The organism is Planotetraspora mira (genome assembly GCF_016863275.1).
In the GTDB taxonomy this organism is placed as follows: domain Bacteria; phylum Actinomycetota; class Actinomycetes; order Streptosporangiales; family Streptosporangiaceae; genus Planotetraspora; species Planotetraspora mira.
Genome location: NZ_BOOO01000042.1, coordinates 1 through 55932, shown reverse-complemented (window position 1 = coordinate 55932; position 55932 = coordinate 1). Strand labels below are relative to the sequence as shown.

The 55932-nt window shown below is 69.6% G+C and carries 52 protein-coding genes (1 of these 52 only partly in view); 20 read left to right on the top strand and 32 right to left on the bottom strand.

Annotated features, from left to right (window positions below; all coding sequences use genetic code 11):
- From Pmi06nite_RS35535 to Pmi06nite_RS35515, 5 genes are all read right to left on the bottom strand, one after another.
- Nucleotides 1-237, bottom strand: partial view of a hypothetical protein gene (locus Pmi06nite_RS35535; RefSeq protein WP_203957589.1) — the start only. The gene continues 291 nt to the left of window position 1, outside the view; 237 of the gene's 528 nt are visible here — the first part of the coding sequence; its start codon is at nt 235-237; its stop codon lies beyond the left edge, outside the window.
- A 319-nt stretch (nt 238-556) separates the two neighbouring features.
- Nucleotides 557-3571 carry an AfsR/SARP family transcriptional regulator gene (locus tag Pmi06nite_RS35530; protein WP_203957588.1) on the bottom strand — a complete coding sequence of 1005 codons (3015 nt, stop codon included), beginning with the start codon at nt 3569-3571 and terminating at the stop codon, nt 557-559.
- 219 nt (nt 3572-3790) lie between these two features.
- The gene (locus tag Pmi06nite_RS35525) at nt 3791-5218 is read right to left on the bottom strand and encodes a serine/threonine-protein kinase (protein ID WP_203957587.1); all 1428 of its coding nucleotides are present in this window, start codon (nt 5216-5218) and stop codon (nt 3791-3793) included.
- Nucleotides 5219-5313: 95 nt separating this feature from the next.
- Complete coding sequence (locus Pmi06nite_RS35520; RefSeq protein WP_203957586.1) at nt 5314-6177, bottom strand: TIGR04222 domain-containing membrane protein; 864 nt, start codon at nt 6175-6177, stop codon at nt 5314-5316.
- Between the two features lie 165 nt (nt 6178-6342).
- Entirely contained in the window at nt 6343-7113 is a 771-nt protein-coding gene (locus tag Pmi06nite_RS35515) for a methyltransferase domain-containing protein (RefSeq protein ID WP_203957585.1), read from the bottom strand.
- Nucleotides 7114-7141: 28 nt separating this feature from the next.
- Here Pmi06nite_RS35515 and Pmi06nite_RS35510 point away from each other — a divergent pair, with 28 nt between their 5' ends.
- Nucleotides 7142-7561 (top strand): helix-turn-helix domain-containing protein, encoded by a 420-nt coding sequence (locus tag Pmi06nite_RS35510; protein WP_203957584.1) that lies wholly within the window; start codon nt 7142-7144, stop codon nt 7559-7561.
- Nucleotides 7562-7586: 25 nt separating this feature from the next.
- On the opposite strand, the gene Pmi06nite_RS35505 is transcribed toward Pmi06nite_RS35510, so the two are convergent.
- Nucleotides 7587-8486, bottom strand: a complete 900-nt coding sequence (locus Pmi06nite_RS35505) for an isocitrate lyase/PEP mutase family protein (protein WP_203957583.1) — start codon at nt 8484-8486, stop codon at nt 7587-7589.
- 193 nt (nt 8487-8679) lie between these two features.
- Here Pmi06nite_RS35505 and Pmi06nite_RS35500 point away from each other — a divergent pair, with 193 nt between their 5' ends.
- Complete coding sequence (locus Pmi06nite_RS35500; RefSeq protein WP_203957582.1) at nt 8680-9378, top strand: DsbA family protein; 699 nt, start codon at nt 8680-8682, stop codon at nt 9376-9378.
- 21 nt (nt 9379-9399) lie between these two features.
- Here the strand turns inward: Pmi06nite_RS35500 and Pmi06nite_RS35495 are convergent, their stop codons facing one another.
- Genes Pmi06nite_RS35495 through Pmi06nite_RS35485 form a run of 3 tightly spaced genes read right to left on the bottom strand, consistent with a single transcriptional unit; the run spans nt 9400 to nt 11360 of the window.
- Nucleotides 9400-9909, bottom strand: coding sequence for a DinB family protein (locus tag Pmi06nite_RS35495; RefSeq protein WP_203957581.1), 510 nt, complete (start codon nt 9907-9909; stop codon nt 9400-9402).
- Nucleotides 9910-9954: 45 nt separating this feature from the next.
- Nucleotides 9955-10848 (bottom strand): LLM class flavin-dependent oxidoreductase, encoded by an 894-nt coding sequence (locus Pmi06nite_RS35490; RefSeq protein WP_203957580.1) that lies wholly within the window; start codon nt 10846-10848, stop codon nt 9955-9957.
- On the bottom strand, nt 10839-11360 hold the full coding sequence (locus tag Pmi06nite_RS35485; protein ID WP_203957579.1) for a hemerythrin domain-containing protein: 522 nt from the start codon (nt 11358-11360) through the stop codon (nt 10839-10841). Before Pmi06nite_RS35485 ends, Pmi06nite_RS35490 begins: the two co-directional genes overlap by 10 nt.
- Before the next feature lie 80 nt (nt 11361-11440).
- Here Pmi06nite_RS35485 and Pmi06nite_RS35480 point away from each other — a divergent pair, with 80 nt between their 5' ends.
- Complete coding sequence (locus Pmi06nite_RS35480; protein ID WP_203957578.1) at nt 11441-11908, top strand: MarR family winged helix-turn-helix transcriptional regulator; 468 nt, start codon at nt 11441-11443, stop codon at nt 11906-11908.
- A gap of 235 nt (nt 11909-12143) precedes the next feature.
- Nucleotides 12144-14414 (top strand): SulP family inorganic anion transporter, encoded by a 2271-nt coding sequence (locus Pmi06nite_RS35475; protein WP_239114426.1) that lies wholly within the window; start codon nt 12144-12146, stop codon nt 14412-14414.
- A gap of 82 nt (nt 14415-14496) precedes the next feature.
- On the opposite strand, the gene Pmi06nite_RS35470 is transcribed toward Pmi06nite_RS35475, so the two are convergent.
- Complete coding sequence (locus Pmi06nite_RS35470; protein ID WP_203957576.1) at nt 14497-16056, bottom strand: M28 family metallopeptidase; 1560 nt, start codon at nt 16054-16056, stop codon at nt 14497-14499.
- A gap of 148 nt (nt 16057-16204) precedes the next feature.
- On the opposite strand from Pmi06nite_RS35470, the gene Pmi06nite_RS35465 reads away from it, so the two are divergent.
- On the top strand, nt 16205-16573 hold the full coding sequence (locus Pmi06nite_RS35465; protein WP_239114425.1) for an ArsR/SmtB family transcription factor: 369 nt from the start codon (nt 16205-16207) through the stop codon (nt 16571-16573).
- Nucleotides 16570-17265 carry a cation efflux transmembrane domain-containing protein gene (locus Pmi06nite_RS35460; RefSeq protein ID WP_203957575.1) on the top strand — a complete coding sequence of 232 codons (696 nt, stop codon included), beginning with the start codon at nt 16570-16572 and terminating at the stop codon, nt 17263-17265. The genes Pmi06nite_RS35465 and Pmi06nite_RS35460 overlap by 4 nt, the downstream gene beginning before the upstream one ends.
- A 43-nt stretch (nt 17266-17308) precedes the next feature.
- Here Pmi06nite_RS35460 and Pmi06nite_RS35455 read toward each other — a convergent pair whose 3' ends face one another.
- The 8 genes from Pmi06nite_RS35455 to Pmi06nite_RS35420 form a co-directional block, all read right to left on the bottom strand.
- A complete protein-coding gene (locus tag Pmi06nite_RS35455; RefSeq protein WP_203957574.1) occupies nt 17309-18148 on the bottom strand; it encodes an SMP-30/gluconolactonase/LRE family protein in 840 nt (279 codons plus the stop codon).
- A gap of 12 nt (nt 18149-18160) precedes the next feature.
- Entirely contained in the window at nt 18161-19108 is a 948-nt protein-coding gene (locus Pmi06nite_RS35450; protein WP_239114424.1) for a sugar kinase, read from the bottom strand.
- Complete coding sequence (locus Pmi06nite_RS35445; protein ID WP_239114423.1) at nt 19105-19728, bottom strand: bifunctional 4-hydroxy-2-oxoglutarate aldolase/2-dehydro-3-deoxy-phosphogluconate aldolase; 624 nt, start codon at nt 19726-19728, stop codon at nt 19105-19107. Before Pmi06nite_RS35445 ends, Pmi06nite_RS35450 begins: the two co-directional genes overlap by 4 nt.
- A 47-nt stretch (nt 19729-19775) precedes the next feature.
- Nucleotides 19776-20921 (bottom strand): galactonate dehydratase, encoded by a 1146-nt coding sequence (dgoD, locus tag Pmi06nite_RS35440; RefSeq protein ID WP_203957572.1) that lies wholly within the window; start codon nt 20919-20921, stop codon nt 19776-19778.
- A 2-nt stretch (nt 20922-20923) separates the two neighbouring features.
- Complete coding sequence (locus Pmi06nite_RS35435) at nt 20924-21622, bottom strand: FadR/GntR family transcriptional regulator (protein WP_203957571.1); 699 nt, start codon at nt 21620-21622, stop codon at nt 20924-20926.
- A gap of 87 nt (nt 21623-21709) precedes the next feature.
- Nucleotides 21710-22540: a carbohydrate ABC transporter permease gene (locus Pmi06nite_RS35430; RefSeq protein WP_203957570.1), complete on the bottom strand. Its 831-nt coding sequence runs from the start codon at nt 22538-22540 to the stop codon at nt 21710-21712.
- Entirely contained in the window at nt 22537-23472 is a 936-nt protein-coding gene (locus tag Pmi06nite_RS35425; protein WP_203957569.1) for a carbohydrate ABC transporter permease, read from the bottom strand. The genes Pmi06nite_RS35430 and Pmi06nite_RS35425 overlap by 4 nt, the downstream gene beginning before the upstream one ends.
- A gap of 2 nt (nt 23473-23474) precedes the next feature.
- The gene (locus Pmi06nite_RS35420) at nt 23475-24764 is read right to left on the bottom strand and encodes an ABC transporter substrate-binding protein (RefSeq protein ID WP_203957568.1); all 1290 of its coding nucleotides are present in this window, start codon (nt 24762-24764) and stop codon (nt 23475-23477) included.
- Nucleotides 24765-25113: 349 nt separating this feature from the next.
- Here Pmi06nite_RS35420 and Pmi06nite_RS35415 point away from each other — a divergent pair, with 349 nt between their 5' ends.
- Nucleotides 25114-25710 (top strand): RNA polymerase sigma factor, encoded by a 597-nt coding sequence (locus Pmi06nite_RS35415; protein ID WP_203957567.1) that lies wholly within the window; start codon nt 25114-25116, stop codon nt 25708-25710.
- Nucleotides 25711-25720: 10 nt separating this feature from the next.
- On the top strand, nt 25721-26839 hold the full coding sequence (locus tag Pmi06nite_RS35410) for a hypothetical protein (RefSeq protein WP_203957566.1): 1119 nt from the start codon (nt 25721-25723) through the stop codon (nt 26837-26839).
- Nucleotides 26840-26860: 21 nt separating this feature from the next.
- Here Pmi06nite_RS35410 and Pmi06nite_RS35405 read toward each other — a convergent pair whose 3' ends face one another.
- The 5 genes from Pmi06nite_RS35405 to Pmi06nite_RS35385 all read right to left on the bottom strand — a co-directional run bounded on the left by Pmi06nite_RS35405 (nt 26861) and on the right by Pmi06nite_RS35385 (nt 32464).
- The gene (locus Pmi06nite_RS35405; protein WP_203957565.1) at nt 26861-27859 is read right to left on the bottom strand and encodes a LacI family DNA-binding transcriptional regulator; all 999 of its coding nucleotides are present in this window, start codon (nt 27857-27859) and stop codon (nt 26861-26863) included.
- A 67-nt stretch (nt 27860-27926) separates the two neighbouring features.
- Nucleotides 27927-29312: a GH1 family beta-glucosidase gene (locus Pmi06nite_RS35400; RefSeq protein WP_203957564.1), complete on the bottom strand. Its 1386-nt coding sequence runs from the start codon at nt 29310-29312 to the stop codon at nt 27927-27929.
- Nucleotides 29309-30142: a carbohydrate ABC transporter permease gene (locus tag Pmi06nite_RS35395; protein WP_203957563.1), complete on the bottom strand. Its 834-nt coding sequence runs from the start codon at nt 30140-30142 to the stop codon at nt 29309-29311. The genes Pmi06nite_RS35400 and Pmi06nite_RS35395 overlap by 4 nt, the downstream gene beginning before the upstream one ends.
- Nucleotides 30139-31098 carry a carbohydrate ABC transporter permease gene (locus Pmi06nite_RS35390; RefSeq protein WP_203957562.1) on the bottom strand — a complete coding sequence of 320 codons (960 nt, stop codon included), beginning with the start codon at nt 31096-31098 and terminating at the stop codon, nt 30139-30141. Before Pmi06nite_RS35390 ends, Pmi06nite_RS35395 begins: the two co-directional genes overlap by 4 nt.
- Nucleotides 31099-31171: 73 nt before the next feature.
- Entirely contained in the window at nt 31172-32464 is a 1293-nt protein-coding gene (locus Pmi06nite_RS35385; RefSeq protein WP_203957561.1) for an ABC transporter substrate-binding protein, read from the bottom strand.
- A gap of 357 nt (nt 32465-32821) precedes the next feature.
- Here Pmi06nite_RS35385 and Pmi06nite_RS35380 point away from each other — a divergent pair, with 357 nt between their 5' ends.
- The 4 genes from Pmi06nite_RS35380 (at nt 32822) to Pmi06nite_RS35365 (ending at nt 38338) form a co-directional block, all read left to right on the top strand.
- Complete coding sequence (locus Pmi06nite_RS35380) at nt 32822-34990, top strand: discoidin domain-containing protein (protein ID WP_239114422.1); 2169 nt, start codon at nt 32822-32824, stop codon at nt 34988-34990.
- Between the two features lie 113 nt (nt 34991-35103).
- The gene (locus tag Pmi06nite_RS35375; protein WP_203957560.1) at nt 35104-36393 is read left to right on the top strand and encodes a DUF1996 domain-containing protein; all 1290 of its coding nucleotides are present in this window, start codon (nt 35104-35106) and stop codon (nt 36391-36393) included.
- A gap of 174 nt (nt 36394-36567) precedes the next feature.
- Nucleotides 36568-37581, top strand: a complete 1014-nt coding sequence (locus Pmi06nite_RS35370) for a sulfite exporter TauE/SafE family protein (protein ID WP_203957559.1) — start codon at nt 36568-36570, stop codon at nt 37579-37581.
- On the top strand, nt 37553-38338 hold the full coding sequence (locus tag Pmi06nite_RS35365; RefSeq protein WP_203957558.1) for an aminotransferase class IV family protein: 786 nt from the start codon (nt 37553-37555) through the stop codon (nt 38336-38338). Before Pmi06nite_RS35370 ends, Pmi06nite_RS35365 begins: the two co-directional genes overlap by 29 nt.
- Before the next feature lie 57 nt (nt 38339-38395).
- On the opposite strand, the gene Pmi06nite_RS35360 is transcribed toward Pmi06nite_RS35365, so the two are convergent.
- Entirely contained in the window at nt 38396-38953 is a 558-nt protein-coding gene (locus Pmi06nite_RS35360; RefSeq protein ID WP_203957557.1) for a DUF4142 domain-containing protein, read from the bottom strand.
- A 162-nt stretch (nt 38954-39115) separates the two neighbouring features.
- Between Pmi06nite_RS35360 and Pmi06nite_RS35355 the strand changes: the two genes are divergently transcribed.
- Entirely contained in the window at nt 39116-40195 is a 1080-nt protein-coding gene (locus Pmi06nite_RS35355; RefSeq protein ID WP_203957556.1) for a sulfite oxidase, read from the top strand.
- Nucleotides 40196-40311: 116 nt separating this feature from the next.
- Nucleotides 40312-41127: an SAM-dependent methyltransferase gene (locus tag Pmi06nite_RS35350; protein WP_239114421.1), complete on the top strand. Its 816-nt coding sequence runs from the start codon at nt 40312-40314 to the stop codon at nt 41125-41127.
- Between the two features lie 10 nt (nt 41128-41137).
- Here Pmi06nite_RS35350 and Pmi06nite_RS35345 read toward each other — a convergent pair whose 3' ends face one another.
- The gene (locus Pmi06nite_RS35345; RefSeq protein WP_203957555.1) at nt 41138-41512 is read right to left on the bottom strand and encodes a luciferase domain-containing protein; all 375 of its coding nucleotides are present in this window, start codon (nt 41510-41512) and stop codon (nt 41138-41140) included.
- Nucleotides 41513-41750: 238 nt separating this feature from the next.
- Here Pmi06nite_RS35345 and Pmi06nite_RS35340 point away from each other — a divergent pair, with 238 nt between their 5' ends.
- Nucleotides 41751-42026, top strand: a complete 276-nt coding sequence (locus Pmi06nite_RS35340; protein ID WP_203957554.1) for an isoamylase early set domain-containing protein — start codon at nt 41751-41753, stop codon at nt 42024-42026.
- A gap of 8 nt (nt 42027-42034) precedes the next feature.
- Here the strand turns inward: Pmi06nite_RS35340 and Pmi06nite_RS35335 are convergent, their stop codons facing one another.
- From Pmi06nite_RS35335 to Pmi06nite_RS35315, 5 genes are all read right to left on the bottom strand, one after another.
- Complete coding sequence (locus Pmi06nite_RS35335; protein WP_203957553.1) at nt 42035-42895, bottom strand: metal ABC transporter permease; 861 nt, start codon at nt 42893-42895, stop codon at nt 42035-42037.
- Nucleotides 42892-43779 (bottom strand): metal ABC transporter permease, encoded by an 888-nt coding sequence (locus Pmi06nite_RS35330; RefSeq protein WP_203957552.1) that lies wholly within the window; start codon nt 43777-43779, stop codon nt 42892-42894. The genes Pmi06nite_RS35335 and Pmi06nite_RS35330 overlap by 4 nt, the downstream gene beginning before the upstream one ends.
- Entirely contained in the window at nt 43776-44546 is a 771-nt protein-coding gene (locus Pmi06nite_RS35325) for a metal ABC transporter ATP-binding protein (RefSeq protein ID WP_203957551.1), read from the bottom strand. Before Pmi06nite_RS35325 ends, Pmi06nite_RS35330 begins: the two co-directional genes overlap by 4 nt.
- Nucleotides 44543-45505 (bottom strand): metal ABC transporter substrate-binding protein, encoded by a 963-nt coding sequence (locus Pmi06nite_RS35320; RefSeq protein ID WP_203957550.1) that lies wholly within the window; start codon nt 45503-45505, stop codon nt 44543-44545. Before Pmi06nite_RS35320 ends, Pmi06nite_RS35325 begins: the two co-directional genes overlap by 4 nt.
- A 197-nt stretch (nt 45506-45702) precedes the next feature.
- Nucleotides 45703-46812: a glycerophosphodiester phosphodiesterase gene (locus tag Pmi06nite_RS35315; protein WP_203957549.1), complete on the bottom strand. Its 1110-nt coding sequence runs from the start codon at nt 46810-46812 to the stop codon at nt 45703-45705.
- Between the two features lie 140 nt (nt 46813-46952).
- Between Pmi06nite_RS35315 and Pmi06nite_RS35310 the strand changes: the two genes are divergently transcribed.
- Nucleotides 46953-47561 (top strand): hypothetical protein, encoded by a 609-nt coding sequence (locus Pmi06nite_RS35310; protein ID WP_203957548.1) that lies wholly within the window; start codon nt 46953-46955, stop codon nt 47559-47561.
- Between the two features lie 80 nt (nt 47562-47641).
- On the opposite strand, the gene Pmi06nite_RS35305 is transcribed toward Pmi06nite_RS35310, so the two are convergent.
- Nucleotides 47642-48439, bottom strand: a complete 798-nt coding sequence (locus Pmi06nite_RS35305; RefSeq protein ID WP_239114420.1) for a DUF72 domain-containing protein — start codon at nt 48437-48439, stop codon at nt 47642-47644.
- A 113-nt stretch (nt 48440-48552) separates the two neighbouring features.
- Here Pmi06nite_RS35305 and Pmi06nite_RS35300 point away from each other — a divergent pair, with 113 nt between their 5' ends.
- The gene (locus Pmi06nite_RS35300; protein WP_203957686.1) at nt 48553-49098 is read left to right on the top strand and encodes a type 1 glutamine amidotransferase domain-containing protein; all 546 of its coding nucleotides are present in this window, start codon (nt 48553-48555) and stop codon (nt 49096-49098) included.
- Between the two features lie 87 nt (nt 49099-49185).
- Nucleotides 49186-50064, top strand: coding sequence for a sugar kinase (locus Pmi06nite_RS35295; protein WP_203957547.1), 879 nt, complete (start codon nt 49186-49188; stop codon nt 50062-50064).
- A gap of 72 nt (nt 50065-50136) precedes the next feature.
- On the opposite strand, the gene Pmi06nite_RS35290 is transcribed toward Pmi06nite_RS35295, so the two are convergent.
- Entirely contained in the window at nt 50137-52878 is a 2742-nt protein-coding gene (locus Pmi06nite_RS35290; RefSeq protein ID WP_203957546.1) for a GcvT family protein, read from the bottom strand.
- A 72-nt stretch (nt 52879-52950) separates the two neighbouring features.
- Between Pmi06nite_RS35290 and Pmi06nite_RS35285 the strand changes: the two genes are divergently transcribed.
- Nucleotides 52951-53871, top strand: a complete 921-nt coding sequence (locus Pmi06nite_RS35285) for a phosphotransferase (protein ID WP_203957545.1) — start codon at nt 52951-52953, stop codon at nt 53869-53871.
- Nucleotides 53872-53881: 10 nt separating this feature from the next.
- Entirely contained in the window at nt 53882-55432 is a 1551-nt protein-coding gene (locus Pmi06nite_RS35280; RefSeq protein WP_203957544.1) for an amino acid permease, read from the top strand.
- The last annotated feature ends 500 nt before the right edge of the window (nt 55433-55932 follow it).

The following is a 55932-nucleotide window of genomic DNA, read 5'->3' as shown; positions in this document are numbered from 1 at the left end:
GAGCAGCGCGATGCCCCCGAAGAGCAGGACGGCCTCGGCGACGACGACCAGCCAGTAGCCCCGGCTGAACATGGGCGCCGCCTGCCCGGGAACGGCGATCGGCTCGGCGCGACCGGTCTTCACCCGCCTGACGGCGAGGAACCACATGACGACGACGCCGACGAGGCTGAGGACGGCCAGCCCACGAAGGACGACACCGATCACTGTGTTCAACGGGCTGTTCGCGTTGATGAGCACGAATACAGTCCCAAAGACGGCACCGATCAACATTCCGGTCATACGTGGCATGACGGGAACCTTATCGACGACTTGATCAATAAGAGGAACCCAGGCCTTCACAGGCGGCGTCATCCGCTCCACCGTACGGCCCGGCAGTCGTCGCTCAGCGACCGTAGATCAGGGCCACGCGCCCGTGGATCAAACCAGGCGGGCGTAGATCAGGCCACGCGCCCTCGGGTCAGACCATGCGACCGTGGTCGATGCTCCTCTAACCTCCGCGCTCCAACTTCCAGCGAGATGAGTGCACGAGGCCACCTCAGCAGCAGGCCCGGGCGTCTCACCGCGTGGCGTCGGCGGCACCGACGTTGGCGGAGGTGGAGACCGCGTTGGCGTTGGCGAGCATGGCCAGAGCCCTCGACTCGTACAGCGGCGAGTCCACCGCCCGGAACAGGTCGAGGGCACGGTGCAGATGCAGCACCGCCTGCGGCGTCCCGCCCTTCGCGAGGAAGTGCTCGCCGAACGCGAGCGACACCCGCCCCTCGATCAACCTGTCACCCGCGGACTGGGCCGACCGCAGCGCGCTCTCGAGCGTGGTTCCCGCCTCCTCCAAACGCCCCGTCCGCGTCCACGCGGTCCCGAGACCCCACAGCGCGTACGCCTCACCGATCGAATCACCGATGTCCTGGACCCGGGACAGCGTCTCGGCGAAGGTGTCGGCGGCGACCAACGGCTGGTCGAGTTGGAGGTACACCTCCCCGAGGCGATGCAGGACCTGCGCGTGCACCCGGTTGTTCCGTGTGCGCCCGGCCAGTTCGCGCGCCTCGGCGAGGAGCGTCAGGGCGGCCCCGGCGTCACCGCGCTCCAGGCTGATGTGCGCCAGGCCGTTCAGCAGGTAGGCCACGCCCACGGGGTCGCCGTGGCGGCGGAAGACCCCGACCGCCCTCTCGTAACGGGCCACGGCCGCGTCCAGATCGCCCGTCAGCCTGTCGATGTAAGCGAGGTTCCGGATCGCCCGGGCTTCGAAGTACTCGTCGGCGACGCCGCCGAACAGGTCGGCGGCCGATTCCAACGCCCGGCGGGCCTCGTCGTACCGCTGCTCGCCCATGTGCAGCCCACCGATCGAATAGAGGATCATCCCCAGACCTCGGTCGTCGCCCGCCGCCCGGACGGCCTCGAGGGCGACCTGGTGCGTCTCCCGCCAGTCGTCGAAGTAGGCCCGCGCCTCATACCACGTCGCCGCGGTGTCGGCGAGGTCCCAGCAGGCCGCCGTGAAGCCCTCCCGTGCCGCCTGGCCGATGGCCGCGGCGAGGGTCTGACGCTCCCGTTCGAACCATTCCCACGGCGAGGACACCAGCCGGCCGGTCACGTGGGAGGGCAGGGGCCACCGCGGTGCGTCGCTGCGAACCTGCTCGTAGTCGCCGCCGTACGCGTCGTTACGCGCGTTGTCGGCCAGGAACAGCAGTGCACCCAGAACCCGTTCGAGCGCGACGGCACGGTCGGCGGCGTCCTCCTCGGCCGTGACCCGCTCGCGGGCGAACACCCGGATCAGATCGTGGAGCCGGTAGTGGCCGGGAGCGCCCTGCCCGACCGCGACGGTGTCCACCAGGTGCGCCTCGGCGAGATCGTCGAGCAGATCCTGTCCCGTGGCGTACGGCTGGTCGAGCAGTGCGGCGGCGACCCAGCCGGAGAAATGGGGGAAGTCGAGCAGGGCCAACCGGCGGAAGAGCCGCCGGGCGTCGTCGCCCAAGCCGTCGTACGTCAGCGAGATGCTGGGCCGGATGCCGAGCCCTCCGTGGTCGAGTTCGTCGAGACGACGCGCCTCGTCCTCCAATCGCTCGACCAGCTGGGCCACCTGCCAGTGCGGCCGCGCGCCCAAGCGCGCGCCGGCGATGCGCAGCGCGAGCGGCAGATGACCGCACAGTTCGGCGAGCTCCGCCGCACCGCGCCGCTCCGCCATCATCCGTTCGGCTCCCGCGATTCGGGCCAGCAGTTCGACCGACTGCGCGGAGTCGAGGACGTCGAGCTCGACATGCTCCGCGCCCGCCAGCCCGGCGAAACGGTTGCGGCCGGTGACGAGCACCGCAGCCGGCGGGGCTCCCGGCAGCAGCGGGCGGACCTGGCTCTCGTCGCCCGCGTTGTCGAGCACGACGAGGACCTTGCGATCGGAGAGCAGATCCCGGTACATCTCGGCGCGCGCCTCGAGCCCGTCGGGCACTCCGCTTCCGGGAACGCCCAGGATGCGCAGGAAACGTTCCAGGATCTGCGCGGGATCGGCCCGGGTGCGCGCCTGCCCGTGCAGGTCGGCGAAGAGCTGTCCGTCGGGGAACCGGCCGGCCAGACGGTGCGCGACGTGCACGGCCAGAGCGGTCTTGCCCACGCCGGGTTTGCCGCTCACAACGGTGATCGGTACGGCCGGCCCCTCTCGGCTCTCACCCGTCCGGGAGAACCTCTGCTCCATCGCCTGCACCTGGGCGGCCCGGCCGGTGAAGTCGGCGATGTCCGTGGGCAGCAGCCGTGGTACGGCGACGGAAGGAGGACGGCGGCCCGCCCCGGTGAAGCCGGGCGGCGCCGCCTGGGGGTGCAGCCGGGCGTCGCCGACGAGGATCGCCCGCTCGAGCTGCTGGAGCCACGCGTTGGGCTCGATCCCCAGCTCGTCGACCAGGAGGCGGCGGGCCCGCCGGTAGACCTCCAGCGCCTCGGCCTGACGCCCGGACCGGTAGAGCGCGAGCATCAGCTGCCCGTGGAGCCGCTCGCGCAGCGGATGACGCTCGACGAGCTCGGCCAGCTCGGCGAGCAGATCGTGGTGACGGCCCTGGGCCAGCTCCAGCTCGACGCAGTCCTCGATGACGCTGACGCGCTGCTCGTCCAGCCTGGTCGCGGCCGAGCGCACGACGTCGCCGTCGAGACCGTCGAGAGCCGGCCCGGACCACAACGCCAGCCCCTCCCGGTAGCAACCGGCCGCCTCGTCGTACCGGCGGTCGTCGCGTAACCGGCGACCCCGCGTCACCAGGTTCTCGTAGCGCCGCAGATCGATGTCATCGTCGCCGGCCTCGATCACGTAGCCATGGGAGCGGGTGGCGATCAGGTCGGACAGTCCGTACGCGCCGAGCAGACGGCGCAGGGCGGAGATGCAGATCTGCACCTGGCCGCGGGAGGTGGAGGGCGGGTCGTCGCCGTAGAGGGCGGTCATCAGCCGCTCGACGGAGACCGGCCGACCGGCCTCGATCGCGAGCGTCGCGAGCACGATCCGGCGCCGCCGGCCGCCCAGGTCCACACGTTCGCCGTCGACGCGGACCTCGAACGAGCCCAGAACGCTGAACTCGATCCGAGAGACACGTGATGCGGCACTCATGACATCCAATTCCGGCGACGTGAGTTCAAGCTCCAAACATAGCCCGGCCGGATGCCGGCGTGAACTCGCACGGGATTCCCACTTCCATTCATGAGAATGGCAGGCCGGCCCGCCTAATTTCCCGGCACGTGAATTGCGCATTCCGCGGGACGCGAATTCGCGGCGCCGCGAAACTTCAGCCGTGGAGTTTCCGCAGGCCGATGACGGACTCCAGTGTCGTCACGACCGGCGGGCCGACAGGGCGACCACCGACAGCACCACGAGGACCGCGGCCAGCGCGACCGCCGCGTACCAGCCGTATGAGATGGAGACGTGGAAGCTCGTCCCGAGCGCGCGCAGATCATCGGCCGTCAACATCCCCGCGCTGGGATGCTTGGAGTGCAGGTCGTCCTGGCGGATCCAGAACGCGGCCATCGACGCGGCCGCGACGGCGCCGGGCACGACGGCCCAGGCGGCCGACAGGCGCCGGGTGAGCGCGTCGGTGACGGCGACGGCCATCGCGGTCACGGCCATGACCAGGGTGACGACTCCCCACTGTGTCGCGAGACCGGCGACGTCGGCGTTGTCGACGGGCAGGGTGATCGACCCGAGCAGCTTGCCGACCCTCCCCCAGGGGAGGAACGTCGAGGCGCCCAGGAAGAGGGCCGCGACCGCGACCGCGTACGCCGTCGCCCGGCGGCCGACGCCGGCCTGCTCGCCGCCTGGCGCGGCCGGCCGCGCGACCGGCCTGGTGGGCGGCTCCTCGACCGGCAGGGCGGGCTCGGGTGGAAGCAGCAGCGTGCCCGACGCCGAAGCCCGCACACCCTCGGTGAGCAACGTCTCCGGGGTCGCCGAGGACTGCGCCCCGCCGAGCAGTCGGAGCAGGACCGCCCGTGCGGTGGGGCGCCGGGCGGGGTCCTTGGCCAGGCATTCGGTCACGATGCCGTGCAGCGCTCCCCCGAGCCGGCCGAGGTCGGGCTCGCCGGTCAGGATGCGGTGCATCACCGCGGGGATCGAGTCCTGCCCGAACGGCGTGACGCCGTTGGCGGCGTAGGCGACGGTGCACGCCCAGGCGAAGACGTCGGCGGCCGGGCCGACCTCGGCCCCCTCGATCTGCTCGGGCGCCATGAACGCGGGCGTGCCGACGATCGCACTCGACAACGTGCCGGTCGCGTCCAGGGCGCGGGCGATGCCGAAGTCGATGACGCGTGGCCCGTCGGCGCCCATGATGACGTTGCTGGGCTTGAAGTCGCGGTGCACGATCCCGGCCTCGTGGATGGCGGCGAGCGCGGTCACCGTGGCGATCGCCAGCCTCTCCAGGGCGGGCCCCTGAGGCGCCCGGCCGGCCGCGATCACCTGGGAGAGCGCCGGACCGTCCACGAACTCGCTGACGATGTAGGGCCTGTCGCCTTCCACGTCCGCGTCCAGCACGCGTGCCGTGCAGAACGCCGCGACCTTTCCTGCGTGCGCCAACTCCGCCGCGAACCGTGCGCGCGCCTTGGCGTCCCCGCTGAACCGGGCGTGCAGCAGCTTGACGGCGACAAGCTCGCCGTTCTCCCCCACGCCCCGGTACACCTGGCCCTGGCCGCCCTCGCCGAGCAGACCGGCGATCCGGTACGCACCGACCTGACGGGGATCATCCGTGCGAAGCGGCTGCGACCCTTGCAATTTAATCCTCCACGGGCACGCGGAAACGGAGGCGACATTACCGGAGCCGGTGGTTCTTCCGACACGAAACGATCGTTAACGCGGATGGGATCCGGTCAATACGATCCCGTTCCGTACGGAAGCCCACTGGTGTGATTGCCGCTTCCGTCGTCGTGGCCGTCCGAAGGAAGTCGCGTCGGCTTCCAGGCCCACGAGCCGTCCGCGTCCAGAGGGATCACATCCACCGTGCCGAGCCCTCGCCGCACCTCGAGTTCGTCCGCGGCCGAGCCGCCCTGCAGGGCCACCGCGACGTCCGGCATCCCCCGGAGGTTCCCCTCCTTGTGCCGGGTCAGCGCGCGTGCCAGCACGAACCGCCCCGCGTCGGTCAGCGGGACCCTGCCGTTCGCGCGGGCGACCCGCCACGCGGCCTCCCCGGCGACCACGGCGACGAGTGCGATCACCGCGCTCAACGGCTGGCGCTCGAAGGCGGCGAGCACCACGACACCGCAGGCGATCCCCGTGGAGAGCCTCAGGAGCCGCCGGCTCCAGCCTGGAGCGCTGTAGCCGGGGGGCAGCAACAATCTCTGGCGGGTGAGCCGCTCCGGCAGATCGGCGATCGCGGCGCCGCCGTACATCCCGGCGCACAACTCGCCGACGGTGAGACGGCCGTCGCGGGACGCCAGAGTGGTCACCGCGGCGTCCTCGACCGCGTTCGTCCTTCTGCCGGCCGAGGCGAGTTCGATGTCCCCGTCGCCGCCGAGCCGTACGGCCTTCGTCCGGACCAGGGCCGTCAGCGCCGTCAACACGACACGGCGCGGGCCGCCCGCGAGATAGGCCAGTTCGTAGAGACCTGGATGGCGTTCGACGGCGTCGCGCGGCACCTGGCGTGAACGGCGACGCGCTTCGCGATCCGTCAGCACGAACAGGACGACCGTGAAAGCGGAGCCGAGGGACAACAATTCGACTGACAGCTGCGACATCCGGTCACCTCGCGCCCGCTGCGAATACACCCCCACAACGCGCGCAGAATGCCGATCGGTTCCAGCTCCGGCGAAGCGCCGATTTCCGGTCGGGACCTTCAGGAGACTTTCGGAAGGACCATGAAGAGGCAGGCGGCGACCGGGCCGCCCATCGTGATGACGCCGTCAGGGGCGGCGCCCGAAAGCGAGGAACACGGGGAAGGCGAGGAACAGCCGGTCGAAGCGGGCGCGGTCCGCCTGCTCCGCGATCCATGCGTCCCGCTGCTTTCGCGTGATGACGCCCGACTCGTGTACGGCGCGCGCGAGGCCTGCCAGCAGGGGAAGCATGAGCTCCCCAGTGAACACGCCGATGTGCGCCTCGGCGTGCACGTCCTCGAAACCCGCATCTCGCAGCAGGTTGCGATACCCGCGGGCGGCACGCGGACTGGGCACCAGGTCGGCGCGCGCGTGGACGATGGTCCGGGTCAGCGCGGGATCGGCGGAGTCGATGACGAGGGCGTCCCAGTCCTGCCCTATCAAGACGACGTGCCCACCGGGGGTGAGAACGCGCCGGGCCTCCTCCAGCGCTCGGGCCGGGTCGCCGATCTCGTGGAACACCTTCTCCGCCCGGTAGCCCGCGACCTCGCCGTCCTCGAAGGGCAGAGCACCGGCGTCGCCCGTACGGAAGTCGGCGTCCGGCCACCGGCGGCGGGCGATCGCGATCATCTCCGGGTTCATGTCGACACCGATCGCGCGCCTGCCCCGCTCGTTGAGCTCGGCGACGGCCCGGCCGGGCCCGCACCCCACGTCGGCGATGGGTGATCCCGTGCCGAGGAGCTCGTAGGACCTGGCACGCAGCGCGGCGGCCGCGGGCATCGTGTCGATCGCGTCGAGCATTCCGACGAGCGTCTCTGCCGGACCGGCGGCCGTCACGTCTGCTTCAGAGTTCTTGACCATGCACGCCAGGATGGAACTTAATGTCGACATGAAGTCAAGCGCGCTCATGACCATCGGCGACGTCGCGGCGCGTTTCGGCCTCGCCACCCATGTGTTGCGCCATTGGGAGTCGATGGGCCTGCTGTCGCCCGTCCGGGTGGGCGGGGACAGGCGACGCTACGGCCCGGACGATCTCTACCGGGTCGCGACAATCCTTCGGGCCAAGGAGGCCGGATTCGGTCTGGGCGACATCCGGGAGATGATCGACACCCCTGATCCGGCCGCCCGGCGTGAGGTGCTCCACCGGCATCGTTCGGATCTCGCCCGCAGGATCGACGAGGCACAGGCGTCGATGGACCTCATCGATCACGCCCTGGACTGCGACCACGACGACTTCACCCGGTGCCCGAACTTCCGGCGGGCGGTCCTCCGACGCGTCGGCGCCTCCCCGCACGTCCCGCGGCCCTGACGCCATACGGCCGTGCGGGCGCGGCTCAGTCGTGTTCTTCGTACCGCTTCTCGAGTTCCGTGTGTTCGCCGAGACCGATCAGCTCGTTGAAATCCTCGAAAAGGATCATGTCGTCGAGCACGCCACGCGTGTCGCCCTTGGCCGCGAGTTCCTCCAGATAGGTCCTCAGCCCCTTCGCTGCGGCGAAGGCCGTGCCGAGCGAGAAGAGCGCGAGCGCGTAACCCATCTCCTCAAGCGCGCGGACGCCCGGCATCGGCGTGCGGCCGCCCTCTATCTGGTTGCTGAGCACGGGAACCGTGCCGCGGAAGGCCGCGCAGACGCGCCGCATCTCGTCCTCGCTCTCGGGGGACTCGATGAACAACATGTCCGCACCGGCCTCGTGATAGGCGGCGCCCCGGTCGAGTGCCTCGTCGAGCCCCATCGTCGTGCGCGCGTCGGTGCGGGCGATGATCAGGAAGTCGGGGTCGGTGCGCGCGTCGACCGCCGCCTTGACCTTCTCGACCATCCGGCTCACCGGGATCACCTGCCGTCCGAGCATGTGGCCGCAGCGTTTGGGGAAGGTCTGGTCCTCGATGTGCATGCCCGCCGCGCCCGCCTTCTCGTACGCGCCGACAGCCCGGCGGACGTTCAACGGATTGCCGTAGCCCGTGTCACCGTCCGCGATGAGCGGCAGGTCGACGGCGTCGCAGATGGCGGAGACCCGCATGGCCATCTGCGTCATCGTCAGGTAGCCGACGTCGGGCGCTCCCAGCAGGCTGGCGGAGGTCTCGAAACCGCTGAGATAGATCGCCTTGAAGCCGAGAGATCGGGCGATCCGGGCACCGGTCCCGTCGTAGGCGCCGGGCGCGACCAGGATCTCAGGCGCGCTCAGCAACTCCCGCAGCCGAGTCGTCCGCTTCATCGTCTCCATCGCCGGATTCGTCATCGGTCACACCGCCCTCGATCGCCGATGCGCAGTGGCGGATCATCCGTATTTTCGAGGATATAAGCGCAGTTAAGACGACAAAGGGGTCAGGGTTCCTATCCGGTCCTCGAAGGACGCCGAGGCCGGGCGCGGACGACGACCGATGTCCCATTAGGGTGCCTTGCGAACGAACATTAGGGAGAGGCAGCCGGTCGTGAACTCTGTGGATGTCCCGCCGAGCCGGAGTAGAACACGCAGGTACTCGGCCATGCTCGTCGCCCTGGCGGTCATCGTGGTGTCCCTGGTGGCCAACCTGTCCCCGCAGGAGCCCACCGCTCCGGCGCGCGCCGACGCGATCGAGCAGTTGGTCACCCTGCGTCCGGACGGCAGCGTCATGGTGGCCCGGCCCGGCGTGGTGCGCCCTGTTCTCGAGGTCTACGAGGACTTCCAGTGCCCCGTGTGCCAGGAGTTCGAGCGGGGGAACGGCAAGGTGGCCAGGCAGGCCGTGCTCCGCGGAGAGATCGCGTTGCTCATCCATCCCATGACGATCTTCAGCGAGTCGCCGATGCACGAGAACTCGCATCGGGCGCTGTCGGCCTCGTTGTGCGTCACCGACCCGGAGAAGTGGCTGGCCTACCACGACGCCCTGTACGCCGGTCAGCCGGAGGAGACGCAGGACGGCGGGTTCGCCATTGCCGATCTGGTGGCCCTCGCGGAGAAGACCGGCGTCCCCTCGGCCGACTTCGCGGACTGCCTCTCGTCCGAGGACACCTCCGACAAGGCCGACGAGATGTCCAGGGCGGCCTTGCGGGACGCGGTGCAGGGCACTCCGACGGTCCGGATCGACGGACAGGACATCGACTGGAGCGCCCCCTGGGGAGGCACCGAGCCCGACCAGGCCACCACGGTCTGAGCCTCCGGCGCGGGCGCTCCCCTACGCCGTGGCGCCCTCGAGATGATCGCCGGTGGCTCCGTCGATCAACTCCCGCAGGATGTCCATGTGGCCGGCGTGCCGGGCCGTCTCCTCGATCATGTGGATGAGCACCCAGCGCATCGACACCGTGGCGCCGTGCCACGCCGTGCCGACGCCGTCGATCTCGACCTCCTCGATGACCTTGTCCGCCGCCACCCGCGCCCGTTCGTAGAACGCCAGGATCTGCTCGGTCGTCTCATGCGCCAGCACGCGCAAGTCGGCGTCCTCGTCGTCCTCGTCGAACGGGAGCGGCTCGGTCTCACGGCCGAAGGTCTCGCAGAACCAGCCGTACTCCACACTGGCCAGGTGTTTGACGAGTCCGAGCAGGTTCGTCCCCGACGGGGTCATCGGCCGCCGCAACTGCTCGTCATCGAGGCCTCGCAACTTCCAGACCACCACGTCGCGGTGACGGTCGAGACTGACGTGCATGCTCTGCTTCTCGTCAGCGGTGTACGGCACTTGTCGCTTCATGGGCCGGACGCTAACAGCCCGCACCGACAGCCTTGACCGCCGGCCTCAGCCCGCGTCGAGCAGGGCGCGGACCCTCGGCACGACCTCCTCGGCGAACAGGCGGAACTGTGTGGCCGGCGCGTCCGTGGGCCAGAAGACGAACGTGTCGAAGCGCAGCCGGGTGGCCCAGTCGGCCAGGGTTTCGGCCCACATCTCGACGGGGCCGTTCAGCCCCTGACCACCGGTCTCGGGCCCGATCCCGCCGAGCACGTTGTAGATCCGGCGGATCCGGTTCGGGTCGCGACCGGCGTCCGACGCCGCCTCGTCGATGACCTCCTGCAGCGGCGGCACCTCGTCGGGCGAGATGTAGATGTTCAGCGGGCACACCCATCCGTCGGCCAGGTGACCGATGAGCCGGAGCATCCGCGGCTTCTGCGCGCCCACCCACAGGCCGATCTCACGGCTCGGCGGGGGTCCGGGCTGGTACCCCCGGATCCGGTGGTGGTCGCCGAGAATGGCGAACGGGCGAGCCCCCCAGGCCGCCTTGATGATCTGCAGGGCCTCCTGCGTGGCCTCGACGTTCCCGGCGGGAGTCCGCGACGGGCCGCCCATCCCGGCGATGGCGTCCGCGAACGCCCCCGCGCCCACGCCGAGCTCGATCCTGCCGCCACTGAGCAGGTCGAGCGAGGCGGCGGCCTTGGCGAGCATCGCCGGCGGTCGCAGCGCCAGGTCGGCGACGTCGGGGAAGAACCTGATCCGCTCCGTCCTGGCGGCCAGATGGGTGATCAGTGTCCAGGTGTCGAGGAACCCCGGCTGGTACGGATGATCCTGGATGGCCACGAGGTCGAGCCCGGCGGCGTCCGCGATCCGGGTGAGGTTCGTGATCTCGTCGATGGCCGCGGCGTCGGGCGTGACCGACACACCGAACAGCACAGGCGGGCGGGAACCGTTCACTGCCATGGCCACTTTCTCCACTTCCGCAACGTCGGGTTGATCGACTTCTCCTCGAAGTCGAGATGCTCCAGCAGGTGTGTGGCCAGGTCGGTGAGCGCGCCGATCAGTGCCCGCCGGGTGTCGGCGTTCTGACCGTCGCCGAGCGCCTTCGCCAAGTCCTCGACCGTGTCCAGGAGGACGGCCACCTTCTTGTGGTCGGACTCCAGGCGGTCCACCGTCCGCCCGAGAGTGGGGTCGGCCCGGCGCAGGGCGGGGAACAACATCGCGCTCTCGGACTCGTGATGGTGATGGACGAACTGGCAGTACTGCAGGCAGTTGACGCGCAACTGCCACAACGGCCCCCGCGTCTGCAGGGAACGGATCGTCGTCGTGATGTGCGTGGACGAGGCGCCGGAGGCGACCCGGGCGGCGAGCTCCTGCACGGTCCGGAGATCCCGCCGAACCATGCCGTGAACCCAGGCGAGCTCGCGCACCAGATGCTCCCCGGGCGCCCCCGGCGAGACCTTGCGTTGAGTCATGCCGTTGACCGTACCAGATCGTTGAAGTGCTTCAACTATTTGCATTCCATCGATCATTGACAGTCTGTTAGCATACGGTCATGGCACTCGAGGACCTCCCGACGGGGACGAGCGGCACCGACCGGCTCGGGTTGCTGCTGGCCCGGCACGGAGGGATCACCAACCTCCGCATCCGTGACGCACTCGGCGTCAACGGGCTCACGTCGCGCCAGGGGATCGTGCTGATGAACCTGGCGAGCGCCGGACAGATGAGCCAGCAGGCACTCCTGGAGGCCCTCGAGGTCGACCCCAGCGTCCTGGTCGCGATCCTCAACGAACTCGAGCGCGCCGGGCTCGTCGAACGCCGTCGCGACCCCGCCGACCGGCGGCGCCACATCGTGGAGATCACACCGGCGGGAAGAACGGCCACGACCGTGGCCGAGGACGCGATCGCGGCCGTGGAGCGCGACCTGTTCGCCGATCTCGACGACGAACAGGTCGCCCAGTTGCGCCGGCTCCTCTCCCGGGTCAGGACCTCGCCCAACGACCCGGCGTGCACGGAGGCCTGACCGCCCGGCGGGTCAGGACGTCGCGAAGGGCACCGGAGAGGGCGGGCGGACGCGCCCGGATGGGCCCACAGGGCGCGCCGTCAACGCCGTCAGCCGCGCTCGCCGGGGAGCGGAAGCCGATGTGATCTCTTACCTGTCCCTTCTCCATGGCTTGCGAAATTCCTGGTGATCTGTGTCGTAAGTTCATTCAGTGACCCACTGTGTCGGAGTAAATCCAAAGAGCTACTTGTTGTCCGTGTTGCGGAATGACGTTCCCGCGTCGCTCGTGGTGTTCCTCGTCGCGGTTCCGCTGTCGCTGGGCATCTCGGTCGCGTCCGGAGCGCCCATCGCGGCCGGCCTCGTGGCCGCGGTCATCGGCGGAGTGGTCGCGGGCGCCTTGGGTGGATCGGTCGTCCAGGTCAGCGGGCCCGCGGCGGGGCTCGCGCTGATCGTGGCCGAACTGGTCCACAAGTTCGGCTGGCGGGCGACCTGCATGATCACGTTGCTCGCCGGACTGTTGCAACTCCTGCTCGGCCTGGTCCGCGTGGCGAGGGCGGCGCTGGGCGTCTCCCCGGCGGTCGTCCACGGCATGCTCGCCGGAGTGGGAATCGTGATCGCGTTGTCCCAGGTGCACATCGTGCTGGGCGGCAAACCCCAGAGCTCCGCCATGGAGAACGTCCTCACCCTGCCGGCGCAGATCGCCGACCACCACGGCCACGCCGTCCTGATCGGCCTGCTCACGGTGGGTGTCCTGCTGGTGTGGAGACGGCTGCCGAAGGTCCGCGTCGTGCCCGCCCCGCTGGCGGCGCTGCTGATAGCCGCGGTGCCCGCCGCCATGCTCGGCTGCCTGACCAAGATCGACCTCTCCGGCGGCTTCTCCTCGCTCCAGCATCCGCTGCTGCCGCAGGGCGAGTGGTTCGCCATCGTCTCGGCCGTCCTGCTCGTCGCCCTCCTCGCGGGCGTTGAGTCGTTGCTCACCTGTGTCGCGTCCGACCGGATGCACTCCGGACCGAGGGCGAACCTCGACAGGGAGCTCACCGCGCAGGGCGTGGCCAACGTCATCTCCGGCGCGTGCGGCGGGCTCCCCGTGGCCGGCGTGGTCGTCCGGACGACCACCAACGTCCGGGCGGGAGCGCGCAGCCGCTGGTCGACGGTCTTGCACGGCGTCTGGATCCTGGTGTTCGTCGTGGCATTCGGCTGGATGATCGGGCTCATCCCGATGGAGGCCCTCGCCGCGCTGCTGATGTTCATCGGCGTTCAGATGGTCAACCTCGGCCACGCGCGCAACCTCCGCAACCATCGGGAGATGCCGATCTACTTCGTGACGATGGCCGGCGTCGTGGTGATCGGGCTGGCGGAAGGCGTCGCCATCGGCCTCGCACTGGCGGCGCTGCTCGCACTCCTGCGGCTCACGAGGGTCTCGGTGCGGGTGCGGGAAGCCGACGGACGCTGGAGGGTCGCCGTCGACGGCTCGCTCACGTTCCTCGCCGTGCCCCGGCTGACCAGGTCGCTGGCCGCGGTCCCCACCGGAGCGGCCGTCGACCTCGACCTCAACATCGACTTCATGGACAACGCCGCCTTCGAGGCGCTACAGGCATGGCGGCTGGAGCACGAGCGCGGCGGCGGCACCGTCGACGTCGACGAGGTGCACAGCGAGTGGTACGTCAATGCGGTCAGCGGCACACGGACGTCGCAGGGGAAGACGCACATGCGCCACGACCAGTGGTGGCTGCCCTGGGCCCACCGTCGCGGCCGCCTCGACCCCGCTTGGCCGTCCAGCGCTCCGCCGGAGTCCGGACACGCGTACGGCGCGGGCGTCCACGACGCGGCGCCGTCGACCGACGTCGAGCGGGCGGACGGCGCGGCGCTGCCCGGCCTGATCGAAGGCGCACGGGAGTTCCAGCGGCGGACGGCGCCGCTCATGCGCCCGCTCCTGCACGGGATGTCCCGCGACCAGGCACCCTCTCACCTGTTCATCACCTGCGCGGACTCGCGGGTCGTGCCGAACCTCATCACCTCCAGCGGACCCGGAGACCTGTTCACCGCGCGCAACATCGGGAACCTGGTGCCCCGCGCCGCGAGCGCCCCGCCCGACGAGTCGGTCACCGCCGCGATCGAGTACGCCGTGGGCGTGCTGGAGGTGCAGACGATCACCGTGTGCGGGCACTCGGGATGCGGTGCGATGGCCGCGCTGCTGGGCAAGACGCCCGACCTCCCCGGGCTTCGCGGCTGGCTGCGTCACGGGACACTCAGCCTGGATCGTTTCCGGTCCTTCGAGGAGTCAGAGGCGGCAGAGGAGCCGCCAGGCCCAGACGGGGCGTCCGGCGGGAGCCGGCTCGACAAGCTCTGCCGGATCAACGTGATCCAGCAGTTGGACAACCTGCGCACCCATCCGCTGGTCGACGACCTCGTCCGATCGGGACGGCTCGAGCTGACCGGCCTCTACTTCGACATCGGTACGGCACGCGTGCACGTGCTCGACGACGACGGCTTCACTCCGGTTCCCGAGCGGTCCGTCACGGAGTGAGCGACGCGAACGTGGTCATGCGCTCGGGGAAAACGCATGACCACGTGACGCGCAGAGACTACCGAACCGGTTATCGGGTGGCTTACCGGGCGAGCCCTCCGGCCACCTGCACGCCCGACACCTGAGCGCCCTTGGCACGCGCCGCCGCGGCGGCGGGCCGTACGTCAGGTCCGGGCAGGTTGCCGCTGAACGCGTAGACGACCGCCGCCGTGACGATGGCGCCGGTGTTCAGCGCGAGCGCCTTGTCGTTGATGTTGGCGATGGTGTCGCACGCCTGGTGGTAGCAGGCGTCGTAGGCCGCGCCCGCCGTCCCGCCGAACAGTGCCTGCTCCTCGGGCGTCTTGATCCCCTCGGCTCCCGTGAACAGGCCGCCCGAGGGAATGCCCACGGCGATGAACGGCCCGTAGTCGGAGCGCCCGTCGAAGTCGGTGCCCACGTGGCCCTGCCGGAGGGTGTTGAAGTACTTCTCGAAGAGCTTCTCGATCTCGTCGGAGCCGGCGGGACCCGCGGGCGAGCCCGTGGCGTCGGAGTCGTCCCCGTCGTAGATCTTGAGCGCGTAGTTCGGCGAGCCGACCATGTCGAAGTTGAGGTACAGCTTGATCTTGGCCGCGTCCGCGGGGGACAGGCTCGCGACATAGTGATCGGAGCCGAGCAGACCCAGTTCCTCCGCGCTCCAGAACGAGAAGCGCAGCTTGTTCCTGGTCGGGATCTTGCCGAGGGTCTCCGCCACCTCGAGGATCGCCGCGCTGCCCGAGCCGTTGTCGTTGATCCCCGGGCCGGCGAGGACGCTGTCCAGGTGGGCGCCGAGCTGGACCACCTTGTTCGGGTCGCCCCACTTGGAGTCGGCGATGACGTTCTGGGTGGTGCGGATCTCGCTCGTGGTGTCGGTCTCGATGCGCACCACGGTTCCGGCCGGGCTCGAGAGGTCCTCTCCGATGGTGAAGCCGACGCCGACCACGGGGATCGTGACCGTGGGCGCGCTCAGCGTTCCCTGGAGGGTCTCGGTGCGGCCCGGCTGGCCCTCGTTGAAGATGATCGCGCCCGCGGCGCCCGCGGCCTGCGCGTTCTCCGCCTTCACCTGGAAGTTGCAGGTGCCGCGCTGCAGCAGGGCGATGTTGCCGGGGGTGAACGAGGCGAAGTCCGCCGACTCGCACCCCGAGGTGCTGCTCGGCGTGGGGGCCGGCGGCAGCACCAGGTCGACGTTCTGCACGGTTCCCGTCACGTCGCCGGACCCCGAGTAGGTCATGGTCGCGAACTCCCCGACCGCGCTCCCGTCCGGAGGAGTGGGGGCGTAGGTCCTGGCGTCCGGAGAGACCTGCTGCAGAGTGGCGGTCGAGTGCTCCTCGTAGAACGGGAACTCGAAGGGCTGCACCGTCACCTTGTAGCCGGCCTTCTTCAACTGCCCCGCCACATAGTCGCGGGAGGCGGCGAATCCCGGTGTCCCCGCGGCGCGGGTGCCGTTGTTGGCGTTGGCTATCGCCTGCAGCTTCTGCAGGTGCTGCTTCACTCCGGGGGCAGAGATCGATCGCGCCAGCTGCGCGGGGTCCGGATCGGCACTGGCCGGCCCGGCGAGCGCCAGAGGGAGCAGGAGCGCGGCGGTCGCGGTGGCGATGCCGGCCCTGCGGCTTACGGGGATGCGCATTGGTCCTCCTTTGGATCCAATGACGGGATATCCACCAACCTTGTCCATGGGAACCTAACCTCAGTCAGGATTCCCGTGAAGGGCCCCCGGCGCCCTGGATCAACGATTCAGCTTGCACTGAATTCAGTGGCTGGTTTACCGTTAGAGGGTGCCTGCCACTTCTCCCGGTCCCCGCGTCGCCGTGGACGCGGACGCGCTGGCCCGCGTCGGCGTCGCGCTCGCCGACGCCACCCGGCGCCGTCTCCTCCTCACGCTGCTCGAAGGCCCGGCGTTCCCCGCCGACCTGGCCGAACGGCTCGAGCTGACCCGCGGCAACGTCTCCAATCATCTGTCCTGCCTGCGCGGTTGCGGGCTCGTCACGACCACACCGGTCGGCCGGCGCGTGCGCTACGAACTCGCCGACCCCCGTCTCGCGGGCGCGCTGGCCGACCTGGCCTCGCTCGTGCTGGTGGTCGAGCACGACGAGTGCCCGCCCGGCTCGCAATGTTGCGACGACGACGCGAGGCCCTCGCCATGACGGCGGCCTCGATCGGCCCCTCGCCGGCCCGGCGCCTGGCGCTGGCGCGGCGGATCCGCCTGCTCGTCGCGGCGACGATCACCTACAACGTGGCCGAGGCCGCGGTCGCGCTCACCGCGGGGACCGCCGCCTCCTCGGCCGCGCTGGTCGGGTTCGGGCTCGACTCGACCATCGAGGTCGCCTCGGCCCTCGCCGTGGCCTGGCAGTTCTCCGGCGCCGACCACGAGCGCCGGGAACGGGCGGCCCTTCGGATCATCGCCCTGTCGTTCTTCGCCCTGGCCGCATATGTGTCCTTCGACGCCGTCCGCGCGTTGCTCGGAGCGGGCGAGGCCGCGCACTCCACGACGGGGATGGTCCTCGCGGCGCTGTCCCTCGTGGTCATGCCGGTGCTCTCCCGGGCACAGCGCCTGGCCGGACGTGAACTGGGCTCCGCGAGCGCGGTGGCCGACTCCAAGCAGACCCTGTTGTGCACCTATCTGTCCGCCGTGCTACTCGTCGGGCTGGCGTTGAACAGCCTGTTCGGCTGGTCGTGGGCCGACCCCGTGGCCGCCCTGGTCATCGCGGCCGTCGCGCTCAAGGAAGGCCGCGAGGCGTGGCGCGGCGACGCCTGCTGCGCCGTACCGGGTGCCGCGGGAGTGGAGACGCAGGACGGCTGTGCCGGAGGATGCGCCTGCTGCGGGGAGCCCGCGTGAGCCGCTGACCGTTCCCCAGGTCCGGCCCGGCGCCGGGGAAAGGTCAGCCGAGCAGAAAGCGGCTCGCCGGCCGGCCCTGCGCGACGCCGTCCATCGCGTAGACCGCGCCCGCGCCCCGCGGAATCGGGTCGAGGCCGTACGCGGCGGAGGTGACGAACAGGCGACCGCCGATGAGGCAGACGCTGGTCGGCTGGGGAGTGGGCACGGCAACGACGAGGTCGAGCCGGCCGTCGGGTGCGTAGCGGTGTACGGCGGAGCCGCCCCACACCGCGACCCACAGATGACCGTCCTCGTCCACCGTCATCCCGTCGGGGCTCCCGTCCGCGATCGTGGCGAACACGGACGGTTCGCCGAGGTCGCCGGTGACCGGGTCAACCGGGTGGCGGTCGATCCGGCCCTCGGCGCTGTCGGCGAGGTACATGGTCCGGCCGTCCGCCGTGAACGCCGGTCCGTTGGGAACCGTCAGGCCGGTCCGCACGGCCGTCACGGTCAGATCCGCGTCCACCCGGTAGAGGACGCCCGCCCCCCGCGTCCCGTCGTACGGCATGCCGCCCATCCAGAACCGGCCCGCCGGGTCGCAGACCGCGTCGTTCACCCGGGAGGTCGCGGGCATCGGCCGGTCGATCCAGTCCAGTGCGCCCGACGCCTGGTCGAGCAGCGCGACTCCCCGACCGGCCGCCGCGATCCAGGTGCCGGGACGGCCCGCCACCGGGGCCACGGCACCGAGCGGAACGCCGACCGTGACCAGTTCCTCAGCCGGCCCCGGCCGGTCGGCCGAGGCGGCGAGCAACCTCCCGGCGAGGATGTCGACGAAGACCAGCCGCCCGCCGATCCACCTCGCCCCCTCACCCAGCTCGCAGGATGCCGGGCACCAGACGTCCATGTCTCACCTCGTTCAGCGCAGCGTGGATCCGGGCAGGGCGTCGAGCAGTCCGAGCTCGGCCCGGGTGGGCAGTCCCTCCCAGTCACCGGGAGAGGCGACGGCGAACGCACCGGCGGTGACGGCCCGGTCGAGGCGTCCGGCCAGGTCCAGGCCGTCGAGCAGGCCGGACAGGTGACCGGCGACGAACGCGTCGCCCGCGCCGACGAGATCCGTGACCTGGACGCGCCTGGCCGGTGTGTGCACGGTCTCCACCGGGGTGTGGCCACTCGCTCCTTCGGCTCCGCGCTTGACGACGACCTCGGACACCCCCAGGTCCAGGAGGGCCGAAACCCGGTCGCGTTCCGTCGTCGCCGAGGCGGGCGCGACCAGTTCCAGCTCGTCGTCGGACGCGACGACCACCGACAACGAGGACGCCAGCGGGCGCAGGACCTCGGCGGCCGCGTCGCGTGTCCACAGGCGCGAGCGATGGTTCACATCGAGGCAGACGCGCACACCCGCGGCCGCGGCTGTGCGCACCGCCGCGCGGACGGCGGCGGCGGGCCCCGGGCCGAGCGCCGGCGTGATGCCGGTGACGTGCAGCAGCCTGGGGAGCGGGTCGAACGCGGGCAGCACGTCGGCGGTGTCCAGGAACGAGCCGGCCGACCCCTCCCGGTGATAGATGACCCGGGTGAGGTCGCCGATCCGCCGCTCGAACAGGATCAGCCCCGTGGGCCCCCGGCCGTCGGCGCGCGCGTGGGAGACGTCGACCCCTTCGGCGCGGAGCGTGCGGAGCACGAGCTCGCCCGTCTCGTCCGCTCCGACGAGACCGGTCCACCGGACCCGGTGGCCGAGGCGGGCGAGGCCGATCGCGACGTTGGACTCGGCCCCCGCAACCGACAGGCGCATCGTCCCGCCGAGCCTGATGGGGTCGCGGGCCCGCAGAGCGGCCATCGTCTCGCCGAAGGTGACGACGTCGATCACAGCGCGTCCAGGAAGCTCTTGATCCGTTCCTTGAGTGCGTCGATGCCGCCGCCTGCCGCGGCGTCGCCGACGAGCGGGGAGCCGACGCCGACCGCGACCGCACCCGCATCCAGGTATTCGCGGGCCTCCGCGACGCCGACCCCGCCGACCGGCACGAACGGGACCTGCGGGAACGGATCGCGCAGTGCGCGCAGGTGGCGCGTTCCCCCGAGGGAGGCCGGGAACAACTTGATGGCGGTGGCTCCCTCGCTGAGCGCGGTCACCACCTCGGTCGGGGTCAGCGCGCCCGCGAGCACGGGCAGCCCCAGCTCATGACCGGTCCGCACGGCCTCGCTCACCGCCGGGGTGACGAGGTAGGACGCGCCCGCGTCCGCCGCCGCGCGGGCGTCGGCGGCGGTGACCACCGTCCCCGCTCCGAGGCCCGCCGACTCCCCGAGCGCCGCCCGAGCGTCACGGATCACCCGCACCGCGCCGGGGGTCACGAGGGAGACCTCGATCAGCTCGACGCCCTCCTCGGCGAGCGTGATCACCGTGCGCAGCGCGGCGTCCGCGTCCGTCCCGCGGACGATCGCGAGCAGGCGCCGCTCGGTCAGCGTCTCCAGAAAGCTCTGTTCCTTCACCGTTCCATCCGTTCCGCGGCCGATAGGAGCCGCCAGGTCCGCACCCGTCACCATTCGGCGAGCCCGCCGTCCTCGTGCCGCCAGACCGGGTTGCGCCACGCGTGCCCGGTCCTGTCCGCCCGGCGCACGGCGGCCTCGTCGATCTCCACGCCCAGCCCCGGCGCCTCCGGCCGCGCGGCGTGGCCGTCCACGAAACGGAAGACGGCGGGGTCGGCGACGTAGTCGAGCAGGTCGGCGCCCTCGTTGTAGTGGATGCCGATCGAGTGCTCCTGGATCAGGAAGTTCGGCGTCGCGAAGGCGACCTGCAGGCTGGCCGCCAGGGCGATGGGCCCCAGCGGGCAGTGCGGGGCGAGCTTGGCGTCCCACACCTCGGCGAGCGCGGCGATCCTGCGGGTCTCGGAGATGCCGCCCGCGTGGGAGAGGTCGGGCTGCACCACGGAGACCCCGGCCTCCAGAGCGGGCCGGAAGTCCCACCGCGAGTAGAGCCGCTCCCCCGTGGCGACGGGAACGCTGCTCGCGGTCACCACGTCGCGCAGCAGGTGCGGCCGGTCGGGCAGGATCGGCTCCTCGGCGAACATCGGGTGATATTCGGCGAGGAGCGGCAGGATCCGGCGCGCGTCCGCCGCGGAGACCCGGCCGTGGAAGTCGACGGCCACGTCCCGCGCCGGGCCGAGCACCTGCCTGGCCAGTGCCAGCCGGTCCACCACCGCCGCGACGTCGGCCGCGGTCGCGAGGACGGACATCCGGCCGGCGGCGTTCATCTTCACCGCGGTGAAGCCTGCCTCGATCCTCTCCGTGATGCTCTCGGCCAGTTCGGCGGGCTCGTCGCCGCCGACCCAGGCGTACATGCGGACCCGGTCGCGGACCGGGCCGCCGAGCAGCGCGTGGACCGGGGCGCCGTAGGCCTTGCCCGCGATGTCCCACAACGCCTGGTCCAGGCCGGCCAACGCGCTGGACAGCACCGGACCTCCCCGGTAGAAGCCGCCGTTCGCCATCACCTGCCAGTGGTCCTCGATGCGCAGCGGATCCTGCCCGACCAGGTATTCCGCCAGCACGTGCACGGCCGCGCGCACCGCCTCCGCACGGCCTTCCACGACTGGCTCGCCCCAGCCGACGACGCCCTCGTCCGTCTCCACGCGGCAGAACAACCAGCGCGGCGGGACGAGGAACGTCTCGATCCTGACGATTTTCATCGTCACCCCCGATTCTTGATCTCTTGTTCGTCCTTGGCCGCCTGCTCCAGCAGGACCCGCATCGCACGCTCTGCGCCGTCGGCGTCGGCGTCGCGGACCGCGTCGAGCACGGCCTGGTGCGGCGGCAGGAAGTCGTCCTGATGCCCTTCTGCGTGGACAAGCAGGTCACGGGCTCGCAGCCCGATCTCGATGATGTACTCCATCCGGATCAGGAGTTCGTTGTGCGAGGCCTCAAGAAGCTGACGGTGGAAGGCCAGGTCGGCCTCGACGATCTCCTTGGCCCCCACCCCCGGGCTGACCGCCGCGAGCGTGGCCGTCAGCCGGGCGACGTCCTCCTCCGTACGGCGCGACGCCGCGAGCCTGGCCCCCGCAGGCTCCACGATGATCCGCACCTCGTACAGGTCGTCGAGCATCCCGGAGCCCGCGGGGTCCTCGAACTGCCAGCGCAGCAGGTCGGGGTCGAGCAGGCTCCACTCGGAGCGGGGGCGCACGAAGGTGCCGCGCTTGGGCCGGGCGTCCACCAGTCCCTTCGCGGCGAGCACCTTCAGCGCCTCACGCACGACCGTCTTGCTCACGTCGTAGGTGATCTCCAGCGCCTCCATGTCGAGGGTCGAGCCGGGGGCCTCCTGGCCCGTGACGATTCGCCGGCCGATCGCCTCGACGACCTGCCCATGTACGCCACGGCCCGGGTAGACGCTCAATTTCGCCGTCCTCGTATGGGGGAATCTGTGATCATGCGGAATCTTTCACCGAGCTCCCGCCGCCGTCCACCAAGACGCCGAGCCGTGTCATTTGGAGGATCCGATCAGCAGTCCCGAGATGAAGTAGCGCTGGAAGCGCAGGAACACGATCACGGTCGGGATCGCGGCGATCACGGTGGCCGCCGCGATGACGTTCCAGGAGGAGACGAACTCCCCCTGCATGCCGAGGATGGCGGGCGTCACCGGCAGCTTCTGCTCGTCGCGCAGAAGGGTGATCGACCACAGGAGGTCGTTGAACGTCCAGGTGAAGGCCAGCGAGCCGAGTGCCGCCATGGCCGGCTTGGTCAGCGGCAGCACGATGCGCAGGTACACGCCGAAGGTGGTGGCGCCGTCGATCTTCGCGGCGTGTGTGACCTCTTCGGGGATGCCCCGCATGAAGCCGTGCAGCACGAAGACGTAGAAGCCGAGGCCCACCGCGGTGAGCACGACGATCATGCCGATCCGTGAGTCGAAGATCCCGAACTGCTCGGTCAGCTTCAGCACCGGGATCAGCAGGAGCTGGGCCGGCAGCAGGTTGCCGGCGAGCATCAGCAGAAGCAGGGTCTTGCGGAACGGGATGCGGTGCCTCGCCAGGCCGTAGGCGGCCATCGACGCGAGCAGCAACGTCACGATGACGACGGGGACGGTGATGAGCAGGCTGTTCACGATCGAGTGCCATTCGCCCGACTCCAGCGCCTGCTGGTAGGGGTCGAAGGTCAGGCCCTTGGGCACACTCGCGAGCCCCGCGTCGGCGAGGTCGTCGAAGGTTCGCAGCGAGGTGACGACCACCAGCGCGAGCGGGACAACCCACAGCGCCGCCAGGATCGACATCCCCCCGTGGAACAACCACGGCCTGACCCGGGAGTTCGTGGCCGTCATGCGGACTCCTCATCGCGCAGGCTCCGGACGAGATAGACGACGATCGTCCCCACAGTCAGCAGGAAGATCACCACGGCGAGGGCCGAGCCGTAGCCGAGTTGCGATCCGAGCAGTCCGGTCGAGAACTGGTAGGTGCTCAGCAGTTCGGACGAGTGGTACGGGCCGCCCTTGGTCAGCGCCCAGACGATGTCGAAGGAACGCAGCGCGTCGATCACGGTGACCGCGAGCACGACCGTGGTGATCGGGCGGAGCTGCGGCAGCGTGACATGGCGGAACCGCTCGAAGGCGGTGGCCCCGTCCACCTTGGCCGCCTCGTGCAGCAGGGGGTCGACGGTCTTCAGCCCCGCCAGGAACAGCACCATGATGTAGCCGACCTGCCGCCAGAGCGCCGGGACGATGAGGGCGTAGAGCGCCGTCTCCGGTTCGCCGAGCCAGATGCGCGCCTGGTCCTCCAGCCCGACGGCGGCGAGGAGGCCGTTGACCACACCATCCGGCTGGAAGATCATCCGCCATACCAGCGCGGTCACGACCATGGAGAACACGACCGGCAGGAAGAAGATCGCCCGGTAGACCCCGATCCCCTTTCGCGGCTTGTCGAGCAGCAGCGCCAGTCCCAGGCCGCCCAGCACGGACAGCCCGCCGAACAACACCAGCCAGATGACGGTGTTGCGCAGTGCCGTACGGAACGTCTCGTCCGACCACATCCTGGCGTAGTTGTCCAGGCCGACGAAGACGGGCGGCGCGATGCCGTCCCATTGGGTCAGCGAGATGTAGACGCTGTTCAGCGCGGGCCAGAAGGTCCAGAACATCTCCAGGCCGAACGGGATCAGCACGAACGCGAGGAGGACGAGCGTCTCACGGGATCCACGGCGGACGCCCACGGAGAGGGCGCCCGGACCACCGCGCGAGACGGCCTTGGGAACGGCGGCCATCGTCAGTTACCGCGCGCCTTCGCGGAGTCGCTCTGCCACTGCTTGAGGATGTCGCCGGCCTCGTCGGGCTTGTCGATGAACCGGACGAGCGCCGTGGTGAGCGCGTTCAACTGGTCGTCGTTGGAGTCGCGGTTGAAGAACTGGGTGACGTCGGCCGCCGAGGCCACCATGGCCCGGCCCTTCTCCAGCAGCGGCGTCGACACGGGCGACTTGGCGTTGCTGTTGGCCGGGATGAGGGTGCTCCCGGACGTCTTGAGGTAGAGCTCCTGGGCCTGCGGGGTGGCGACGTACTTCAGGAACGCCGTGGCGCCCTCCGGGTTCGCGGTGCGGGCGCTGGCGATGAAGCCGTCCAGCGGCGCCTCCTCCGCGACGGGCACGTTGGCGTCGATGATCGGGAACTGGAAGAAGTTGACATCGGCCTTGACGTCCGCCGGCGTCGCGTCGCCGAGGAACGTGCCGGCCAGGAACATCGCGTCCTTGCCCTGCTGCCACTTCGCCGAACCCTCCTGGAAGGCCAGGCCCTTGCCGTCCGGGTCGAGGTACGGCAGGACCTCGCGCCAGGTGTCGAGCACCTTGGCGACACGCGGGTCGGTGTAGGCCTCCTGGCCGGCGAGCAGCGCCCGGTGGAAGGTCGCGCCGTTGATGCGCAGGTTGAGGTAGTCGAACCACGACGCGGTCAGCCAGGCGGAGTCGGCCAGCGGGAGCGCGATCGGGCTGACGCCCTTGCCCTTCAGGGTCTTGCACAGGGCGATGAACTCGTCCCAGGTCTTGGGCTCGGAGACGTCCCACTTCTCGAAGTTGGACGTGCGGTAGAACATGCCCCACCAGTAGTAGTTGGTGGGGACGAAGATCTTCTTGCCGGAGGCGTCCGTCGACAGGTCCGCGAACTGCTTGCTGTAACCGTCCGCGGGGAACGCCGACGTGGCGTCGAGGAGCAGCCCCTGCTTGGCGAAGTTGCTCGCGATCTCACCGGCGAACCAGGTGAGCATGTCGGGCGGCGTGGCCAGGGTGAGGTCGGCGCGGATCTGCTGCTGGAAGGCGGCCGGCTCCATCGTGTTGAGCGTCGGCTTGTACTGCGGATTCGCCTTGACGAACTCATCCAGCAACGCCTGCATGGCCTTGCGTCCGCCGTCGCTGGTCTCGCGGGACTTCAGCTGCAGCGCGGTGGACTTCGCGCCGGATCCCGCGGCCGGCGAGGGGGTGCTGGTCGCGCACGCGCTCAGAGCGGACGCGACGCCGAGCGCGCCGACACCGGCGAGGAAGCCGCGTCGGCTCACGATGGGGTGACTCACAGGGGGACCTCCGTAAGGAACCGGTGGGGGGTGGGTCCGGCCGAGACAGAGGAAACCTTGGCACTCCAGCTCGAGCGCCGTCAATAACTATTCATAAAAAATGAAAATTTAGACCTCTCACGGGCATGCGGTACCCACCGCGTATGCCGGTCACAGGCGCGACAAAGCGGATGTAACGTCCCCTGCGTTCCGGCTCACCTCGACCTCCCCCGTCCGGCCGTTTCGCCGAGCGCGACCGCACCGGCCCTCCGCCTCCGCGCTGAGGGAACCCGATTCCCGGTTCAGGGAAAAGCCGGTGAGGCGCACACCGCGCACGGCCGGACCCCCGGCTGCGAGAGACAGGAGCCGTATGACTGTGACGACCCGGCAGGGCGTGAGCGACGCCGCTGCCATCGAGCAGTCGTGGCGCGAACCTGAGGTCTTCGCCGTGCTCTACGAGCGGCACGCACCCCACATCATCCGCTACGTCGCTCGCAGGCTGGGTGACGATCTCGCCGACGACGTCGCCGCCGAGACGTTCTACCGGGCATTCGAGAAACGCCGGCAATACGACCTCGGGCGACCGGACGCCAGGCCGTGGTTGTACGGCATCGCCGCCAACGTCATGGCCCAGCATCACCGGAGGGAGACCCGGATGCTGCTGGCGTTCGCCCGCAGCGGCGCCGACCCCGTGGCCAGGACCGTCGGAAGTCAGATGGACGGCGCCGACGACCGAGTGGTGGCGGCCGGGATGCACCGGTCACTCGCGGCGGCCCTCGCCGGTCTCAGCCGGGCGCACCGGGAGGTTCTGCTGCTGATCGCCTGGGCCGACCTGTCCTACGAGGAGGCGGCCCAGGCGCTCAGCACCTCCGTGGGCACGGTGCGGTCACGGCTGCATCGGGCCCGAAGGAAGATCCGCGCCGAGATCGGCGACGAGAACCCCCTGTCCGTTTCAGAGGAAGGCTGAGGTGCCGACCGTGAACGACCTCGATCTGGTGCGCGCGATGCGCGCCGACACCGCTACCCCGTCGCGGCAGCGCCTGGACGCCGGCCAGGAACGGCTCCTGGCGGCCATCGCGTCCTCGCCGTCGCGTGCCGTGAAGACGGGACGGGGTCTCAGGGAGATACGACGCATGCTGCTGGCCGGCGCCGCGGCGGCAGTCGCCGCCGCTGTTGCCGTGGCCACCCAGGTGGGCGTCCACCCCGGCTCGGTGGACGTCCGCCCCACCACGCTGCATCCCCTTCCTGCCGCGGACGCCGACTACACCGATCTGCTGGTGGAACGCGCCTCCTTCGGCTGGCTGCCGGACGGCCTGCACGCCAACGGCTACGGCATCGACCGTCAGTATCAGGACGCCTTCACTATCACCGCGATAAGGCCGGGGACCAGGTCAGGCGTGACTCTCATCGACCATGGGCGCGGCAAGGAGCCGGACCTGCCGCACCTGCCCGGCGGCGTCCCCGGCAAGCGGATCCCCGCCACGCCCGTCAACGGCCACTACGCCTACTGGACATTCGCACCCGACGAGAACGGGCAGTCCACGTTCGAGCTGCGCTGGCAGTACGCCCCGGACAGCTGGGCGGAGCTGGCGGGCAACGGGCTGCACGGCAGCAGCGCCGAGCTGACCACGATGGCGTACAAGATCGCCGAATCGGTGCGGTTCGGCGGCACCCGGCCGATCGCGCTGCCCCTGCACGTCGACGGCGTGCCCGGCGGATTGACGCCGACGACGGCGGGGCTCAACAACGGCGCGTTCGACGAGGTCAGTGTGGGCCTCTCCTTCCTCGAACCGGGGGCTTCCATCCTGGAGATCAGCATGATCAAAACGGACGGCACCATCGGCACCGGCGTCCCCGACGAGCAGGGAGCGATCCTCGGACTACCCCGTCCCAACACGAAGCTGAACGGCCACCCCGCCTACCGGACACCACGCTTCGTGTACGTCTACGGAGTCAACGGCTTCGACGTCAGCATCAGCGCCACCGGCGCCATCCTGGCCAAGCTCAACGAGACCGGCGGAGTCTCCGGCCTGTTCCTCAGGACGACGGTTCTCGGCACAGACGAGGCGCAATGGACCACGAAACCGGTCAACTGATCTCCGCTGCCGGGCGAGGCGCTAGGTGGACTCTCTGACCACGAGTTCGGTGGGGAGGATGATCGGGACGGCGGGCTGCCCCTTGAGCAGGGCGAGCAGCAGCGTGACCATGGCCGCGGCCTGCTCGGGGAACGGGTGACGCATGGTGGTGAGCGGCGGCTCGGCGTAGCTCGCCGCCTCGATGTCGTCGAATCCCACGACCGCGACGTCGTCGGGGACGCGGCGGCCCGCCTCACGCAACGTCCGCAGGGCGCCGATCGCCATCAGGTCGTTGGCGGCGAACACCGCGTCGAGCCCCGGGTCGTCGCGCAGGAGTTGCCGCATCGCGGTCGCGCCCGACTCCCGGGTGAAGTCGCCCACCGCCACGATGGAACGGCGGTCGGAGTCGCGCAGGACCGTGCGGTAGCCGGTCAGCCGGTCCTGCCCCGCGATCATGTCCGGAGGACCGGCGATGGTGGCGATGCGCCTGCGGCCCCGTTCGAGCAGGTGCCGGACGGCCGCCTCGGCCCCTCCGACGTTGTCGTTGTCCACATACGGCAGGGCGATGTTGACGGCCGGCCTGCCGTACGACACGACGGGGACGCGCATCCGCGCGAGCGCGGCCGGGATGGGGTCGGCGCCGTGCATCGAGATCAGCATGACGCCGTCCACGTGCCCGCCGGTGAGATACCGCTCGACCCTGCCGTGGCTCGTGCGGTCGCCGACCAGCATCAGCACGACCTGCTTGTCCGCCGCCTCGAGCTCGGCGCTGGCCGAGCGGATGACCGTGGAGAACATCGGGTCGTCGGAGAAGACCCTGGTGGGCGGCTCGGACACGACGAGGGCCACCGAGTCGGTCCGCTGCGTGACGAGGCTGCGTGCCGCCAGGTTCGGGACGTAGCCCAACTCGTTGACGGCACGCAGCACCGCGTCGCGGATCCCCGGCGTGACCGTGGTCTCTCCGTTGACGACCCTGGAGACCGTGGCACGGGAGACACCCGCCCGCGCGGCCACGGCCTCCAGCGTGGGCCGCTTCGTCATGCCCTCTCACGGGTCACGGGCTCGTCGAGCATGCTCACCGTCTCCCTCGGCCTCCAGAGTGGGTGGCTCAGGCCAGCCCGTTGCGTTCGATGACCCCCCGGTACCACAGCGCGCTGTCCTTCAGCAGGCGGCGCTGGGTGCCGAAGTCGACCCGCACCAGGCCGAACCTCCGGTGATACCCGTCATGCCACTCGAAGTTGTCCAGCAGCGACCACACGAGGTAGCCGCGGAGGTCGGCGCCGGCCTCGATCGCGGCGTGGGCGGCGCGCATGTGCCCGTCCAGGTACGCCACGCGATCGGCGTCGTGGACCTGGTCGCCGACGACGACGTCGTCGAAGGCCGCGCCGTTCTCCGTGACGATCAGCCCGACCTCGGGGTAGTCGTGCGAGAGCCGTACCAGCAGTGAGGACAGGCCGTCGGGACTGATCGGCCAGCCCATCGCGGTGGTCGGCTCGTCGGAGCCGTCGAACCCGATGCCCTCGCTGCCGGGCCATGCCGGATCGGCCGGCTCACCCGGCTTCGCGATGACATAGGTGGGGTTGTAGTAGTTGATGCCCAGCAGTTCGATCGGCTGGTGGATCACGTCCAGGTCGTCGTCGTGGATGTGCCCGAGGCCCGCGCGGCGCTCCATGATCTCGAGCAGTTCCGTGGGATAGACGCCGCGCAGCGCCGGGTCGAGGAACTGGCGGTTGAGCAGGACGTCGGCCCGGTTCACGGCCTCGGCGTCCGCCTCCCCCGCTCCGTGCGTGATGACCGGCGACAGGTTGAGTGTGAGAGCGATCTCCTCGACGCCCGCGGAGCGCAGGGCCGACGTGGACAACCCGTGGGCGAGCAGCAGGTGGTGCGCGGCCCGCAGTGCGTCCGCGGCGTCCGTACGGCCGGGCGCGTGCACGCCGTTGCCGTATCCCAGGAAGGCCGCCACCCACGGCTCGTTCAGTGTGGTCCAGGTCTTCACCCGGTCGCCCAGCCGGGCGTGCACGGCCAGGGCGTAGTCGGTGAAGCGGTAGGCCGTGTCCCGGTTGGGCCAGCCGCCGTGGTCTTCCAGACTCTGCGGCAGGTCCCAGTGGTAGAGCGTGACGTAGGGGTCGATCCCGGCATCCAGCAGCCGGTCGACGAGCCGGTCGTAGAAGTCCAGCCCGCGCATGTTGGTCGGCCCCGAGCCGTCGGGCTGCACGCGCGGCCAGGAGACGGAGAACCGGTAGACCCCGAGGCCGAGGTCGGCCATCAGCCGCACGTCGTCGGCGTAGCGGTGGTAGTGGTCGCAGGCCACGTCGCCCGTGTGGCCCGTGGCGACCCTGCCGGGCGTGTGCGAGAAGGTGTCCCAGATCGACGGCCCCCGGCCGTCGTCCCGCGCGGCGCCTTCGATCTGGTAGGACGCGGTGGCCGCGCCCCAGAGGAAACCATCAGGGAAGACCAGCGTCTGCCCCCGAGTCTCGACGGTGGTGATCGTCATCCCTTGACAGCTCCTTGCATGATTCCTCCGATGATCTGCTTGCCGAGCAGGGCGAAAACGATGACGAGCGGCAGCGTGCCGAGCGTGGTGCCGGTCAGGCTGAGCGCGTAGTCGCTGACGTAACCCGCGGCCAGCGTGGACAGGGCGACCTGGACGGTGGGGTTCTCAGGGGTGAGCACGATCAGCGGCCAGAAGTAGTCGTTCCACGCCGACATGAACGTCAGCATGCCCAGCACCGCCGCCGCCGGACGGGCCACCGGCAGCACCACGTGCCAGAAAAGGCCCCAGGTCGTGCAGCCGTCCACGCGGCCCGCCTCCAGGAGCTCGGTCGGCAACGCCCGGGACAGGAACTGCGTCATGAAGAACACCCCGAACGCGTTGACCAGGGCGGGGACGATGAGCGCGTACATCGACCCGGTCCACTCCAGCTTCACCATGATCAGGTAGAGCGGGATGATGCCGAGCTGCGTGGGGACCATCATCGTGGCCACGGTGATCAGCAGGAGTGCGTTGCGCCCCCGGAAGCGCAGCTTGGCGAAGGCGAACCCGGCGAGCGTCGAGAAGAACATGACCGCGATCGCGATCGACCCCGCCACCAGGACGGAGTTCAGCAGCGCCAGCGCGAACGGGACGGTGTCGAAGACCTTCTCCACGTTGGCGACGAAGTTGCCTCCCGGCCAGAGCGGCGGCGGCACGTCGGCCAGCGCCGAGTTGTCGCGGGAGGCGACGACCACGCTGTAGTAGAGCGGCAGCGCCGAGAAGAACACCACGGCGATCAGCGTGAGGTAGGTGAGCGTGCGGGCCTTGCCCGAACCCAGCCGCGGGATCATGTCAGGTTCCCCCCCGAACGGCGGGTGAGCAGGTAGTTGACGCCGGCGGCGATGACGATGAAGACGAACATCATCCAGGAGATCGCCGAGGCGTAGCCGAAGTCGAGCTTCGCGAAGTTCTCATAGATGAACAGCGAGAGCGTCTGGTACTGGCGGTCGGGGCCGCCGGTGGGGCTGTAGGTGCCGAACAGCAGCGGCTCCGCGACGACCTGCATCGCCCCGATGGTGGAGGTGATGACCACGAAGACGATCGTGGGCTTGATCATCGGAATGGTGATCTTCCTCAGTTGCGTGAACCCGGAGGCGCCGTCGATGGTGGCGGCCTCGTAGAGGTCACGCGGCACGGCCTGCATGGCCGCCAGGAAGATCAGCGCGTTGTAGCCGGTCCAGCGCCACATGATCATGGTGGAGATGGCCACGTGCGAGCTCGCGGTCCCGGCGTTCCAGTCGATGGCGCCGACGCCGAACCACGACAACACCCAGTTGATCAGCCCGTAGTCGCGGCCGAAGAGCTGGCTGAAGATGACCACGACGGCGACGACGCTGGTGACGTTCGGGAGCAGCAGCGTGACCCGGAAGAGCGTCTGGGCCCGGAGCGGGCGGTTCAGCAGGTGCGCCAGCCAGATCGCCAGCAGCAACTGCGGGACAGTCGACACCAGCCCGATGGACACGGTGTTGAAGGTCGCGTTCCAGAAGTAGTCGTCGCCGAGCAGGAAGGCGAAGTTGTCCAGGCCGACGAACTTGTGGACGTCGGAGAGCAGCGTCCAGTCGTGCAGGCTCACCCAGGCCGTGTAGACCAGGGGGAACAGCCCGAACGCGCAGAACACCAGCAGGAACGGCATGACATACGCGTACGGCGAGGCCTTGACGTCGAGCCGGTACGCGAGTTGCCGGCCGAACCGTTCAGACCTGTGGCGCGGGACCGCCGTCGGACGGTCGGGGGCGCGGGTGGCCACAGCGGGTCCTCTCTTGGTTCGTGAGATCGTTGGGGTGGCCGGCTCGCTTGGTCCGAGCCGGCCACCCGGCGAGCTACTTGATCCGGTCGAGGTCCTGCAGGGCCTGCTGCCACGACGCGTCGGGCTGCTGCTTGCCCTGTTCGATGCGTTGCAGGGCGTTGCCGAACGCGGTGAGCACGTCACCGGCCTTGGGCCCCACGTGCTGGGGCTTCAGAGCCTTGGCGGCGTCGGTGAAGATCTTGCCTGTCGGCGCGTCGTTGAAGAACGGGTTGGTGAAGCCCGTGATCGCCGGGTCGTCGTACAACGCGGGGATCGACGGCAGAGCGCCGGCGTCGGTGAAGAGCTTGAGCTGGTTGTCCTTGCTGGTGAGCAGGTCGATCAGCTCGGCGGCCTCCTTGGGGTGCTTGCCCTGCTTCGGCGCCATGAGGTGGGTCCCACCCTGGTTGCCGCCGCCACCGCCGGGCACCGCCGCGACGTCCCACTTGCCGGCCGTGGTCGGGGCCGCGTCCTTGATGCTGCCGGTCTTCCACGACGGGCAGACGATCGTGGCGAATGAGCCCTTGGTCAGGCCGGTGTTCCATGGGGGGCTGAAGGCGGCGAGCTTGGCCGACTCGTCCGCCTGGAGCATCTGGACCGACAGGTCCCACGCCTTCTTCACATCGGGGTTGGTCCCGGCGACCAGGTTGTTCTGCTCGTCGTAGAACCCGACGGGAGCCTGGTCGACCATGGCGCGGAAGTTCTCACCCGGCCCGTCGAACCACTTGGCGTTCTTCACCTTGGCGGCCATGAACTGCTGGCCGACCTTCGCGTAGTCCTCCCACGTGGGCCAGAGCTTGGACACCTCGTCACGGTTGGTCGGCAGGCCCGCCGCCTTGAACAGGTCGGTCCGGTAGCACATGGCCGTGCCGCCGATGTCGGTGCCGAGGCCCAGCAGCTTGCCGTCGGGCGACAGGCCCTGGCTCCACTTCCAGTCCAGGTAGTCGGCCTGCCTCTTGCCCAGGCCGTACTGGCCGAGGTCGTAGAACTTGTCGGCGAGCGGAGTGAACGTGGCGATGTATCCGGCCTCGACGGCCACCACGTCCGCGGCGCCCGCGCCGGTCGCGAGTTGCGTGGTGAGGTTCTTGTGGTGGTCGTTGAACTGCGCCCGACGCTCGACGATCTCGACGTTCGGGTGGGTCTTCTTGAACTCCTCGTACAGCGGCGCGAAGTGGAAGTCGCTGAACAGTCCAACGGTGAGCTTGATCTTCTCGGCCGGCTGGCCGGAGGCCGCCGGTTCGTCCGAGCCGCCACCACAGGCGGCCACACTGGCGGCCAGTAAAGCTGCGGCGAGCATCGGGGCGATGCGTCCGGGGCGAAGCTTGCCCATAGAACCCTCCTTGGGCCCCTTAAGTGATCTTGTAGGGAGCGCTCCCTCACACGGTGGATTCCGGCGGCATTTCGTGTCAAGGGCCCCCCTGTAACAATGGTGGATACCTGCGGAACGGCGTCCGGAATAATGCGAGAGAGCGGTTTCTTAGCGCCAATCCCATATCCGCAGTTCAGAGCGGCACAGCCTGATCGGATCGCCGGATCAGAGAGCGCTCTCTACTTGTAACTCGAGGGATATTACGGGTGTGCGTTGCATTTCGGTTTGGTTAACGGGGTTCTTGACAGCTCTTCCTAACAAGTAGCACGCTCCTGTCCGGGAGCGCTCCCTGAACCCCCCGCCCGCCAAGGAGACCCCGTGAGTCCATCCCGCAGTCCAGGACGTCACCGCCTGGGCCTACTGGTCGCAACGGCGATCATCCTCATCACGTCCTGCTTCGTCCTGGTCCCCGCCGCCGCGGCCGACACCCTCATCTCCCAGGGGAAGACGGTCACCGCGTCCTCAGTGGAGAACGCGGCGTTCCCCGCCGCCAACGTCGTCGACGGCAGCCTGACCACCCGCTGGTCGAGCGCGTTCAGCGATCCCCAGTGGATCCAGATCGACCTCGGCTCCGTCCAGACCGTCAGCCAGGTCGTGCTCAACTGGGAGGCCTCCTACGCCAGGGCCTTCCAGATCCAGACCTCAGCCGACGGGACGAACTGGACGTCCGTCTACTCCACCACCACGGGGACGGGCGGCAACCAGACGCTCGCCGTGACCGGCGCCGGCCGCTACGTCCGCATGTACGGCACGCAGCGCGCCCTCCCCTACGGCTACTCACTGCTCGAGTTCCAGGTCTACGGCCCCGGCGGCACCTCGCCGGGTTGCGGCACGGCCGACGCCGCACGCGGCCGCCCCGCCACCGCCTCCTCCACGGAGAACGCCGTCTTCCCCGCCGCCAACGCCGTCGACGGCGACGGCGGGACCCGCTGGGCCAGCGCGTTCAGCGACCCGCAGTGGATCCAGGTCGACCTCGGATCCGCCCAGCAGATCTGCGGCGTCACCCTCACCTGGGAGGCGGCCTACGCCAGGGCCTTCCAGATCCAGACCTCCGCCGACGGCACGACCTGGACGAACGTCTACTCCACCACGACCGGCACCGGGGGCACCCAGGCCCTCGACGTGACCGGCACCGGCCGCTACGTCCGCATGTACGGCACGCAGCGGGCCACGGCCTTCGGTTACTCGCTGTTCACGTTCTCCGTCCGCACCGGTTCCGGCACCACGCCGACGCCCACGCCGACCCCCACCCCCACACCGACGCCGACTCCCCCTGACCCGGGCGGCGACAAACTGCTGTCGTACGGCAAGCCCGGCGTGGCCTCGACCTCCCAGAGCGACGTCAACTGCTACGAGTGCATCCCCGCCCGCGCCTTCGACCGTGACCCGGCGTCGCGCTGGGCGACGAGCAGCACCACCGGCTGGGTCGACCCCGGCTGGATCTACGTCGACCTCGGCGCGACCGCGCAGATCCACAAGGTCGTGCTCCAGTGGGACCCGGCCTACGCCAGGGCGTTCCAGATCCAGGTGTCACCGGACGCCGCCAACTGGACCCCGATCTACTCCACCACCACGGGCACCGGGTTCAAGCAGACCCTGACCGTCAACGGCACCGGCCGCTACGTCCGCATGTACGGCACGCAGCGCGCCACGGCCTACGGCTACTCGCTGTGGGAATTCCAGGTGTGGGGAACCGGTGGCGCCCCCACCACCCCGCCCCCGCTCCCGTCAGACCCGCGCAACCCACCGCAACTGGTGTGGAGCGACGAGTTCAACGGCGCCGCCGGCGCCAAGCCCGACCCCGCCAAGTGGACCGTCGACACCGGCACCGGCCCGAACAACGAGCTGGAGTACTACACGAACAACAACAACGCCTCCATGGACGGAGCCGGCAGCCTCGTGATGGAGGCGCGCAGGGAGACCACTCCCGGCTCGGCCTGTCCCGGCGGCACCTGCCAGTACACCTCGGCCCGGCTGAACACCTCCAACAAGTTCCACTTCACCTACGGCCGCGTCGAGGCCCGGATCAAGGTGCCCAAGGGCAACGGCTTCTGGCCCGCGTTCTGGATGATGGGCGCTGACTTCCTGACCGGCCGGCCCTGGCCGTACAACGGGGAGGTGGACATCATGGAGGTCCTCGGCAAGGACGTGAAGACGTCCTACTCCACGATCCACGCCCCCGCCTACAACGGCGGAGCCGGGATCGGCTCGCCGTACACGCTTGCGGGGAACGCGGACTTCTCCGCGGACTACCACGTCTGGGCCGCGAACTGGGACAGCAAGGGCATCGTCTACACGCTGGACGGCCAGACGGTGTTCACCCTCAGCAAGGACCAGGTCGAGGCGACACGGGGACCGTGGGTCTACGACCACCCCTTCTACATCATCCTCAACCTGGCGGTGGGCGGCGACTGGCCCGGCCCGCCGGACGCGAGCACGCCGTTCCCGTCGAGGATGCTCGTCGACTACGTGCGCGTCTACCAGTGATCAGCACTGATCCAGCACTGATCCAGCACTGATCCAGCACTGATCGAGAACTGATCAGCCGGTGGCCCGGGAGTCCTCCCGGGCCACCCACCCCCCCACCCCTGGAGTCCGCCATGTCACCACCCAGCCATGTCCCCCGCCTGAGACTGGCGGCGCTCGCCGCCGCCCTGTTCGCGCTCCTCGGCGCCTCCGCGGTGTTCCTCCCGCGTGCCGAGGCCGCCGCACCCCCGCTCTCCCAGGGGCACCCGGTCACCGCCTCCTCCACGGAGAACGGCGGCTCTCCCGCCTCCGCCGCGGTGGACGGCAACCTGGGCACCCGCTGGTCCAGCGCGTTCGCCGACCCGCAGTGGCTGCAGGTCGACCTGGGCGCGACCGCCACCGTCAACCAGGTCGTGCTCAACTGGGAGGCGGCCTACGCGAGGGCCTTCCAGATCCAGACCTCCACCAACGGGACGAGCTGGACCACCGTCTACTCCACCACGACGGGGACCGGCGGCAACCAGACGCTCAACGTCGCGGGCAGCGGCCGCTACGTCCGGCTGTACGCCACCGCCCGCGCCACCCAGTACGGCGTGTCCTTGTGGGAGTTCCAGGTCTTCGGCAGTGGGGGAACGACGCCTCCGCCGACCGGTGGCGGCGGGAACGTCGTGCGCGTCGCGGAGTTCCTCGCCGACTGTCCCTTCAGTCACCGGCTCCCCGATGACCCGATCATCTACCCGGGCCTGCCCGGCGCCTCCCACATGCACAGCTTCTTCGGGAGCACCACGACCAACGCGAGCTCGACCCTGACGAGCCTGCAGAACGCCAACAGCAACTGCAACCCGGCCGTCGACAAGTCGGCCTACTGGGTGCCGACGTTGTACAAGGACGACGTGCCGGTCGAGCCGGTCATCACCACGTTCTACTACCTGGGCGAGGGCGTCCGTGACGACGTCATCGCCCAGACGCAGCCCATGCCCCTGGGCCTGCGCATCGTGGCCGGCAACGCCAAGGCGACGGCGCCGGACGCCACGACCATCTCCCGCTGGTCGTGCCTGCACGCCGGCGAGGTGAACCCCGGGAAGGACTTCGTCAACTGCCCGGCGGGCACGATGCTGGAGTCGTACCTCGACTTCCCGCAGTGCTGGAACGGCAGGGACCTCGACTCCGCCGACCACAAGAGTCACATGGCCTACCCGGTGAACGGCCAGTGCCCGGCGACCCACCCCGTACCGGTGCCGAAGCTGCGGCAGGTCCTGCGCTATCCCGTGACCGGCGACCCGTCGCACTTCCGGCTGGCGTCGGGAGCCGGGTTCACGATGCACGGCGACTTCTTCAACGCCTGGCCTGAGGCGGAGATGGCGCGGCGCGTCAACGACTGCATCCGTCCCATCATCAAGTGCGGGGCGGACGGTCACCCTTGACAGGCCCTTGACTGACACCTGGTGACAGTCACCCGACCCCTCGGGGTGGAGCCTGGTCTCCGGGCCCCACCCCGAGGTTCAGACCACCGGCTCAGGCATCCGGCTCCGACATCCGGCCCCGGAATTCTCGAACGATGTACTCGATTATTCCGATGGTTTTGGTAGGATTTCCCGATGCATTTCGACTACGTCATGGCGATCGGCTCCTTCCTGGTCGCGGTCGTCGTCGGACTGACGGGCATGGGCGGCGGCGCGCTCATGACACCCATGCTGGTGACCTTCTTCGGCGTGCCGCCACTCGCCGCGGTCTCCAGCGACCTCGTCGCCGCGGCCGTCATGAAGCCCGTCGGCGGCTTCGTCCACCTGCGGCGCGGCACCGTCGACCTCAGGCTCGTCGGCTGGCTGTGCGCGGGTTCGGTTCCCGCCGCGTTCTGCGGCGTGCTGGTCGCGCGGGCGCTCGGCACCGGCGAGGACGTCCAGGGTGTGATCCAGGCGGCTCTGGGTGTCGCTCTGCTCATCGCGGCGGCGGGCCTGGCCGTACGCGGCTATCTCGCCATGCGCGACAGGGCCGAGGAGCGCACCCCGGCGACGGGACGGCGGACGGCGGTTCCGGGCGAGCCCGCCGCGACCGGCCTGCCCACCGTGACCGTACGGCGACTGCCTACCGTGCTGGTCGGAGTCGTGGGCGGCCTGGTGGTCGGCATGACGTCGGTGGGGTCGGGCTCGCTGATCATCGTGGCGCTGCTGGCCCTGTATCCCGCGCTCAAGGCCAATCAACTCGTCGGCACCGACCTGGTCCAGGCCGTGCCGCTCGTCATGTCGGCGGCCCTCGGCCACGTGCTCTTCGGTGACTTCCAGTTGTCGGTGACCGCCGCGCTGCTCGCCGGGTCCGTCCCCGGCGTCTATCTCGGCTCGCGCATCTCCTCCCGCGCTCCCGGCGGGCTGGTGCGCCGGATTCTGGCGTTCGTGCTGCTCGCCTCGGCGCTGAAGATGTTCGGCGTGGGCAACACCGCCACGGTGTGGGTGCTGATCGGCGTGCTGCTCGCCGCGCCCGCCGTCTGGGCCCTCCTGCGTATCCGGCACGGCCTGCCCGCGATTCCCCGGAGGCGCGCTCACCTCCCTGTTCGCAACGACAGCCCGGAAACCCCCAAAATGGGGCATGAGACTTCTGGCTCAGCCGCGAATTGAGGTCAACGGCCGTCCGCCGTCCGCCGAGCAGTTCCCGCTCCCGCTCGTCAACCACGGGCACTTCACCGCCATGCAGGTCAGAGGCGGGAAGACGCGTGGCCTCGATCTCCATCTCGCACGACTCGACGGCGCCACCCGGGAGTTGTTCGGCGACGGCCTGGACGGCGACCAGGTACGCGACCACATCCGGCACGCCCTCGGCGACGACACCCCCGACGCGTCGGTGCGCGTCTACGTCTACTGGCCGGAGGGCGACGACGCGGCGTCCGTCGTGGTGACCGTGCGCCCGCCGGCCCCCACGCCCAAGAGCCCGCAGAGCCTCAGGTCGGTCGGCTACCAGCGGCCGGCCGCCCACATCAAGCACCTCGGCGGATTCGGGCAGGCCTACTACGGCCGCCAGGCCGTACGTGAGGGCTTCGACGACGCGCTGCTGACCGGTCACGGCGGCGTCATCGCGGAAAGCGGCATCGCCAACATCGGTTTCTTCGACGGGACGTCCGTCGTCTGGCCCGACGAACCGTCCCTGCACGGCATCACCATGCAATTGCTCGAGCCGCGACTCCCGGGCATCGGGATCGAGTCCCGGCGCGGGCCGGTGCGGCTGGCCGACGTGACCGGCTTCGAGGCGGTCTTCATCACCAACTCCCACGGGGTCGCCGCGGTGGGGCGCATCGACGACATGACGCTTCCCACCGGGCACGACGTCGTCGAAGCCGCGGCGCGCCTGTACGAGACCGTCCCCTGGGACGTCATCTGAGCGTGGTCTCCGGCGCCGATGTGGGCCTTGACCGCAGAACGGGACCGTGGTCCCGGTTCAGTGGCCGGGCATCCCGGCGTCGGGGATCTCTCCGCCCGCCTGGCTCAGCAGGGCCAGATGCGCCCGTACGGCCGGCCTCGCCTCGGCGGCGAGTTTCTTCACCTCGAGGGACGAGCCCGTGCGCAACTCCTGGGCGATGGCCTGGAGAAGGTGGTGGTGATGATCGGCCTCGTGAGACAGCCAGGCCCGGTCGAACGCCGCCCCCTTGTTCCGCGCCATCCGACGGAAGTCCGCCATCCCCGCGGCCCCTGCCGTACCGGGTAGCGGGACCGCGACCTGCCCGGCCACCCGCTTGACGTCCTCGTCGAGCGCGATGTGGTCCTTCACCAGCCGCTTCGCCAGATCGCGTACGGCAGGCGCGCTCGCCGTCCTCTCGACCATCGGGCCGTGTTCGATCATGTCCAGGTTCGCCTGATGCGTCTCGGTCAGGAACATGCGGTCCTGCTGGTTCACCCCCTCCTGCCGGTTCACCCCCTCCTGTGCGACGGCGAGGCCGGCCGTCCCGCCCAGCACGACGACGGACACGCCCAGCACGACGGCGATTCTCGACAGCATGCGACCCCCCGGTTCGGCCGTTGTCTTCCGTTCGCCCTGTTGATATCCCTGTTGATATCCTGTTGATATTTCGGAGTTGATAATTCGGATATAAGCCCTATACCCGGACAAAGTTGCCGGTCACGCGGTCTCTCGACGGGCCACGAGGAGAGGGCGGCACCGATGACCGAACAGCACACCGCGACGCGGGCCCTCACCACGCGCGAGGTGGTCAAGCCGACTCCGGCGGACCTGATGGAGGACACCGGCACCGGGCTGGACTTCGGGACGCGTCCCGACCGACTGCCCGGCCATCTCACCCCCACCGACCGCTTCTTCATCCGCAACCACGCGCCGACGCCCCGGTTGGACCCGACGGCCTGGACTTTGCGGATCGAGGGCGGCGGCGTGCGCGTGCCCGTCTCCTACACCTACGACGATCTGTGGAGTCGTTTCCCGATGATCTCGGTGGTCCGCACGCTCGAATGCGCCGGAAACCGCCGCGCGCTGTTCGCCGAGGAGGTCGGGGCCCGCTTCGAAGGCACGCAATGGGGACGCGGCGCCGTGGGCACGGCGGAGTGGACGGGCGTGCGGCTACGCGACCTGCTCGAACCGGCGGGGATCACGTCCCGCGCGTGCGAGATCATGCCGGAGTCCCTCGACGCGGTCCGCGCACGCAGGCCGATGCCGCTGGCGAAGGCTCTGGCGGACGACACCCTGCTCGCCGTCGCCATGAACGGCGAGATCCTTCCGCCCGATCACGGCTTCCCCGCCCGGATCGTGGTGTCCGGCTGGCTGGGCGCGGCCAGCATCAAGTGGGTGGGCCGCATCGAGGTGTCGGAGCGGCCGCTCCACGTGCCCTGGAACACCCGTGACTACGTGCTCATCGGCCCCGGCCATCCGCCCGAGGGGACGCCCATCACCGGCGTGCCCGTGTCCGCCCTGGTCGAGCTGCCCTGGCCCGGACGACTCCGGCCCGGCCCCCAGATCGTCCGCGGAAGGGCCTTCGCGGGCGAACGACCGGTCGTGGCGGTCGACTACCGCATCGACCATGATCCCTGGAGGCCGGCGGTCCTGACCACGCCGGGCACGGCGGGCGCCTGGGCGCGCTGGCAGTTCCACTGGAACCCCCGTCCCGGCGACCATGTGATCCGCGTGCGCGCCAGCGACGACCAGGGACGTTCCCAGCCCGACTCCAGCCCGTGGAACGCTCTCGGCTACTGCCAGAACGCGGTGCTCGCCCACCCTGTCATGGTCGGGTGAACGCGCCCTCCCCCTCCTCGCCTGCCCGCGAAATTGCTGGCTTGTGCCAGCAATTGATTTGAATTCCTGCTAACGCCTCATATGCTCGCAATAGATCCCCATAAAGGAGCGAATGTTTGGCTGAGGACGAACCCCTGCCGCACGGAATCGATGTGCACATCCCGAACGCCGCACGGATGTACAACTACTTCCTGGGCGGAAAGGACAACTTCCCCGTCGACAGGGAGGCCGCCGAACACGTTCTCGCGGTCGCGCCCGAGGCCAGGCGACTGGCGTGGCAGAACCGACTGTTCCTGCGCAGGGCCGTACGTCATCTCACGGCGGACGCCGGGATCCGCCAGTTCGTGGACATCGGCACGGGGCTGCCGACCCAGGGGAACGTCCATGAGGTGGCCGGCGAGGTCGACCCCGGGACCCGGGTGGTCTACGTGGACAACGACCCCGTCGTCCTCGGGCACGCCCGCGCCCTGCTGTCCAACGCCACCAACACGATCACCATCCCCGGTGATCTCCGGGAGCCCGAGCGCATCTTCGACAGCCCCGAACTCCTGTCTCTGATCGATTTCGCCGAGCCGGTGGCGGTGCTGCTCGTGGCCGTGCTGCACTTCCTGCCCGACAGCGACAAGCCCGCCGAGGTGGTCGCCCGGCTCCGTGACACCTTGCCGCCCGGCAGCTATGTCGTGTTGTCGCACGTCACCGGGGAAGAGCGCACGACATCCGCCCGCCAGGGCGCCGCCGTCTACCAGAGGGCCAGTTCGAGCGTGACGTTGCGCGGACGCGCCGAGATCTGCGGCTTCTTCGAGGGATTCGATCTCGTCGACCCCGGAGTGGTACGGCTCGACGAGTGGCGGCCGGACCACGACGCCCCCCTGGCGAGCCGGGGGCTCGACCTGCCGACGTGGTTCCTGTGCGGCGCCGGCCGGGTGCCCTGACCTGGGACTGTCAGCAGGCGAGACACTCCGACATCTCGGGCTCGGGCTCCGCCCCGTCATGGCTCCTGATCGCCAGGCTGAACAACGCGACGAGCAGGTCCGCGTCGTCCTCGGTGTCCAACCGGATGCCGATCCAGTCGCGGTGCGGCTCCAGCGCCACCTGCTGCGCCGATTCGAGAGCCGGGCGCATCCGCTCGATGAGCGGCACGGTCAGCCACAACTCCGCCTCGTTGCCGGTGTGCAGGTGGAGGATCTGCCTCGCGCCCACCGACACCCCTGCTCCGCTGCCGCATACGGCCGTACCGGTCCGGCATTCCGGCCAGGTCTCCAGCTGCTTCAGGACCCGTGAGGCCATCGACTGCCTGGCGATTCCAGACACGCTCATGTACCCATCGTGACCGCCGGGGAGATCGGCAGGAAGCGGGTAACGGCAATCGTTATTCACCGGACGTACACCCGCATCTCACCCATCGCGGCGCACCCCAGTCAGGAAGCCGAAACGAACTTCCGGCTAGTCCTCAAAATACGGTGAATATTGTGTTACGCGCCGCGTGTCCCATTTCTCCAGAACGGTGACTGCACGGAATGCTGTGCTCATCCCGGCCACAAGGGAGGATCTTCACATGCTTCGGCGGACCCGCCTTTTCGGACAGAAGACCCGCGTCACGTTCACCCTTCCCCTTGATCAGCCCTCCGGCGCCGTCAGCGTCGTCGGCGACTTCAACGAATGGCGGCCGGGCGACCACGTGCTGCTGCGCCGCCGCGACGGGACACGGACCGTGTCCGTGATCCTGCCGGCCGGCGTCCACCGTTTCCGCTACCTCGCGACCGGCGGGGTGTGGTTCGACGACGAGACCGCGGACAAGATCGACCACCTGGGCAGCGTCGTCTACCTCTGACACCCGTCCTAGGCGCGCGCCTCTTCCGGCACCGCGACCGGCGACGCGGGCACGCCCGCCGCGGGCCGCAGCCTGCCGCGCAGGACCGAGGCGAGGAAGGCCAGGCCGAACGCGGCGCCGCAGAACAGCGCGATGGACGCTCCGGCCGCGATGTTCCACTGCGTGGAGACCCAGACGCCGGCGAGCGCGCACGAGACGCCGACCGCCACGGCGATGGGGAACAGCAGGACGAGCCGGTCGGTGATCAGCCGCGCCGTCGCGGCCGGGCCGACCAGGAGGGCGACGGTGAGGATCGCGCCGAGGGCGGGCACGGTGGCCACCACGGTCACCTCGATGATCGCCAGAAGGGCGAAGTCGAGCACCGCGGTGGGCAGCCCGACGGCCGACGCACCGTCCCTGTCGAAGGCCACGAGCAGCAGTTCCTTGCCCAGCGCGGCCATCACGACGAGCACCACGACGGCCACGCCTGCCGTGATCACCAGATCCGAGGTGCTCACCGCGAGCACGTCGCCCACCGTGTAGGCGGTCAGGTCCTTGCTGAAGCCGTCCTGCGCCGACACCAGGACGACGCCGAGGGCGAACCCCCCGGACAGCGCGATCCCGGTCGCGGCGGTGAAGTCCTGTCCGCGCGCCCGCGAGAAGACGACGACGGCGAGGACCACGAGCAGGCCGAAGACGCCGCCGCCGAGATAGAGGTCGACGCCCAGCAACGCGGCGATGACGATGCCGGGGAAGGTCCCGTGCGTCAGCGCCATCGTGAAGAACGGCAACCTCCGCGCGATGACGAACACGCCCACCACGCCGCCGAGGACGCCGACGAGCGCCGCCTCGATCATGGCCCGGTGGACGGTGGAGTCGAGCCAGCTCACCGCGTCATCTCCAGTTCAGGGGTGCTCAGCCGGGCACGGCCGAGCCCCACACGTCTCCGTACGGCTCCCGCCAGGGCGGCCACGCCGTACAGGACGACGAGGACCAGGACCACGGTGCCGCCCGAGGCGAGCCGAAGCCCGTGGTAGACGGAGGCCTCGTAGCTGGCCGCGAGCCCGAGCCAGCCGCCGAGGGCGCCGATGAGACAGGCGAGCGGCACGATGAACACGAGGCGGTCGGACAGTGCGCGCGCCGCCGCAGCCGGGACGATCAATAGCGCGATGACCAGGATCGTCCCCACGGCCTGCACCGCGGCGACCACCACCAGGGCCACGGCGACGTTCATGACCAGGTCGAGCAGGCCGACGCGGATGCCCGACGCCGCCGCGCCCTCGGGGTCGAAGGTGCGCAACATGAGCTGTCGCCGCAACACCGCCAGCAGCCCGGCGACGAGGACGGTCACCACGGCGGTCTGGACGAGCTGCTCCTGGGTGACGGTGAGGATCCGCCCGAACAGGAACTGCGTGAGATCGGAGGTGAAGGCGGTCCGCCGGGAGACGAGCACGACGCCGACCGCGAACAGCGAGGTCAGCACCATGGCGAGCGCGGCGTCCTCGCTCACCCGCCTCCGGTGGGCGAGCACGGTGAGCAGCACCGCCGTCAGCGCGCCCGCGGCCAGCGCTCCCCAGAAGACGCCGTCCTGGCCGGCCATCAGGTAGCCGATGACCACGCCGGGGAAGACGGTGTGGGTCAGGGTGTCGCTCACGAACGCGAGACGGCGCAGCAGCACCAGGACCCCGACCGTGCCGGCGAGCACTCCGAGGATGACCAACTCGATCAGCGCCCGTGCCATGAACGGCAGATGGAACGGCTCGAACAGGCTCATGTCTGGGTCACGATCACCCGGTCACCGCGCAACTCCAAGGCGTGCCCTCCGTACGTCGCCCGGAGCCGCTCGGGGGTCAGGATCTCGTCGGTCGGCCCGAAACCGAACTGGTGGCGGTTGAGCAGGCACACCTCGTCGCAGGCGAGATGCGCGATGGCCAGGTCGTGCGTGCTGACGACGACCGCGGCCCCCTGCTGCTTGAGCTGGGCTATCGCTTCGAGCAGTGCGTGCTGGCTCACCGCGTCCACCCCGTTGAAGGGCTCGTCGAGCAGCAGCAGCCGCGGCTGGGCGGCGATCGCCCGGGCGAGGAGCACCCGCTGACGCTGGCCGCCGGACAGCGTGCCGAACCTGTTCCTGGCGCGGTCGCTGAGCCCGACGCGCTCCAGCGCCTCGGCCGCGAGGGCGCGGTCGGTCGCGGACGGACGACGGAGCCAGCCGATCTTCCGGTAGCGGCCCATCATCACCACCTGCTCGACCGACACCGGGAAGTCGGGGTCGAGGGTGTCGGCCTGCGGCACGTAGGCGACGTCGCGGCGCGCCTGCGCGGGCGTGACGCCGAGCACCTCGATCCGGCCGCGGACCGTCGGCACCAGGCCGAGGACGGCTTTGATCAGCGTGGATTTGCCGGCGCCGTTGGGGCCGATGAGCGCCACGGCCTCGCCGGAGTGGACGGTGCCGTGCAACTCCTCCAGCACCGGTACATGCCCGTAGGCGACACTGGCCTTTTCGAGGACCAGCGCCGCCGTACGGTCTTGCTGCTGTGTCATGTGGCGGAACCCTTGAGGGCGGTGACGATCGTGTCGGTGTTGTGCTCTTCCATCTGGAGGTAGGTGGCTCCCGCCGACCCCTCCGGACCGAGGGTATCGCCGTACAGCGAGTCCTCTCCCGCCTCCACCTCCACACCGGCCTCACGGCCGATCGCGTCCGCCGTCTTCGGCGGCAGGGACGACTCGGAGAAGATCGCGGTGACACCGGTCGACTTGATCTTCGCGACGAGATCGGCGATCTGCTTGCCGGACAACTCCGCCGAGGTGTCGAAGCTCGGGATGATCGAGCCCACGAAGGTCAGCTTGTAGCGGTCGATGTAGTAGCCGAAGGCGTCGTGGTTGGTGACGAGCTTGCGCCTGTCCACCGGAATCGAGTCGATCTTCTTGGCGATGTCGGCGTCGAGAGTGTCGATCTTGGCGCTGTAGGCGGCCAGGTTGGCCTGGTAGGCCGACGCGTCGGCGGCGTCCTTTGCGGCGAACGCCTTCTCGATGTTGGTCGCCATGATCTTCGCGTTCATCGGGTTGTGCCAGATGTGCGGGTCCCCGGCGGCCTCTTCCTCGGACCCGTCGCCCTGACGGATCGCGACGCCCTGGCTGGCGTCGACGATCGTGCCGTTGAAGCCGGCGGACGTGATCACCTGGTCGAGCCACTTCTCCAGGCCCACGCCGTTCTTGACCACGACATCGGCCTCGGCGATGGCCTGGATGTCCGCGGGGGACGGCTCATAGTCGTGCGGGTCGACGTTGGGCTTGAGGATCTGCTGGACCACGACCTTGTCGCCGCCCACGTTCCGGGCGAAGTCGCCGACCTGGGTGGTGGTGGCGACGACCTTGAGAGGCTGGGGAGCCCCCGGGCTTCCGCTGGACTGTGACGAAGACGACGAGCCGGAGCCACAGGCAGCCGCGAACATCACGACAAGAGCGGCGACCGGCAGGGATCGGGCAAGAGGGGAGCGCACGACAGTCCTGTTCGATTCGACGTATGTAAGCGTATCTAGGGGATACAACCGAATCGTGGCGCAAATGAAAATGATTGTCAACTTCGTTTCGGACTTACGGCACCCCGGAACGACGACGTGCCGATGACACCGGTCATCGGCACGCCAGGTGATTCAGGTGGTTCTGGTGGCTCAGATGGCTCAGGTGGCTCCTGCGCCTAGTGAAGCGCGCGGGCTCCCAGCACCGCGCGGGCGATACCGGGGTCGTCGGAGAAGACACCGTCGATGTTCTGGTCGAACAGCTTGTTGAAGTAGCCCGTGACGTCACCGGTCGCCCGGGCGTACACGGGGCTCGCCGGGTCGCCGCGCCGGTAGTCCACCGGGAGCTGCGAGTTCTCGGGGCGCACCGTCCAGGTGTGCACGTCGAGGTGCGCCCGGTGCGCGTCCCTGACCAGCGTGGTCGGGGCGACCGTACGGCCGTCCGCACCCACGGGCAGGATGCGGGTGGTCGCCACGCCCACGCCGTACGCGTAGGACGCCACGTCCTTGAGGCCCGCCGGGGTGACCATCTGGTCATAGGTGAAGCCGTCACCCTTGGCCACGTGGTCGTAGGGCGCGCCGGACCCGTTGACCAGCTGGATGAGCCGCAGCTTGGTCTTCTTGTGCAGGTCGCGGATGTTCGCCGTCTCGAACGACTGGATGAACACCGGGTCGCTCGCCTTCCGCCAGCCGTGCCTGGCCAGCGTGGCGAGCAGCGGCTCCTCCAGGGACAGCCCGATGGAGTCGAAGTAGGTCGGGTGCTTCGTCTCGGGATAGACGCCCACGCCATGACGCTGGGCGAGGTCGATCACCTCGTCGAAGGTCGGGATCGGCACCAGGCCGTTGAAGGCCGTGCTCTCCGGGCGCAGGTCGGGGATGCGCTCCTTGGCCCGGAGGGTGCGCAGCTCGGCGAGCGTGAAGTCCTCGGTGAACCATCCGGTCACCGCCACGCCGTCGATGGTCTTGGTGGTGCGCCGGCTCGCGAACTCGGGGTGGTCGGCCACGTCGGTGGTCCCCCCGATCTCGTTCTCGTGCCTGGCGACGAGGATGTGGTCCTTGGTCGAGACGAGGTCGGGCTCGATGAAGTCGGCGCCCAGGCCGATGGCCGTCTCGTAGGACAGGAGAGTGTGCTCCGGCCGCCAGGCGCTCGCGCCTCGGTGGCCGATGACGATGGGCTCACGGTCACGCTTGTCAGCGGTCGCCGAGCCGGGCTGAATCAGCACAGCGGCCACGGTACCGCCCGCGATGACGGCCAGGGCTCCGGCCACGAACTTACGGATCATGGTCATGGCCGGACCATAAGCGCTGTAAACGACCCCCGCATTAAGGCGAGGTGCCCACTCGGCGCCGTTTCGCGAACATGAACCTGGATTTCCTGGGCAGTCGGTGGTCGCCCGCGAATCAGAACCGCAGCGTGAGGTGAGGTCACATGGTCCTCCTGGGCCTTCTCTTGATCATTGTCGCGGCGGCGGCCATGATCGAGGTATCGATCGACGACACCGCCGTTACGATGCCGATCACCATCTTGGATCGGACGTTCAATCTGAGCCCGTTCGAACTGTTCCTCGCCGGCGCGGCGACGGCAGTGGTGTTCCTGATCGGACTTCTCATGGTCAGCGGCGGCATGCGCCGGTCGACCGCGAAGCGCCGCAAGCTCCGCGAGGCCCGGGTGGCCGAGCGGCAGCGCCTGTCCCAGCTTGAGGCCGAGAAGCGCGACCTGGAACGGCGACTGGAGGGAACCGGCCCCGCGGCCGATCCCACAGCCGGCCCCACAGACCCTGCCACCGCCGGCCCCGGCCCTGGCACCGATCCCGTCACCGCCCGTGCGGCAGAACGGGAGCGAGAGCGTGCGGCGGCCCGCGAAGCCGACATCCGCGAAGCCGACACGCGTGAGATGGCCCGTCCCGGCCGGACGGAACGTGACCGTGCCACCGAACCGGCCGGTCGTCCCATCTCGGTCCCGGCCCAGCCGCCTGATCAGCTCGTGGCCGGCCGCCGTGGCACGGCCCGCTCCGACGACCCCGGCGACCGGGCCTGACCAGATCTCCCGTGAGCCTCATGCCGCTCATGCCGTCCCGCGTTTCAGCGGAACGCGGGACGGCATGAGGTTCGCCTACGTCAGGGCTTCCCGCCCGCGTGCATGGACTCGAGCTCGTCGAGTTGCCTGACGCGGCTGACGTCCCACCCGGCGTCCTCCGCCAGAACGGCGAGCGTGAAGGCGTTCCGTACGGCGGCGCCGCCCAGATCGTTGTTGAAGTAGACGTACACGTCCCGCACATCACCGGCGTCACCCAGCCGGTCGAGCCAGGTCTTCAGCGCCTGATCGCCATAGCCGGGCCACGGCCGGGCCCGGCCCTCGTGGAACCGCAGGTACGCCCAGTCGGCCGTGCGCCACAGGGGTGACTGCGGCTTGCCCCGCCTGTCGGCCCAGCACAGGGCCGCGCCGCTTTCACCACTTCCGGCCAGGACCTCCCGGATCTCGTCCGTCCACCACGACTCGTGCCTCGGCTCGACCGCGACCCTGACCCTCTTCGGGAAGCGCGCGAGACACCGGCGGAGCCGCTCCGCGTCGGCCTGCAGAGTGGGCGGCAGCTGCAGCAGGATCGGACCGAGCTTGCCGCCGAGCCCTTCCGCCACGCCCATGAGCCGCTCGACCGGCTCCTCCGGGTCCTTCAGCCGCTTGATGTGCGTGAGGAACCTGCTGGCCTTCACCGCCATGACGAAGTCGTCCGGCGTGCGCTCCCGCCAACTCTCGAACGTCTCCCTCGTGGGCAGGCGGTAGAAGGCGTTGTTGTTCTCCACGGTGGCGAAGGCCTCGCCGTACCTCTCCAGCCAGAGCCGCTGGGGCACGCCGGAGTAGATCATGTCCCGCCAGTCGGCGTATTGCCAGCCGGAGGTCCCGATGAACATCGGCATACGACTCCCCTACCCCACATTCGGCATAGATCGCCCATAGCGGGGCAGGCGAATTTCGGACAGGCCGGATTCGGGCCGCCCAGCGCACAAGAAGGTAATGAGAGGGGCGAATGATGATCCAGGGAAAGACGATCGCCTTTCTGGTCGCTCCTGAGGGAGTCGAGCAGATCGAGCTCACCGAACCGTGGAGGGCCGTCGAGCAGGCCGGCGGAACGCCGCGGCTGGTGTCCATCAGGCCTGGCCGCGTCCAGGGGTTCGACCACTTGGACAAGGCCGACACCTTCCCGGTCGACATGACGGTCGACGAGACGTCCGCCGCCGAGTTCGACGGACTGGTCCTGCCTGGCGGCGTGGCCAACCCGGACATGCTGCGCACCGTTCCGAAGGCCGTCCAGTTCGCCAAGAGCTTCTTCGACGCGGGCAAGCCGGTGGCGGCCGTCTGTCACGCGCCGTGGACGCTCATCGAGGCCGACGTCGTCCGCGGCCGTACGCTCACGTCCTGGCCGAGTCTGCAGACGGACCTGCGCAACGCCGGGGCGGAGTGGGTCGACCAGGAGGTCATGATCGACACGGCCGGGCCGAACACGCTGGTGACCAGTCGCAAGCCCGACGACCTCAAGGCGTTCTGCCAGGCGTTCCTGGACGCGTTCGCCACCTGATCGGCATACGGCTTACGCGTGGGGAACGGGCTCTGCCATGCTTTCACGCGGCACCATCGCGGCACGAGAGCGCGGAGAAATACTGGCATGACCGAGGTGTTCACGCTCGGAGAGGCGCTCGGCGTCGTCTCGGCCGACCGGATACGACATGACATGACGGCCCGTCTGGACGTCGAAGGTCCCGAGCTGACGATGGCCGTCGGCCTCGCACGGCTCGGGCATCGGGTCGCCTGGCTCGGCCGGGTCAGCATCGACGAACTTGGCGCACGCACGCTGAGCGTTCTCCGCGGCGAGGGCGTGGACGTCTCCCACGCCCGGGTCGACGAGACCGCCCCCACCGGCATCGTGGTCCGCCAGCGGCGGATCGGCCGGTTGTCACACGAGGTCCACTACCAGAGCGGCTCCGCGGGGTCGCGTCTGTCCACGGGCGACGTCCCCGCCGAGGCCGTCCAGTCGGCGCGGATCCTGCACATCACCGGCATCACGCTGGCGCTCAGCGGATATGCCTGGAGCGCCGTGTACCATGCGGTCAAGCTGGCACGCGATGCCGGGGTGCTCGTCTCGGTCGACGTCAATCACCGGCCTCACCTCTGGGACAGCGTCGACGAGGCACGGCAGGCGCTGGCCGAGCTGGCCGCCTCCGCCGACATCCTGTTCGCCAACCAGGACGAGCTTCCGCTCGTCGAGCCGGCGCTGGCGGGCGTTCCCGAGCTGGTCGTGACCCGCGGGGCCAAGGGGGCGAGCGCGACGGTCGACGGCCTGCGGTATGACACCCAGGCGGCGCCGGTGACCGCCGTCGACGCGGCGGGGGTCGGCGGCGCCTTCGTCGCGGGCTATCTCAGCGCCCTCCTCGACGATCTCCATCCCTCCGACCGGCTGAAGCGGGGCATCTCGCTGGCCGCGTACGCCGTGGCCGGCCACGGCTCGTGGCAGGGGCTGCCCACCCGGGGCGAACTGCCCCCGTGACCAGCGCCGTGACCCGGCCCGTGACCGACCTGCGACCCCGACCTGCGACCCGACCCGTGACCAGGCCCGCGATCACATCGTCCAGGGCGCGCTTCTGACCCGGTCGTGACCGGGGTCGTAGAGGGGCTCCGCGACGATCTCCGCGCCGACCCAGGTGCCGTTCACGCCCACCTCCACGCGTGTGCCCGCGGCGATACCTGCGACATCAGCGTCATCGCCGGCACCGCCGGCATCGCCTGCGTCGCCGGGCAGGTACGCGTAGGCGATCGAGCGGCCGACGCGACAGCCGTACCCGCCGCTGGTGATGCGGGACACGGGCCGCCCGTCCAGCCGGACCGGCTCGCCGCCCAGGCAGACGTCACGCTCGTCGTCCACCACCAGGCAGCGCAACGTCTGGCGAGGCGCCGGAAGGGCGGCCCGCCGCTCGGGCCGTACGACGAAACCGAGTCCGGCTTCGAGCGGCGTCGTCTCTGGGGTGATGTCGAGTCCCCAGACCCGGTAACCCTTTTCCAGCCGCATCGAGTCGAGGGCGCGATAGCCCGCGGGGCGCATGCCGTACGGCAGGCCGGCCTCCATGAGCGCGTCCCAGAGGGTCAGGCCGAACTCTGCCGGGCAGTACAGCTCCCACCCGAACTCGCCGACGAAGGTCACCCGCTGGGCCAGCACCGGGACATGACCGACGCTGATCTGCCTGGCCCGCATGTATCCGAAGGTCAGGTCGTCGTCGCTCAACGCGCTCAGGATGTCGTACGCCCTGGGTCCCCACAGGCAGTAGCAGGCGTGGGCGGAGGTGACGTCCCTGACCTCCAGGCCGTGGCGGCGCAGGATCGCGGCGTCGTGGACGCCGAAGGCCGTCCCCGTGATCACCCGGAACCGGTCCTCGGCGAGTCGCGTCACGGTGACGTCGGCGTCGATCCCCCCACGTTCGTTGAGCACCTGGGTGTAGACGACTGTGCCGACGGGCCGGTCGAGACCGTTGCCGCAGACGCGTTCCAGGTCGGCCAGGGCGTTCTTCCCCGAGACCTCGAGCTTCGAGAACGACGTCTGGTCGAAAAGGCCGGCGGCGCTCGCGGTGGCCAGGCACTCCTCGCGGATCGCCGGGGACCACGCCTTGCCCGCCCAGCCTCTCGGCTCGGCCCCGCGGGAGGCGCCGCGGGTGGCGCCGCGGGTGGTGCCGGCCTGATCGCCGCCCGGAGCGACGGGCGAACCGGCGGGCGAACCGGCGGGCGAACCGGCGGGCGAACCGGCGGGCGAACCGAACCAGTTGACCCGCTCCCAGCCGGCCTTCTCCCCGAAGGCGGCGTCGAGCGCGGCATGCCGTACCCATGCGGGCGAGCGACGGAGCGGCCGGGCCGCGGTGCGCTCCTCCCCGGGATACACGATGTCGTAGTACTTGCTGTAGGAGTCGAGCGCCTTCTCCCTCGCCCACCTGGCCGAGCGCGCGTGGGCGCCGAAACGGCGGACGTCCATTCCGAAGACGTCGTACTCGGGACCGCCGTCGACGATCCACTCGGCCATGACCTTGCCCACGCCACCGGCCGCGGCCAGGCCGTGAACGCAGAACCCCGCGGCGACCCAGAAGCCCTGAACTGCGGTCTCACCCAGCAGGAACTCGCCGTCCGGGGTGAACGCCTCCGGCCCGTGGACCACCTTCCGGAACACTCCCTCGGCATCCGCATGGTCGCCTGAGCCTGACCGGGCAGTGTTCTGGGCGCTGTTCTGGGCGCTGTTCTGAGCGCTGATCTGGGCGCTGGTCCCGGCGAGGTGTCCCGGCAGGCGGCGGACGGCCGACTCCCACGACTCCCGAAATTTCGGCATATCAGGGGCGAAGAGCGTGCGCGGCTCGGCCAACGGGCGTGCGACGTCCCAGACCTGCGGCGTACGGATATATCCCCCCACGAGGATCCCGCCGCCGTCTTCCCTGAAGTAGACGATGTTGTCCGGGTCACGGACGGTCGGCGTGTCCGCCGGGACGCCCATGGGTTTCGTCACCACGTACTGGTGCTTGATCGGCACGATCGGCACATCGACGCCCGCGAGGCGCCCCACGACTCCGGCGGCCGCGCCCGCGGCGTTGACCACGGTCTCCGTGCGAACGACCCACTCGTCGTGCTGCCCGTCTCCGCGCCTGCCTCCTCGCCCGCCGTCCCGCCTGTCTTCTTGCGCGCTTTCTCGCGCGCTTTCTCGCTCGCTTGCTTGCCCGCCTTCTCGCGCGCCATCTCCTGCCGGCGTCGCGCGGAGCCGTACGGCATGCACTCGGCCGTCCTCGACCTCCACGCCGGTCACCTCGACACCGGTGAAGATCTTGACCCCGAGCCTGCGGGCGCCTTCGGCGAGCGCCCGGCCCAGCCGCGCGGGGTCGAGCCATCCGTCACCGGGAAGCCACAACGATCCCTGGACGTCTCCGACCTCCATCGAGGGAAACCGCTCCAGGGTCCGCGCCGCGTCGAGCATCTCCATGTCGAGGCCGTAGGTCTCCGCCGCACCGGCCTGACGCAGGAGTTCCTCCTGGCGTTCGGGAGTCGTCGCGAGCCGCAGCCCGCCGACGCCGTGCCAGCCCGGGTCGAGCCCGGTGAGTTCACGCAACTCGGGGTAGAGGCCGGCCGAATACATGATCATGCGCGTCTGTGTCACCGTCGACCGGAGTTGCCCGACGAACCCGGCCGAGTGCCAGGTCGTCCCCTCGGTCAGGTCATGCCGCTCGACCAGGATCACGTCGGTCCAACCCAGCCGGGCAAGGTGGTAGGCGACGCTGCATCCGGCCACGCCACCACCGATGACGACGACTTGGGCGTCGGCAGGAAGTTGCGACATTTAAACCGTCCTGTAACACCTGGCCCGCACAATCGGATCAATGGTCTGAAGGTAGACCAAAAGGAGCCGGGCATGCCAGATGCCGTCAAAGACGCGCTGGAGCTCGTCACGGCCTGGGCCGGCCGGCCGATCACCTCCACGACGATCAAGGGCGGCCTGAGCCACCACATCTCCCGGCTGGAGACCGAGGACGGCGAACGCTGGCTCCTCCGCGTCCTGGACCCCGCGATCGCGGCGGCCGGACTGGGCATCCCGCTCGACCAGGAGATCGCGAACACGCTGCGCGCCGCTTCCACAGGAATCGGTGCGCGCGTCCTTCATGTCATGCCGGGCGCGTTGGTCCTCGAATACCTCGACGGCGTCACCCTCAACGCTCCCGCGGTGCGCACCCCCGCGACGATCGAGAAGGTGGCGGCCGCCTGCCGGCGGCTCCACGCCGGACCGCCCTTCGTGAACGACTTCTCCATCTTCCGCAAGCTCGACGATCTGCTGGCGCGGTGCCGTACACACGGGTTGCGGCTCCCCGCGGGATACACGGACCTGTTGCCCGTCGTGGCCGACATCGAGGCGGCCGTCAACGCGCGCCCGCTGCCGACCGTTCCGTGCCACAACGACCTGCTCGCCGAGAACCTGATCGCCACAGGACCGGACATCCGCATCATCGACTACCAGCTTTCCGGCAACAACGATCCCAGCTTCGAACTCGGCGACATCGCCGCGGAGTCCGACCTCGACCCCGACCAGGTCGTACGGCTCACGCGCGCCTATTTCGGCGATGACGAGCAGGTCCCGCGGGTGCGGCTGAACCTGATCATGTCCAACCTCACCTGGACGTTGTGGTTCGTCGTCCACCAGGGCCTGGTCCGCGATCGAGCGCTTCCCGGCTTCGACTACAACGCGGAGGCCGCCGACAAGTTCGCGCAGGCCGTACGAGATATCGAAGATCCGAGCTTCGGCCATCTGATCGACGGCCGGACATCCCCCACCTGTTAGAGGAGGCCTCATGGCGCAAGCCCTCGACGACGACGCCAAACGACTAGCCGAGCTCGGTTACAAGCAGGAACTGTCCCGATCGTGGAGCGGTTTCTCCAACTTCGCGATCTCCTTCTCCATCATCTCGATCCTCGCGGGATGTTTCACCACCTTCGGCCAGGCGTGGAACAACGGTGGTCCGCTCGCCATCTCCGTGGGCTGGCCGTTGATCTCGATTTTCATCCTGATCATTGGTTTCTGCATGTCGGAGCTGGTCTCGGCCTACCCGACCGCCGGCGGGATCTACTGGTGGGCCACGAAGCTGGGCAAGCCGATCCACGGCTGGTTCACCGGCTGGCTCAACCTGGTGGGTCTGATCGCGGTGACCGCCTCGGTCGACTACGGCTGCGCCACTTTCCTCAACATCACCATCGGCCGGTTCAGCGACAGCTGGGCCGCCGGCAACGCGCTACACCAGACTTTCCTGCTGTTCGCCGTCGTCCTGGTGCTGCACGCACTGATCAACATCTTCAGCCACCGGTTGATCTCCATCCTGCAGAACATCTCCGTCTGGTGGCACGTCTTCGGCGCCGCAGCCGTGGTCCTGATCCTGATTTTCGGTCCGTCCAAGCACCAGAGCGTCGGGTTCCTGTTCGAGCAGTTCAACAACTCCGGCTTCGGCGGCGGAAGCACCTCCGGGGCGACCTTCTGGCTCTACGTCCTGCCGCTGGGCTTCCTGCTGACCCAGTACACGATCACCGGTTTCGACGCCTGCGCGCACGTCTCGGAGGAGACGCACGACGCGGCCAAGACTGCGGCCAAGGGGCTCTGGAAGTCGATCTTCTACTCGGCGATCGGCGGCTGGATCCTGCTCCTGGCGTTCCTGTTCGCGGCCACCGACGTCGACGCGGTGAACAAGGAGTTCGGCTTCGTCGGGGCCATCTTCACCTCGGCTCTGTCGTCGCCTCTCGCGACCGCCATCTTCGGCATCTCCACCATCGGTCAGTTCTTCTGCGGCATGAGTTGTGTCACCTCCATGTCGCGGATGACCTACGCGTTCTCCCGCGACGGCGCCGTGCCCGGCTGGCGGCTCTGGTCACGCGTGGACCGCAACCGCACTCCGGTCAACGCCATCATCGGCGGCTGCGCCGTCGCCCTCCTGATCACGCTGCCCGCGCTGTACGCCCCTCCCGGAAGCGCCACCCCCGTGGCGTTCCTGGCCGTGGTCTCCATCGCGGTGATCGGGCTCTACCTGGCCTTCCTCATCCCCATCTGGCTCCGGCTCCGTGCCGGCGACTCCTTCCAGCCCGGCCCCTGGACACTCGGGCGCAAGTACAAGGTCCTGGGCTGGATCGCCGTGATCGAGATCATCATCATCTCGATCTACTTCATCCTCCCCATCGCACCCGCGGGTGTGCCAGGCAACAAGGACTTCGCCTGGACCTCCGTCAACTACGCCCCCATCGCGGTCGGCGCCGTCCTGATCGGCATCGCCCTGTGGTGGAGCCTGTCCGCCAAGAAGTGGTTCACCGGCCCACGCCGGACGATCGACGAGGTCGAATCACCCGAGACCGTCGCCTGATCCTCCAGCCTTGATCCTCCGGTATCGATCATCTGGAGCCCCATCTTGTACGGCCCGCCCCACCCGGCGGGCCGTACGAGTGTCAGCCCCTCCGTCTCGCCCAGCCCCAGCATCCGGCCCAGGGTCCCGAGCCATCTGTGGGTCCCAGTCCTCCGAGCCACCCCTCCGGTCCAGCATCCCGAGCCACACCTGGCCCAGCCCTAGAACCGGCTCACTTGTCCGGACCGTTTTGGCCGGCTCGCCTGACCGGACCGCATGGGTGGATGACTCTGCCGGACCGCTCTGTCGGGCCCGCTCGGCCGGACCGCTCAGCCGCGTGCCCGTCGGGAGTCCCGGGCGTTGACGGGACCCATACCTTCGCTTCGTGCCTTCGGGCAGCCGTCATCCCCGGTCGGCGGCATGTTCGCGCCCTCCCGGTGCCCGTGTCGTCTGGGGTCTGGGTCTGGGTGTGCTGATCATGTTCGCGTGGGGCGGTTGATGCGTGGGTTGAGGTAGGTGAA

Coding starts and splice junctions, on each gene's coding strand:
- Pmi06nite_RS35530 (WP_203957588.1), bottom strand. CDS start 3,571: ATGAGTGCCGCATCACGTGTCTCTCGGATCGAGTTCAGCGTTCTGGGC.
- Pmi06nite_RS35520 (WP_203957586.1), bottom strand. CDS start 6,177: ATGTCGCAGCTGTCAGTCGAATTGTTGTCCCTCGGCTCCGCTTTCACG.
- Pmi06nite_RS35515 (WP_203957585.1), bottom strand. CDS start 7,113: ATGGTCAAGAACTCTGAAGCAGACGTGACGGCCGCCGGTCCGGCAGAG.
- Pmi06nite_RS35510 (WP_203957584.1), top strand. CDS start 7,142: ATGAAGTCAAGCGCGCTCATGACCATCGGCGACGTCGCGGCGCGTTTC.
- Pmi06nite_RS35505 (WP_203957583.1), bottom strand. CDS start 8,486: ATGACGAATCCGGCGATGGAGACGATGAAGCGGACGACTCGGCTGCGG.
- Pmi06nite_RS35495 (WP_203957581.1), bottom strand. CDS start 9,909: ATGAAGCGACAAGTGCCGTACACCGCTGACGAGAAGCAGAGCATGCAC.
- Pmi06nite_RS35490 (WP_203957580.1), bottom strand. CDS start 10,848: ATGGCAGTGAACGGTTCCCGCCCGCCTGTGCTGTTCGGTGTGTCGGTC.
- Pmi06nite_RS35485 (WP_203957579.1), bottom strand. CDS start 11,360: ATGACTCAACGCAAGGTCTCGCCGGGGGCGCCCGGGGAGCATCTGGTG.
- Pmi06nite_RS35480 (WP_203957578.1), top strand. CDS start 11,441: ATGGCACTCGAGGACCTCCCGACGGGGACGAGCGGCACCGACCGGCTC.
- Pmi06nite_RS35470 (WP_203957576.1), bottom strand. CDS start 16,056: ATGCGCATCCCCGTAAGCCGCAGGGCCGGCATCGCCACCGCGACCGCC.
- Pmi06nite_RS35460 (WP_203957575.1), top strand. CDS start 16,570: ATGACGGCGGCCTCGATCGGCCCCTCGCCGGCCCGGCGCCTGGCGCTG.
- Pmi06nite_RS35455 (WP_203957574.1), bottom strand. CDS start 18,148: ATGGACGTCTGGTGCCCGGCATCCTGCGAGCTGGGTGAGGGGGCGAGG.
- dgoD (WP_203957572.1), bottom strand. CDS start 20,921: ATGAAAATCGTCAGGATCGAGACGTTCCTCGTCCCGCCGCGCTGGTTG.
- Pmi06nite_RS35430 (WP_203957570.1), bottom strand. CDS start 22,540: ATGACGGCCACGAACTCCCGGGTCAGGCCGTGGTTGTTCCACGGGGGG.
- Pmi06nite_RS35425 (WP_203957569.1), bottom strand. CDS start 23,472: ATGGCCGCCGTTCCCAAGGCCGTCTCGCGCGGTGGTCCGGGCGCCCTC.
- Pmi06nite_RS35415 (WP_203957567.1), top strand. CDS start 25,114: ATGACTGTGACGACCCGGCAGGGCGTGAGCGACGCCGCTGCCATCGAG.
- Pmi06nite_RS35405 (WP_203957565.1), bottom strand. CDS start 27,859: ATGACGAAGCGGCCCACGCTGGAGGCCGTGGCCGCGCGGGCGGGTGTC.
- Pmi06nite_RS35400 (WP_203957564.1), bottom strand. CDS start 29,312: ATGACGATCACCACCGTCGAGACTCGGGGGCAGACGCTGGTCTTCCCT.
- Pmi06nite_RS35395 (WP_203957563.1), bottom strand. CDS start 30,142: ATGATCCCGCGGCTGGGTTCGGGCAAGGCCCGCACGCTCACCTACCTC.
- Pmi06nite_RS35385 (WP_203957561.1), bottom strand. CDS start 32,464: ATGGGCAAGCTTCGCCCCGGACGCATCGCCCCGATGCTCGCCGCAGCT.
- Pmi06nite_RS35375 (WP_203957560.1), top strand. CDS start 35,104: ATGTCACCACCCAGCCATGTCCCCCGCCTGAGACTGGCGGCGCTCGCC.
- Pmi06nite_RS35370 (WP_203957559.1), top strand. CDS start 36,568: ATGCATTTCGACTACGTCATGGCGATCGGCTCCTTCCTGGTCGCGGTC.
- Pmi06nite_RS35365 (WP_203957558.1), top strand. CDS start 37,553: ATGAGACTTCTGGCTCAGCCGCGAATTGAGGTCAACGGCCGTCCGCCG.
- Pmi06nite_RS35360 (WP_203957557.1), bottom strand. CDS start 38,953: ATGCTGTCGAGAATCGCCGTCGTGCTGGGCGTGTCCGTCGTCGTGCTG.
- Pmi06nite_RS35355 (WP_203957556.1), top strand. CDS start 39,116: ATGACCGAACAGCACACCGCGACGCGGGCCCTCACCACGCGCGAGGTG.
- Pmi06nite_RS35345 (WP_203957555.1), bottom strand. CDS start 41,512: ATGAGCGTGTCTGGAATCGCCAGGCAGTCGATGGCCTCACGGGTCCTG.
- Pmi06nite_RS35340 (WP_203957554.1), top strand. CDS start 41,751: ATGCTTCGGCGGACCCGCCTTTTCGGACAGAAGACCCGCGTCACGTTC.
- Pmi06nite_RS35330 (WP_203957552.1), bottom strand. CDS start 43,779: ATGAGCCTGTTCGAGCCGTTCCATCTGCCGTTCATGGCACGGGCGCTG.
- Pmi06nite_RS35325 (WP_203957551.1), bottom strand. CDS start 44,546: ATGACACAGCAGCAAGACCGTACGGCGGCGCTGGTCCTCGAAAAGGCC.
- Pmi06nite_RS35315 (WP_203957549.1), bottom strand. CDS start 46,812: ATGACCATGATCCGTAAGTTCGTGGCCGGAGCCCTGGCCGTCATCGCG.
- Pmi06nite_RS35310 (WP_203957548.1), top strand. CDS start 46,953: ATGGTCCTCCTGGGCCTTCTCTTGATCATTGTCGCGGCGGCGGCCATG.
- Pmi06nite_RS35305 (WP_239114420.1), bottom strand. CDS start 48,439: ATGCCGATGTTCATCGGGACCTCCGGCTGGCAATACGCCGACTGGCGG.
- Pmi06nite_RS35300 (WP_203957686.1), top strand. CDS start 48,553: ATGATCCAGGGAAAGACGATCGCCTTTCTGGTCGCTCCTGAGGGAGTC.
- Pmi06nite_RS35295 (WP_203957547.1), top strand. CDS start 49,186: ATGACCGAGGTGTTCACGCTCGGAGAGGCGCTCGGCGTCGTCTCGGCC.
- Pmi06nite_RS35290 (WP_203957546.1), bottom strand. CDS start 52,878: ATGTCGCAACTTCCTGCCGACGCCCAAGTCGTCGTCATCGGTGGTGGC.
- Pmi06nite_RS35285 (WP_203957545.1), top strand. CDS start 52,951: ATGCCAGATGCCGTCAAAGACGCGCTGGAGCTCGTCACGGCCTGGGCC.
- Pmi06nite_RS35280 (WP_203957544.1), top strand. CDS start 53,882: ATGGCGCAAGCCCTCGACGACGACGCCAAACGACTAGCCGAGCTCGGT.